The sequence below is a fragment of the Segetibacter aerophilus genome (assembly GCF_007991655.1).
Taxonomy (GTDB): Bacteria; Bacteroidota; Bacteroidia; order Chitinophagales; family Chitinophagaceae; genus Segetibacter; species Segetibacter aerophilus.
Genome location: NZ_BJYT01000030.1, coordinates 1 through 57,178, shown reverse-complemented (window position 1 = coordinate 57,178; position 57,178 = coordinate 1). Strand labels below are relative to the sequence as shown.

At 41.1% G+C, this 57,178-nt stretch carries 48 protein-coding genes and 3 tRNA genes; 35 read left to right on the top strand and 16 right to left on the bottom strand.

Going from position 1 to position 57,178, the window contains the following annotated elements; translation table 11 throughout:
- The first annotated feature begins 478 nt into the window (after nt 1-478).
- The 3 genes from rhaM to SAE01_RS22055 are packed head-to-tail and all read left to right on the top strand — an operon-like array spanning nt 479 to nt 3,525.
- Nucleotides 479-793, top strand: coding sequence for an L-rhamnose mutarotase (rhaM, locus tag SAE01_RS22065; RefSeq protein WP_147206002.1), 315 nt, complete (start codon nt 479-481; stop codon nt 791-793).
- 17 nt (nt 794-810) lie between these two features.
- Nucleotides 811-2,085: a sugar isomerase gene (locus SAE01_RS22060; protein WP_147206001.1), complete on the top strand. Its 1,275-nt coding sequence runs from the start codon at nt 811-813 to the stop codon at nt 2,083-2,085.
- Between the two features lie 45 nt (nt 2,086-2,130).
- The gene (locus SAE01_RS22055) at nt 2,131-3,525 is read left to right on the top strand and encodes an FGGY-family carbohydrate kinase (protein ID WP_147206000.1); all 1,395 of its coding nucleotides are present in this window, start codon (nt 2,131-2,133) and stop codon (nt 3,523-3,525) included.
- Nucleotides 3,526-3,543: 18 nt separating this feature from the next.
- Here SAE01_RS22055 and SAE01_RS22050 read toward each other — a convergent pair whose 3' ends face one another.
- Nucleotides 3,544-7,098 (bottom strand): PKD domain-containing protein, encoded by a 3,555-nt coding sequence (locus tag SAE01_RS22050; protein WP_170234244.1) that lies wholly within the window; start codon nt 7,096-7,098, stop codon nt 3,544-3,546.
- 402 nt (nt 7,099-7,500) lie between these two features.
- On the opposite strand from SAE01_RS22050, the gene SAE01_RS22045 reads away from it, so the two are divergent.
- Nucleotides 7,501-8,337 carry an amidohydrolase family protein gene (locus SAE01_RS22045; protein ID WP_170234243.1) on the top strand — a complete coding sequence of 279 codons (837 nt, stop codon included), beginning with the start codon at nt 7,501-7,503 and terminating at the stop codon, nt 8,335-8,337.
- A gap of 68 nt (nt 8,338-8,405) precedes the next feature.
- On the opposite strand, the gene SAE01_RS22040 is transcribed toward SAE01_RS22045, so the two are convergent.
- Both SAE01_RS22040 and SAE01_RS22035 read right to left on the bottom strand, forming a co-directional pair.
- A tRNA-Leu gene (locus tag SAE01_RS22040) sits at nt 8,406-8,489 on the bottom strand.
- A 39-nt stretch (nt 8,490-8,528) separates the two neighbouring features.
- Nucleotides 8,529-9,719 (bottom strand): sensor histidine kinase, encoded by a 1,191-nt coding sequence (locus SAE01_RS22035; RefSeq protein ID WP_246113304.1) that lies wholly within the window; start codon nt 9,717-9,719, stop codon nt 8,529-8,531.
- A gap of 188 nt (nt 9,720-9,907) precedes the next feature.
- On the opposite strand from SAE01_RS22035, the gene SAE01_RS22030 reads away from it, so the two are divergent.
- From SAE01_RS22030 to SAE01_RS22020, 3 genes are all read left to right on the top strand, one after another.
- The gene (locus SAE01_RS22030; RefSeq protein ID WP_147205998.1) at nt 9,908-10,123 is read left to right on the top strand and encodes a hypothetical protein; all 216 of its coding nucleotides are present in this window, start codon (nt 9,908-9,910) and stop codon (nt 10,121-10,123) included.
- A 129-nt stretch (nt 10,124-10,252) separates the two neighbouring features.
- Nucleotides 10,253-10,325, top strand: a tRNA-Gly gene (locus tag SAE01_RS22025).
- Between the two features lie 42 nt (nt 10,326-10,367).
- Nucleotides 10,368-10,453 (top strand) — tRNA-Leu (locus tag SAE01_RS22020).
- A gap of 231 nt (nt 10,454-10,684) precedes the next feature.
- Here the strand turns inward: SAE01_RS22020 and SAE01_RS22015 are convergent.
- The 4 genes from SAE01_RS22015 to SAE01_RS22000 all read right to left on the bottom strand — a co-directional run bounded on the left by SAE01_RS22015 (nt 10,685) and on the right by SAE01_RS22000 (nt 13,473).
- Nucleotides 10,685-11,134, bottom strand: a complete 450-nt coding sequence (locus SAE01_RS22015; protein ID WP_147205997.1) for a response regulator — start codon at nt 11,132-11,134, stop codon at nt 10,685-10,687.
- Between the two features lie 82 nt (nt 11,135-11,216).
- Entirely contained in the window at nt 11,217-11,414 is a 198-nt protein-coding gene (locus SAE01_RS22010; RefSeq protein WP_147205996.1) for a hypothetical protein, read from the bottom strand.
- Nucleotides 11,415-11,718: 304 nt separating this feature from the next.
- A complete protein-coding gene (locus SAE01_RS22005) occupies nt 11,719-12,168 on the bottom strand; it encodes a response regulator (RefSeq protein WP_147205995.1) in 450 nt (149 codons plus the stop codon).
- Nucleotides 12,169-13,227: 1,059 nt separating this feature from the next.
- On the bottom strand, nt 13,228-13,473 hold the full coding sequence (locus tag SAE01_RS22000) for a methyl-accepting chemotaxis protein (RefSeq protein ID WP_147205994.1): 246 nt from the start codon (nt 13,471-13,473) through the stop codon (nt 13,228-13,230).
- A gap of 427 nt (nt 13,474-13,900) precedes the next feature.
- Here SAE01_RS22000 and SAE01_RS21995 point away from each other — a divergent pair, with 427 nt between their 5' ends.
- From SAE01_RS21995 to SAE01_RS21980, 5 genes are all read left to right on the top strand, one after another.
- Nucleotides 13,901-14,311, top strand: a complete 411-nt coding sequence (locus tag SAE01_RS21995) for a VOC family protein (protein WP_147205993.1) — start codon at nt 13,901-13,903, stop codon at nt 14,309-14,311.
- 541 nt (nt 14,312-14,852) lie between these two features.
- Complete coding sequence (locus SAE01_RS21990; RefSeq protein ID WP_147205992.1) at nt 14,853-15,689, top strand: alpha/beta hydrolase; 837 nt, start codon at nt 14,853-14,855, stop codon at nt 15,687-15,689.
- Between the two features lie 161 nt (nt 15,690-15,850).
- The gene (locus SAE01_RS21985; RefSeq protein ID WP_147205991.1) at nt 15,851-16,327 is read left to right on the top strand and encodes a nuclear transport factor 2 family protein; all 477 of its coding nucleotides are present in this window, start codon (nt 15,851-15,853) and stop codon (nt 16,325-16,327) included.
- A 31-nt stretch (nt 16,328-16,358) separates the two neighbouring features.
- Complete coding sequence (locus SAE01_RS24605; RefSeq protein WP_170234241.1) at nt 16,359-16,496, top strand: hypothetical protein; 138 nt, start codon at nt 16,359-16,361, stop codon at nt 16,494-16,496.
- Nucleotides 16,497-16,735: 239 nt separating this feature from the next.
- Nucleotides 16,736-17,470, top strand: coding sequence for an alpha/beta hydrolase (locus tag SAE01_RS21980; RefSeq protein WP_147205990.1), 735 nt, complete (start codon nt 16,736-16,738; stop codon nt 17,468-17,470).
- A 95-nt stretch (nt 17,471-17,565) separates the two neighbouring features.
- Here the strand turns inward: SAE01_RS21980 and SAE01_RS21975 are convergent, their stop codons facing one another.
- Nucleotides 17,566-18,387, bottom strand: coding sequence for a winged helix-turn-helix domain-containing protein (locus SAE01_RS21975; protein WP_170234240.1), 822 nt, complete (start codon nt 18,385-18,387; stop codon nt 17,566-17,568).
- Between the two features lie 177 nt (nt 18,388-18,564).
- On the opposite strand from SAE01_RS21975, the gene SAE01_RS21970 reads away from it, so the two are divergent.
- The gene (locus SAE01_RS21970) at nt 18,565-19,683 is read left to right on the top strand and encodes a beta propeller repeat protein (protein ID WP_147205988.1); all 1,119 of its coding nucleotides are present in this window, start codon (nt 18,565-18,567) and stop codon (nt 19,681-19,683) included.
- A 137-nt stretch (nt 19,684-19,820) separates the two neighbouring features.
- Here the strand turns inward: SAE01_RS21970 and SAE01_RS21965 are convergent, their stop codons facing one another.
- Nucleotides 19,821-20,744 (bottom strand): DUF808 domain-containing protein, encoded by a 924-nt coding sequence (locus SAE01_RS21965; protein WP_147205987.1) that lies wholly within the window; start codon nt 20,742-20,744, stop codon nt 19,821-19,823.
- Between the two features lie 528 nt (nt 20,745-21,272).
- Here SAE01_RS21965 and SAE01_RS24600 point away from each other — a divergent pair.
- The 3 genes from SAE01_RS24600 to SAE01_RS21955 all read left to right on the top strand — a co-directional run bounded on the left by SAE01_RS24600 (nt 21,273) and on the right by SAE01_RS21955 (nt 26,300).
- On the top strand, nt 21,273-21,446 hold the full coding sequence (locus SAE01_RS24600) for a hypothetical protein (protein WP_170234239.1): 174 nt from the start codon (nt 21,273-21,275) through the stop codon (nt 21,444-21,446).
- 178 nt (nt 21,447-21,624) lie between these two features.
- A complete protein-coding gene (locus tag SAE01_RS21960) occupies nt 21,625-24,915 on the top strand; it encodes a SusC/RagA family TonB-linked outer membrane protein (protein WP_147205986.1) in 3,291 nt (1,096 codons plus the stop codon).
- Nucleotides 24,916-24,926: 11 nt separating this feature from the next.
- A complete protein-coding gene (locus SAE01_RS21955; protein ID WP_147205985.1) occupies nt 24,927-26,300 on the top strand; it encodes a RagB/SusD family nutrient uptake outer membrane protein in 1,374 nt (457 codons plus the stop codon).
- Between the two features lie 716 nt (nt 26,301-27,016).
- Here SAE01_RS21955 and SAE01_RS21950 read toward each other — a convergent pair.
- Complete coding sequence (locus SAE01_RS21950; RefSeq protein WP_147205984.1) at nt 27,017-28,249, bottom strand: hypothetical protein; 1,233 nt, start codon at nt 28,247-28,249, stop codon at nt 27,017-27,019.
- A gap of 186 nt (nt 28,250-28,435) precedes the next feature.
- Here SAE01_RS21950 and SAE01_RS21945 point away from each other — a divergent pair, with 186 nt between their 5' ends.
- Nucleotides 28,436-28,921 (top strand): helix-turn-helix transcriptional regulator, encoded by a 486-nt coding sequence (locus SAE01_RS21945; protein WP_147205983.1) that lies wholly within the window; start codon nt 28,436-28,438, stop codon nt 28,919-28,921.
- A 106-nt stretch (nt 28,922-29,027) separates the two neighbouring features.
- A complete protein-coding gene (locus SAE01_RS21940) occupies nt 29,028-29,573 on the top strand; it encodes a DUF4199 domain-containing protein (protein WP_147205982.1) in 546 nt (181 codons plus the stop codon).
- Nucleotides 29,574-29,769: 196 nt separating this feature from the next.
- Here the strand turns inward: SAE01_RS21940 and SAE01_RS21935 are convergent, their stop codons facing one another.
- Complete coding sequence (locus SAE01_RS21935; protein WP_147205981.1) at nt 29,770-30,672, bottom strand: NAD-dependent epimerase/dehydratase family protein; 903 nt, start codon at nt 30,670-30,672, stop codon at nt 29,770-29,772.
- A 270-nt stretch (nt 30,673-30,942) separates the two neighbouring features.
- Between SAE01_RS21935 and SAE01_RS21930 the strand changes: the two genes are divergently transcribed.
- The 3 genes from SAE01_RS21930 (at nt 30,943) to SAE01_RS21920 (ending at nt 34,433) form a co-directional block, all read left to right on the top strand.
- The gene (locus SAE01_RS21930) at nt 30,943-31,293 is read left to right on the top strand and encodes a DUF2200 domain-containing protein (protein ID WP_147205980.1); all 351 of its coding nucleotides are present in this window, start codon (nt 30,943-30,945) and stop codon (nt 31,291-31,293) included.
- Nucleotides 31,294-31,381: 88 nt separating this feature from the next.
- Nucleotides 31,382-31,759 (top strand): VOC family protein, encoded by a 378-nt coding sequence (locus SAE01_RS21925; RefSeq protein ID WP_147205979.1) that lies wholly within the window; start codon nt 31,382-31,384, stop codon nt 31,757-31,759.
- 406 nt (nt 31,760-32,165) lie between these two features.
- The gene (locus SAE01_RS21920; RefSeq protein WP_147205978.1) at nt 32,166-34,433 is read left to right on the top strand and encodes a cation:proton antiporter; all 2,268 of its coding nucleotides are present in this window, start codon (nt 32,166-32,168) and stop codon (nt 34,431-34,433) included.
- Between the two features lie 37 nt (nt 34,434-34,470).
- On the opposite strand, the gene SAE01_RS21915 is transcribed toward SAE01_RS21920, so the two are convergent.
- On the bottom strand, nt 34,471-37,362 hold the full coding sequence (locus SAE01_RS21915) for a DEAD/DEAH box helicase (protein WP_147205977.1): 2,892 nt from the start codon (nt 37,360-37,362) through the stop codon (nt 34,471-34,473).
- A 131-nt stretch (nt 37,363-37,493) separates the two neighbouring features.
- On the opposite strand from SAE01_RS21915, the gene SAE01_RS21910 reads away from it, so the two are divergent.
- The gene (locus tag SAE01_RS21910) at nt 37,494-38,237 is read left to right on the top strand and encodes a hypothetical protein (RefSeq protein ID WP_147205976.1); all 744 of its coding nucleotides are present in this window, start codon (nt 37,494-37,496) and stop codon (nt 38,235-38,237) included.
- A gap of 61 nt (nt 38,238-38,298) precedes the next feature.
- Here SAE01_RS21910 and SAE01_RS21905 read toward each other — a convergent pair whose 3' ends face one another.
- The 3 genes from SAE01_RS21905 to SAE01_RS21895 are packed head-to-tail and all read right to left on the bottom strand — an operon-like array spanning nt 38,299 to nt 39,479.
- The gene (locus tag SAE01_RS21905; RefSeq protein ID WP_147205975.1) at nt 38,299-38,679 is read right to left on the bottom strand and encodes a DoxX family protein; all 381 of its coding nucleotides are present in this window, start codon (nt 38,677-38,679) and stop codon (nt 38,299-38,301) included.
- A gap of 5 nt (nt 38,680-38,684) precedes the next feature.
- Entirely contained in the window at nt 38,685-39,149 is a 465-nt protein-coding gene (locus SAE01_RS21900; protein WP_147205974.1) for an SRPBCC family protein, read from the bottom strand.
- A 6-nt stretch (nt 39,150-39,155) separates the two neighbouring features.
- Nucleotides 39,156-39,479: an ArsR/SmtB family transcription factor gene (locus SAE01_RS21895; protein WP_147205973.1), complete on the bottom strand. Its 324-nt coding sequence runs from the start codon at nt 39,477-39,479 to the stop codon at nt 39,156-39,158.
- Nucleotides 39,480-39,672: 193 nt separating this feature from the next.
- Here SAE01_RS21895 and SAE01_RS21890 point away from each other — a divergent pair, with 193 nt between their 5' ends.
- From SAE01_RS21890 to SAE01_RS21830, 13 genes are all read left to right on the top strand, one after another.
- Nucleotides 39,673-40,092, top strand: a complete 420-nt coding sequence (locus SAE01_RS21890) for a hypothetical protein (RefSeq protein ID WP_147205971.1) — start codon at nt 39,673-39,675, stop codon at nt 40,090-40,092.
- Between the two features lie 67 nt (nt 40,093-40,159).
- Nucleotides 40,160-41,695, top strand: a complete 1,536-nt coding sequence (locus SAE01_RS21885; protein WP_147205969.1) for a sialate O-acetylesterase — start codon at nt 40,160-40,162, stop codon at nt 41,693-41,695.
- 218 nt (nt 41,696-41,913) lie between these two features.
- The gene (locus SAE01_RS21880) at nt 41,914-42,957 is read left to right on the top strand and encodes a zinc-dependent alcohol dehydrogenase (RefSeq protein WP_147205967.1); all 1,044 of its coding nucleotides are present in this window, start codon (nt 41,914-41,916) and stop codon (nt 42,955-42,957) included.
- A gap of 149 nt (nt 42,958-43,106) precedes the next feature.
- Entirely contained in the window at nt 43,107-44,264 is a 1,158-nt protein-coding gene (locus SAE01_RS21875; RefSeq protein ID WP_147205965.1) for a mannitol dehydrogenase family protein, read from the top strand.
- Nucleotides 44,251-45,705 (top strand): xylulokinase, encoded by a 1,455-nt coding sequence (locus tag SAE01_RS21870; RefSeq protein ID WP_147205963.1) that lies wholly within the window; start codon nt 44,251-44,253, stop codon nt 45,703-45,705. The genes SAE01_RS21875 and SAE01_RS21870 overlap by 14 nt, the downstream gene beginning before the upstream one ends.
- 3 nt (nt 45,706-45,708) lie before the next feature.
- Nucleotides 45,709-46,869, top strand: a complete 1,161-nt coding sequence (locus SAE01_RS21865; RefSeq protein ID WP_147205962.1) for a mannitol dehydrogenase family protein — start codon at nt 45,709-45,711, stop codon at nt 46,867-46,869.
- Between the two features lie 29 nt (nt 46,870-46,898).
- A complete protein-coding gene (locus SAE01_RS21860; RefSeq protein ID WP_147205960.1) occupies nt 46,899-48,236 on the top strand; it encodes a sugar porter family MFS transporter in 1,338 nt (445 codons plus the stop codon).
- A gap of 80 nt (nt 48,237-48,316) precedes the next feature.
- Complete coding sequence (locus SAE01_RS21855) at nt 48,317-49,906, top strand: M81 family metallopeptidase (protein ID WP_147205958.1); 1,590 nt, start codon at nt 48,317-48,319, stop codon at nt 49,904-49,906.
- 97 nt (nt 49,907-50,003) lie between these two features.
- Nucleotides 50,004-50,750, top strand: coding sequence for a membrane or secreted protein (locus SAE01_RS21850; RefSeq protein WP_147205956.1), 747 nt, complete (start codon nt 50,004-50,006; stop codon nt 50,748-50,750).
- Between the two features lie 3 nt (nt 50,751-50,753).
- Nucleotides 50,754-51,341, top strand: a complete 588-nt coding sequence (locus SAE01_RS21845) for a hypothetical protein (protein ID WP_147205954.1) — start codon at nt 50,754-50,756, stop codon at nt 51,339-51,341.
- A 208-nt stretch (nt 51,342-51,549) separates the two neighbouring features.
- Nucleotides 51,550-52,383, top strand: coding sequence for an alpha/beta hydrolase (locus SAE01_RS21840; protein WP_147205953.1), 834 nt, complete (start codon nt 51,550-51,552; stop codon nt 52,381-52,383).
- Nucleotides 52,384-52,576: 193 nt separating this feature from the next.
- The gene (locus SAE01_RS21835; protein ID WP_147205951.1) at nt 52,577-54,403 is read left to right on the top strand and encodes a glycoside hydrolase family 97 protein; all 1,827 of its coding nucleotides are present in this window, start codon (nt 52,577-52,579) and stop codon (nt 54,401-54,403) included.
- 57 nt (nt 54,404-54,460) lie between these two features.
- The gene (locus SAE01_RS21830; protein WP_147205950.1) at nt 54,461-55,471 is read left to right on the top strand and encodes a family 43 glycosylhydrolase; all 1,011 of its coding nucleotides are present in this window, start codon (nt 54,461-54,463) and stop codon (nt 55,469-55,471) included.
- A 241-nt stretch (nt 55,472-55,712) separates the two neighbouring features.
- Here the strand turns inward: SAE01_RS21830 and SAE01_RS21825 are convergent, their stop codons facing one another.
- Complete coding sequence (locus tag SAE01_RS21825; protein WP_218029223.1) at nt 55,713-56,855, bottom strand: glycoside hydrolase family 88/105 protein; 1,143 nt, start codon at nt 56,853-56,855, stop codon at nt 55,713-55,715.
- Nucleotides 56,856-57,178: the final 323 nt, after the last annotated feature.

Genomic DNA, 57,178 nt, shown 5'->3' with positions numbered 1-57,178 from the left:
AGTCCTGTTGCAAGAACGAAGCCCGGCGGCTTGAGCTTTAACTCCAGTTTAGACGAATTGCAAAAACGTGAAGATTAAGGTTCAAAACAAGCAGCATGTACAAGCTCTAATTAAGAACGAAGCCCAGCGGCTTGAGCTTTAACTCGAGTTTAGACGAATTGCAAAAAGGTGAAGATTAAGGTTCAAAACAAGCAGCATGTACAAGCTCTAATTAAGAACGAAGCCCGGCGGCTTGAGCTTTAACTTGAGTTTAGACCAATTTTGAAAAGGTGAAGATTAAGGTTCAAAACAGCATGATGCACAAGTCTCAATCAAGAACGAAGCCCAGCGGCTTGAGCTTTAGCTTGAGTTTAGACCAATTGCGAAAAGGTGAAGATTAATGTTCAAAACAGACATGGTGTACAAGCGTGCGACGCAACAATGATGAGAAACGATCGAATGACTGTTCCATAAAAAAATCATTTCAAAGAAAATAATAATGCAACGGATCGCTTTTAAAATGCAGCTTTTTCCCGGGTTCGAAGAGGAATATAAAAAACGGCACGACGAGCTCTGGCCCGAGCTAAAACAACTATTGAAAGATGCCGGCATCAGCGACTATTCGATTTTCTTAGATGAGACCACTAATAACCTTTTTGGAGTGATGAAAGCTGAGGATGCTGCAAAACTCAACGATCTGCCAGCAACAGAAATAATGCAAAAATGGTGGAAACAAAACGTGGGAATCATGGAAACGAACCCTGATAACTCGCCGGTACAAATACCATTGAAAGAACTTTTTTATTTACCTTAATTCATCAATAGATTGTTATGCTAGTCGAGAAATATAAGATTGATCAATTCAACCACGAGATCCTAAACGACCATAAAAGGAAGTTTGAATTTGTGGCTTCATCAGTGAAAAATGTCGAAGAGATTTTACAGAAGCTCGTTGATTTTCAGATTGCAATTCCTAGTTGGGCATTGGGCACAGGCGGTACCCGATTTGGTCGCTTTGCCGGTGGCGGAGAGCCTCGAAGCCTGGAAGAAAAAATAGAAGATATTGGTCTGTTGCATAAGCTAAATAATTGTAGCGGCGCTATCTCTTTACATATTCCGTGGGATATTCCTACGAATTCAAATAATATAAAAGCCCTTGCTGCACAACACGGAATTCGTTTTGATGCGATGAATTCAAACACGTTTCAAGACCAGGCAGGACAGGAATGGAGTTATAAGTACGGGTCGATGCAACACATAGATAAAGGTGTTAGAAGACAGGCCATCGAACATAATATTGAAGTGATCAAATACGGAATAGAATTAGGTTCGGAGTCATTGACCGTTTGGCTGGCCGATGGGTCGAATTTTCCCGGTCAGTTAAACATGAGAAAAGCCTTTCAGAATACGCTGGAGAGCTTACAGGAAGTGTACGCCGAGTTGCCTGACAATTGGAAAATGTTTGTCGAATACAAAGCGTTTGAACCAAACTTTTATTCTACCACTGTTGGCGATTGGGGACAATCATTTTTGTACGCAAGCAAACTAGGGCCTAAAGCATATACGCTTGTTGACCTTGGTCACCACCTTCCAAATGCTAATATTGAACAGATCGTCGCCTTGTTATTGATGGAAGAAAAGCTGGGCGGATTTCATTTTAATGATTCGAAATACAGCGACGATGACCTGACGGTGGGTAGTATCAATCCTTACCAGTTGTTTTTGATCTTTAAAGAATTGGTCGAAGGCATGGATGCAAGAGGAATGAATCATGCATCAGATTTAGGATGGATGATTGATGCATCACATAATGTGAAGGATCCACTTGAGGACCTTTTGCAATCCGTGGAAGCAATCATGATAGCATATGCCCAGGCATTACTAGTTGATGCGAAAGAGTTAGAAGCGGCGCAGTTAGCAAACGATGTTGTACGGGCACAGGAAATACTGCAAGGTGCTTACAGAACAGATGTTCGTCCGCTGATTGCAGAGGCGAGGCTTAGAGGTGGCGCGGCATTAGAACCTTTGAACCTTTACCGGCAGTTAAAAGTGAGAGAGAATTTGATTAAAGAAAGAGGTTTAAAAACGGTAGCAACCGGATTGTAGACTCCTCTAGCTCCCCAAGGGAAGGACAAATCAACAACCCAATTTATGTCAACTCAGCCCGTCATTGCGATTATTGATGTTGGTAAAACCAACAAGAAACTTTTCCTGTTCGATCAGCAGTATAAAATTGTTTTCGAACGGACCGCACGTTTTGTAGAGACAACAGATGACGACGGTTTCCCCTGTGAGAATGTAGAGAGCCTTCGTTTGTCTGTTTACGAATCTCTTCATGAAATTATGGCTCTAGAAGAGTTTGAAATCAAGGCCATTAATTTCTCAACTTACGGCGCAAGTTTCGTAAACCTTGGTAATGACGGCAATCCCATTACCCCACTTTATAACTATTTAAAGCCTTTTCCCGAAAAGCTGAAAATACAGTTTTATGATACGTACGGTGGCGGAGAATCTTTTTCATATAAAACAGCGTCGCCTGTTTTGGGGCATTTGAATTCGGGGATGCAGTTGTATTGGTTGAAGTATGCAAAGCCGGAGATTTATAAGCAGATTAAAAAATCGCTCCATTTACCTCAATACATAAGCTACCTCGTTACGGGTAAATATTATTCTGATATCACCAGCATCGGATGTCATACCAACTTGTGGGACTTCACAAAAGAAGATTATCATGAGTGGGTATATAAGGAGGGAATCATTGAAAAGTTAGCTCCTGTTGCATCGGGGGAACAGGTGGTAGAAGCTTCAGTTGAAGGGAAGAATATTGTTGCAGGGATTGGTTTGCACGATAGTTCTGCAGCTTTAATTCCTTACCTCGTCAGCTTCCACGAACCATTTGTTCTTATTTCTACAGGCACGTGGTGTATCAGTTTAAACCCGTTTAATGAAGCTCCCCTAACAATAGAAGAGTTAAGGCATGACTGTCTATCGTTTCTCAATTACCAGGGCAAGCCTGTGAAAGCAGCAAGGTTGTTTGCAGGCAATGAGCATGAAGAACAGGTAAAGCGCATTGCAGCACATTTTAACCAGGGCGCCATACGATATAGAACAATGGAATATGACAGCGAGGTAATTGCTTTTTTAAGAGAGAAATTCGAAAAGCCTGAAATTGCTGATACAGTGAAATTGATTAATGAAAGCTTGTTTGCAAATCGAGACCTTTCATTGTTTGAATCTGATGAACAGGCGTATCACCAATTGATGCTAGACATTATTACACAACAGAAATTTTCAACACAATTAGTTTTAGAGGGATCAGAAGTAAAGCGCCTGTTTGTAGACGGCGGTTTTAGTAAGAACAGTATTTATATGAATTTACTTGCAGAAGCTTTTCCTGGATTGGAAGTTTTTGCTGCTTCTATGGCACAGGCTACAGCTCTCGGCACAGCACTGGCAATCCATAAATCGTGGAATGATAAGCCGCTACCGAATGACATGATCGAGTTGAAGTATTATTCTATCCCCCAAAATGTGCCCAATCAGTAGCCGTAGCGCCTTCTATACTCACCTTAAGATTGTTACAGATCCTGCTATTTTAGCCCTTCCAAATTTCGGGTCGATGATATAATAGTAAACGCCTACAGGCAATGCACTTCCGTTACGGGTTCCATCCCATGGTTTGCTATATCCAATTGACCTGTAAACGAGCGTACCATACCTGTTGTAAATTTCCACTGTAGCATCGGCGGATGCACTTAAATACCTGATGTTCCAAGTGTCATTGACTCCATCGTTATTCGGAGAGAATGCGTTCGGTACTTCCGGTTGCTTTACTACTTTAACCAGTATCGTATCTGAAGCTGTACAACTTGCGTTGCCTGTTATCGTCAGTTTGTAGGTTACGTTATTCCTTGGCGAGGTAGTTGGACTTTTAATTTTACTGCTACTTAAAAAGATAACTGGTGTCCAGTTGTAGGAAAGGTTATCACCCGAAACAACCGGGTTTAAAGTAGCCGAGTTGCCTTCAAGAACAACAATATCAGGTCCGGCATCTGCCGATACTTTCCAAACGGTAATAGCACCGGAAGCTGTGTCTTTACAACCCTTGTCAGTGGTATAAGTATAGAGAATAGGAAAAATGCCTGAATTTGTATTCAAAGTAGTCGAAGCCGCATTAAACATTCCTGTGGATGTAATACCTGTACCTGAGAACGAACCAACGCCTGTTAGTCCTGAGGTTTCTGTTACCTGTGTAATTTGTCTCGGAGCATCATCAAAACAAATGTCCGGAACTGGTAAAAAGGTAACGTCAGGTGAACCATTGACAGTGATCGTTTTAACTACTTCATTCACGCAGCTCTGGCCAGAGTAAGCTTTAAACCTTATTTCGTACTTTTTCGTGATTAGCAAAGAAGGGTAAGTGTTTGTGTAGATTTTACCTGCAGCAGGAGACTCGTCTGTAAACACTTTTGCAGGAGCATTTATATCATCCCAAATTATTTCAAGCTTAGTAATCACGCCCGGAACTACGGTTGATGTATTAGTAATTTCAACTGTTGTGTTACTGCATAAGTTGTTGCTATCCTTTACGATAAAAGCTGCTTTAGGAAACGAGCCATTAACAAAAAAGGGTTTCGAAATGATTGACGCACAGCCAAACTGAGATGTTACTTTGAGGGTAGCATTGTAGTTACCGGTTGCGGAATATTTATGTTGTGGATTTAAAAGGATAGATGTGTCGGGATTAGTTGCGCTTGCATTTGCATCGCCAAAATGCCATAGGTATTTGAGGGTACTTTGAGAACCGTCGGCGATATAGGTACTATCAATAAATTTCGCAAAAGCATCATTCAGGCAAACATCAGGCACAATAAAATCAGCAACCGGTTGGGCATGAATGCTAACCGTTTTACTTATGTTGTTCGTACAGCCTGCAGCAGTTTCTACATTCAAGCTAACTGTATAGGCACCGGTGTTTGCGTAAGTGTGACTAACAGCTGAACCGGTTGTATTCATAACAAGGCTGCTGCTGTCGCCAAAATCCCAGGTCCATTTTGCAATAGTTCCTACGCCCACTTTGGAGGTGTCGGTTAATGTAATTGCATTAGAAACACAGGTCGGTTGAGGAATGCGAAAACCTGCTACTGGGTCCGACGTGATTGCTACCGGTTTTGTAGTTTCATTTACGCATCCGATGTCAGTAATCGCTTGCAGTTTTACATTGTAGTTTCCTGCTGTTGTATATTTTTTCGAAGGGTTTTTTATTGCTGCAATCGTGTTGTCACCAAAACTCCAGCTATAATTGATGATAGCTCTGCCATCACTATTTGTTGAATCTGCAAATTGCATTGTGTTACTTAAGCAACCGTTTCCTGTGATTGAAAAATTAGCTTTAGGTCTTTCATACACTACCACATCATAGTTTATTTCCTGTGTTCCGCTACACCCTTCTGCTGTTGCATTTTGTGCAATTACTTTAATTGGAAAAGTACCTACTGCAGAAAAAGTAAAGTTCGCTTTCAACTTGTATACGTATAAAGTTTTGCCGTCTAAAACAAACGAACTGTCAGGTCGCGGCGCATTGTTGGTGATAGAAGTATTGGGAGAAAGATTTGAATTATTATTAAAATCCCAGTTTAGAGAAGTGGGCTGATAAGGTAGTGTGATAGAAAAATTAAAAGGGGTGTAAGTGCAGGTAGCAGGAAAGTTGATAGAAGCATACAAATTCTGCATCGTAATGTATTGGTATCGGTCGATGACGTTTGTTCCCGCATTGTAGCCGTACGACTCGATATTTCCATAACCATAAGCGATGCAGATAAAGCCGCTATCGGAAGTAATGTGATGGGCAGGATTTACATTGGTTGAATTAGTAACGTTTTCTTGTAGATAAGAATAACCTGTACCGGGTATGGCAACAGGTGAAGCAGCGGGACTTTTGCCGTCAATTAGAAGCGAACTAAAATTATTTGTTTTAAAAATGATGTTTAGAAAATGGCTCACGATGTTGGTATTGGGTGGTGTCAGGTTATTTCTTGCAGACATGACGGTAATGTTGTTGAGCGTTTGATCAACAGCATTTAAAATAATCATTTCAGGGTCTGCGAGCACGCCATCGCAATTCTGGCTGATAAGATATTGAAAGACGCAGATTGGTTTATTTGAAGAAATAATTCGGGCTGTATTATTTCCTTGAGTATTAAATTCGTAAAACCTTCCATTAACTAGGGATGAAGGATTTAAGGGAACTCCATTCACTGATACAACTGTCGACACATCCTGCACGATTATCCTAAAAACATCATATGCCCTGTTGACGAAAGGAGCTGTATAAAACAATCGTCCCCAGGACGCGAATGGGAAAAGTTGCTGGTATAAATTATCACCGGAATTTGGATTGGAGCAACCCATAGAAGTTCTGGTTGATCCGGAAAATACTGCTATAGGCTGGCACGATACAGTTCCGCTACCTACTGATTTTATGTGTGATCCGGTTAGGTCACCATTGCTTTGGTATTGGTACACGTCGCCCTTACTTAAACTTACCTGGTAAGGAACGTTGGCACTATGAGCACCGTTAGCATCGCGCGCTGTCGGTGTAATTTCAACAATGGTATTGTCAACAGTAGCAACAACAGCAAACTCCGATCGGTCAGCACTGGTAGAACTTATAGGATTATAGCTGGAAGCATAATACTCTTTACCTAAGACAGCAGTGGGAAGCACAAGAGTTGAACCCGACCGGGCAGCATTGAGAATATGCGCATACACGACTACCGGCTTGTCGGCAATAATGTGAATTCCCCTTTTTACGCCGACCCCTTCTAATTGACCGTTATAGACAACAGAGTTAGACGGATTGCTCGTGTTGGTAAATTGTACAGTAGTGACATTGTTAGCCGTTACAGTAAAGGGAATAGTGCCTCCGTTTACTTCGACCTGACCCTTGGCATTTTGATCTGAAGTGATGTACAAGGCCAACCTCGAGACAGTGCTATCAACGTGACCGGTGTAAATAACCCAAAAATCCTTTCCCTTGTTAGAAAAGTCTTGTGAGCTCGCACTATTACCAATTAACATGGCGATGCAAGTTACTATAGAAAATAGTACATATTTCATCGGGTTAGCCTTGGTATTTCTGTTGCTAAGAAAAGCATATTGCCAATTTACTATTAAGTTGAATGGTGATCTTAAATAATTTAGTTGACCTTCTGAAGCCATCTGCTTAATAAGCCGTTAATTATCAAATGGATCGACTTTTATAATAGACGTTAAAAGTGTTGAACAAGTGATCGTTTTGTTTGAATTACTAGCTGCCACTTTGTTTTAAAGCTCTTGATGCTGGTGCTTCTTCTTAAAGACGGCGGTTATTGCTTTTTGTGTTTTAAACATTTTTGACGCGCTTTTTATTATATTCAAAAAAATAATTTTAGCAGACTTTGCTCAGGATTGAGCTGCCTTTAAATGGAGCGTCGCATGGATGTTGCTATAAAAAACAACTGTTGGTCAACAAAAAGAAATATGATAAAAATAGATGCACACCAGCACTTCTGGAAGTTTGATCCGGTCAGAGACAGTTGGATAACCGATGACATGGCGGTTATTCAAAGAGACTTTTCTCCGGTCGATCTTCAACCGTTGTTGCAGCACGCAGGCATCGATGGTTGTGTAACTGTGCAATCCGATCAGTCTGAAGAAGAGAACGCGTTTCATTTGTCGACGGCAGAAAAATGGGATTTTATAAAAGGTGTAGTTGGATGGGTTGATCTGCAGGCAGAAAATGTAGAAGAGCGCCTGGAGCATTATAGCCAGTTTAAGAAAATGAAAGGTTTCAGGCATGTTTTGCAGGGTGAAACGCAGCGAGACTTTATGCTTCGTCCTGCCTTTTTAAGAGGTGTGAGCCTGTTAAATAAATATGGATTTACTTATGATATCCTGATTTTCCCTGACCAGCTGAAATATTCGCTTGAGTTAGTTAGCACCTTTCCTGACCAGTTTTTTGTAATTGATCATATTGCAAAACCAAACATAAAAGACAATCGAATAGATGATTGGAAAAAAGACATACAGCAGTTTGCTTCTTGTAAAAATGTCTTTTGTAAAGTATCAGGTATGGTTACGGAAGCTTCATGGACAACCTGGACGAAGGCTGATTTCACTCCTTATCTTGATGTAGTTGTAGCTGCCTTTGGAACAGAAAGGATCATGTTTGCGTCAGACTGGCCCGTTTGTCTTGTCGCAGCCTCTTATGCTCAAACGCATGAAATTGTTGCAGATTATTTTGCTTCATTTAGCCCACATGAACAAGCAAGTATTTTTGGTAATACAGCAACGCAGTTTTACAAATTAGACTTTTAGTCTGCTGCGAGTGCTGTTTTGGTTTTAATCGAAAAACAAAAAAGCCCTTGAAATATTCAAGAGCTTTGTGCGGAAGAGGAGATTCGAACTCCCACGGCTGTTACCCCGCTACCACCTCAAGGTAGTGCGTCTACCAATTTCGCCACCTCCGCAGCAGGGAGCGCAAATGTAGTAAAATCATTTACTCAAAACTACTTGTTCAGCACAATTCTAAAAGTAGTTCCCTTGCCTATTTCAGATTGTTTTACGAAGATTTTACCCCTGTGGTATTGTTCTACTATTCGTTGGGTTAACGTTAGTCCAAGACCCCATCCGCGCTTTTTAGTCGTAAAGCCAGGTTTAAAAACTTTCGCGATATTTTGTTTGCTGATGCCTTTGCCGTTGTCTTTTACGTCGATAACTACCGTAGCAACTTCATCTTTAACCGTCACATCTATTTTGCCTTTTCCTTCCATTGCATCGAGTGCGTTCTTCAACAGGTTTTCTATCACCCAATCGAATAGCGGTGGCGAAACCATCGCGGGAATATTAGTTTCACCATTCGTATTAAAGGTGAACTGTACCTTGCCGCTTGCTCTTTTCTTTATGTAATCGATCATGCTGGTAATCTGCTCTACCAGGTTGCGCTCTTCCAACTTAGGAATGCTACCGATTTTTCCAAAACGGTCAGAGATGAGCTTCAGCCGGTTCACATCTTTTTCTATTTCGCCAACGAGTTTTTCGTTTCCCGGAATATCTCTCAAAACCTCAACCCAACCTTCAAGGCTGGTCACAGGCGTTCCCAGTTGATGGGCCGTTTCTTTTGCAAGTCCGGCCCAAACCTGGTTTTGGGTATTCTGGTAACGGCTCCTTTGAGCAATTACAGTAATGATTATGAATAAGCCGATAATAATTAGTTGGACGATCGGGTAATACCTAACTTCTTTTTGCAGCCTGCTCTCCCCATAGTAATACCGGTTTTCGGCATTCGGTTTTTCCGGTATAGGCAATATGATCGGTGCCGGATGAACACGTTTAAATTCTCTTAATTTTTCGGAGAGGTAATTTTTGTCCGCGTTTACTTTAGCCGAGTCCAGGTTTACATAGTTATTAGTTATGCTATCTTTTTCATTTGTTTCAATGATAGGGATGTCATCATTTCCGGTAGATATTCGAATGGCAAGATTCAGGTTCGTTTGTTCAGTAGCTGTTAAGATTGTTTTTTGAGCTTCTACCCATGTCTCTACTTTTTGTTTTTCTTCAGCCCCAATTTTTTTAGACAAATAGTTTGAGTAAAAGATAGTTCCGGTTACAATACAAACGGCAAACAGCGTTAGTGCAGTCCGCCAATTAAACCACTGTTGAATCATATCCCGAAAATAGATAAGCTTTTGCTTATTCATATTTTTTCTTGGTCGATAACGATCGCTGCAGAAGCGCAGGTTTTTTCCGGTTTCTATAGCGTTACCATTAGATAAAGGGAATATTGCAATTGGAGGCAAATACTTTTACTAAAAACATTTATCTAAAAGCTATAAATACACTTTTTTTTAATCGATGTCCCTTATTTTTGCAACGCAATTTCAGCAGTATGGTAAATGATATAAACGAACAGATACAGGAGCATAAAGAGAAAGACCTCGGGTTTAACTGGGTGATGTCATCAAGGTTTTTGTACTACGTAACACTTTTCTGTATGATTGCTTTTATATTTGGAGCTTGCTATAAACTATACACGAAGAGCTACGACGGTAAGCCAGATGTAGAAGTGCCTGACAACACTTTGTATAAACCTAAATACAAGTAAAAAGTATAAAAGAAATTTGGTGGTTATAGTTGGTTTGCTATTTTTGCACTCCAAAATCAACGACGAAAGTCAGGTTGACAAGCTTAAAAAGTAGGAAATTACCGATAAGCAAAAGTTCTTAAAAATAATGCGAAAGTAGCTCATTTGGTAGAGCACGACCTTGCCAAGGTCGGGGTGGCCGGTTCGAGCCCGGTCTTTCGCTCTGAGAAAATTCCATCTGAAAGGATGGATTTTTTTTTGGTATACCCGGGTGGTGGAACTGGTAGACACGCAGGACTTAAAATCCTGTTCCCCGCAACGGGAGTGTGGGTTCAACTCCCATCCCGGGTACAAATACAATAACTAATGCCTTGCAATTTAAAATTGCAAGGCATTTTTGTTTTTCGGGGGTCTATACGGGGACGGTAGTAATAAGTTATTACCGCTGCATTCATCCCGTGCATGCATACTTACCCTGACTCTGGTTTTTTAGAGAAGGTCTTATCTAGAAATTGTCACTTTCCTTGTCTTGAAACGTAACTATATATGTGTTAGATCACGAAAGGTAAATAGATGAAAAACCTAGATTGTTTTTCCCTGTGGTGGCAGGTTAGAAAAGGTAGCTTCTGTGCAACTTACCCAGTATGTATATATGTTTTGCAGGAGAAGTTTCAGGTCAAAATAAGAAGTCGGTTTTTGAAAGAAGCCTTGTACGGAGTGGCTATATGAATATAAAATATTATTGGGTGACGTTCCAGTTGTAAGGAACAAAAAAGGAATAGTACGTAACCTCATTTCGCCCACTTGCTGCATTTTGTCTCTTAATTCTATGCCAGTCATTATTGGCATATTAATATCCGAGATTATCAGAAATAGCGTTTTTTTCGTGTTGTTGAAGTATTCGTATGCCGTAAGTCCGTTTTTAAAAACGACTAGGGGATTTGGAATTGCTAATTCTCGATAAGCCTCCTCGAAAAGTTGCCGGTCATCTAAGTCATCTTCAATAAAAATTATTTCACCGTTTTTATCCATGCAGGAAAAATAGCTTCGAAAATATCATTAGTAAAAATTGGATAACATCATTAAATCTACACGTATACCAGTTAGACCACGATTACAATAATGTGTTTTCCGCCGGTACCAGATGCGCCAGTCTTTCATTTATTAATACACAAATCTCTCTAAACTCATATAGTTTGTAAAGTCTCATTTCTCTATAAACAAAAATCGCCACATCGCTTAACTCCTTCATTTGGCATTCCTTTATCTCAAGTCGCAGCCTCTCTATACTATAAGTTGGTTCTCCCATCATTTGCGCAAAAAAACAATTTTTTCGAAATATAATAAAGTTAAAAAGCCTCGCATCTCTGCGAGACTTTTATATAGTTTAGCTTTTCGGTTTGATATAGACTATTGGGAAGTGATGGGGGAACAACTATTTTCTGCGTAGGTACAAGAATAATTGAGCAACTTTCTGAAAACTCCAATATCGATAGTCCTGATGTTTATTGTCCACCGATAGGGGCTAAAATATTTAAAAAAATTAGCCCTTTTGATAGACTCTTAAAAGTAACTATATAGGTGTTAGACGACGAAAGGTAAATGATGAAAATCACCTAGATTGTTTCTCTCTGTGGCGGAAGGTTAGAAAAGGTAGCTTCTGTGCAACTTGACCAATATGTATGTATGTTTTGCAAGAGAATTTTCAGATCAAGATAAGAATTCGGCTTTTGAAAGAAGCCTTGTGCAGAGTGACTATATGAATACAAGATATTTTTTGGTGACGTTCCGGTTGTAAGGAACAAAAAAGGAATAGTACGTAACTTCATTTCGCCCACTTGCTGCATTTTGTCTCTTAACTCTATGCCAGTCATTATCGGCATATTAATATCCGAGATTATGAGAAATAGGGCTTTTTTCATGTTGTTGAAGTATTGGTATGCCATATGTCCGTTTTTAAAAACGACTAGTGGATTTGGAATTGCTAATTCTCGATAAGCCTCCTCAAAAAGTTGCCGGTCGTCTAAGTCATCTTCAATAAAAATTATTTCGCCGTTTTTATCCATGCAGGAAAGATAACTCCTAAAATGTCATTCATCAATTTTTGTAATATCATTAAATCTACACCCATCAAAGAAGGTTCACTATATGGGTAAGCTTTTTAGTCTTTCTAACAATTCTAGTCTCTAATAACATTCTGTTTTTTGTAGAAACAACAAAGCCCCATAGAAACGGGGCGGCCGCGTGGAGAAACTGGTATGTTGGACTTCCACGGCTATAACGTTGTTTGTGTGTATTTAAAAGTTGATGAGTAATGGAGCATTGCTAAATCTCTAATACAAACGGTTAACTACCCAAACATTCAACCTGGTCAATAATTTTTTAAGTCAGGTTTACACTTAAAACGACAAAAAAAGAAGAGTAAAGATTTTCTATAACATTGTCTTGTTTGTAATTATTATATGTTCCAGGTATGTTAAGTACTGTTCTTGATTAATGGTTTGTTTTGAAAGCCTTACAGAAATGTGAGGAGTTTTTATTTTTAATTGCCGGTTAGAAGCATACATATTTATATATATATGTATATTTGGACATATGAATGACGAGTTATCATACACCTACGAGGAGCTAGAGGATCTAATTCCGCAAGCTAACTTTGAAGAATTGAAACAGTTGACGTTAACGATCCAAAAAGAAAGGCGTTTATATAGTGCGATAAGTCTTGCTAGAGTATTGAAGTTAATTTCAGAAAGGAATTTAGAAATTAAGCCTCCCATTAGTTAATGTAACTCCCGTGGGTCTAACTGGTATCGTCGCCTTTTAAAACAAGGAAAGTAGCCAAAGAAAATTTAAGAAAGGAACGATATGCCCATTCCCGTTAATATTCTTTGTTTTAGCAGTTGTGCTACTGTGTCTTCAGCAGTTGGTTTTCAGGCCGTTTCTTTTTTGTCTTCTAAACTAAAAAAAAGCCGAAAACACTTAAAGCATCAAGGGATAAATGATTTTCACCACGGTAGTACAAAAGCTCATTGAATACCAATTCCGGAAATGGGCTTTTTCGTTTTCAGAGGCCTTTTTTTATTTCTTTTTAGGGCAAGCAACAAAGAAAATATTATAAAGAATAGTCAAGTACAAATGTCGACTTCCTGCAAGGTTTTCTTGACTTCCTGCAATTTTTTCGCGATTTCCTGCAAGGGTTTTAAGATTTGCTGCAAGGTTCTTATGATTTGCTGCAATGTTTTCATGACTTCATGCAACGGTTTTAAGATTTCCTGCAATGTTTTGCTGATTCTACGCAAAGTTTTTATCATTCCCTCACGGTTTCTCGTGATTTCCTGTAACGTTTTCTTGATTCCATACAACGTTTTCACGATTTTCCTAAATGTTTTTGACCCTTTCTATAGGCGGTTGGGTACTTTTCTTTAAGGCCCTCGAGATTCTTATCCGCGCAGTCATACCAACGTGTTAAGAAAAAGGCATTGTGTTATCAACCTAAGTTCTTTGACTAAGAAGATATTGTAAGTTACCTAACTGGTAATAGCAGGGCCTGGGAGCAACAATTGCGCTTGAGGTTAACTATTCATCCTTCGTTGTGCAAGAAATCCCATAAACAAAGCAGCACTGCATGCAACATTGTGTTGATGAAATTGTGGCGGGAGGTTAGGCATTCAACTACAAATCCCTATTTTGCTTTTGTGGTTAATTGAACTGTCGTTTTAGATGCCACAACTCCATAAAACGTTTTTACGTTGGTGGCAATTTTTTCTAAAGTATAGACAGATTTTATTAAAGCATTAAATGAAACAGAGAATCTCACATATTACTTTACTAGTGAATGATTATGACGAAGCGATAAAGTTTTATATAGAAAAATTAAACTTTGAACTACTTGAAGATACCAAATTGTCCGAAGATAAAAGATGGGTTCTGGTGGCACCGACAGGCGCAAAAGAATGTTGCCTTTTATTTGCTAAGGCTGTTAATGGGGAACAAGTTGCAAGTATCGGAAATCAAGCAGGAGGTAGAGTTTTTTTATTTTTATATACAGATGATTTTTGGAGAGACTATAATAGGATGCTGGAAAGAAATATCAATTTTGTGAGACCGCCAAGAGAGGAAAAATACGGGGTGGTTGCAGTTTTTGCAGACCTGTACGGAAATCTTTGGGATTTATTACAACCGAATGAACATAACAAAGGATTAAAGTAACCACCATTCTAAGTTGAATGACGGAAGCATCTAAACAGTAAAAGGTTCTTTGGGCTCATAGCTTGTTTAGATTCTGAAATACATCTTCCCGGTTATGACATAATGCAAAATTCACGTTCAGGTTTTCAAACAGTTTTAGGTGGATGCTTTGACCTGGCATATCAAATTAAGGCACTCTGTTTTTGCAGGCATTGGATCTTTTATCACCACTTTCGTGAAACTGAAGAATAGGGTCGTAAAAGGTTGATAGTGCGGGCGAGCCCCTTTGCAGAAATTGTGGAAGTTGCATATAACAGCAATGGCAATAGCAAGGCTGGAGTGAACAACAATTGATCCTGAGATTAACTATTCATCCTTTACTTAAAGTGTAGAATAGAAATGAACTTTTAGTTGTTATCTTCATTCTGAACAACATGGATCTGCATTGGCAGCAAGCTTTGGTTTTTTTAATCCCTGCCATTACCAATGCTACCGTTGCTGGCAAATTTGAACGAGGCATTTCAACATTTACACACTATTCCCCGGACTTTTTGTTAACGATATGAAGCATTTCATAATATTCTTTATATTTCTCTCTTCACAGTCAACAGCCCAAGTCCCGAAGTTGTATAATCACATCGTCAATGATGTGCAATTAATACATTCGCGGGTGCTAAATCAAGATCGCCAGATATACATTCATGTTCCAAAACTTGATTCTGCGGATGTAAACAGACCATTGCCCGTGTTGTATCTCTTAGATGGGGAAAATCATTTTCACATCCTTTCTGCATATATTGAATATTTAAGGCATTGGCAGGTTATTCCTCCAATGATAGTAGTAGGCATTGTTAGTGTGGACCGTGTAAAAGACCTCACTCCTATTAAAACCCTAATCAACTTTGACGGTAAAGTTGACTCTAACTATAAGACATCTGGTGGCAATGAGCAGTTTTTAAACTTTATTCAACAGGAATTGATGCCTTACATGGAGGCTAACTATAAAACAAGCGCTTTCAAAATATTTGCCGGTCATTCGTTCGGTGGTCTTACAGCTATTAACTGCATGCTTAGGCGGCCTGATATGTTTGATGCTTATATTGCCATAAGCCCTTCGCTATATTTTGGTAATAAATATGTTTTACGATTGGCAGAACAAAAACTACCAAAACTGCCTATGAAGGAAAAAAAACTATTCTATAGCGTAGGGAATGAAGACGGCAATTTTCGAAACGATTTGTTGAAATTTGATAAACTGGTAAAACAGAATAGTTTGAAAACATTTGAACACGAGTACAAATATTATCCTTCTGAAGACCACATGACAGAACCAATTCCTGCATATTATGATGCGCTACGATTTGTTTACAAAAATTGGAAATACGATAAAACAAAGTGATGTGATTGCTATAAGTGGGAATTAGAAAACTTAAAAAAACTCCGCCAAAAGGTTGTTTACGCAAGAGTGGCAGGAGGTTATAAATTAGGCGGACGAATAAACGTTGTGCGTCAAATGACGAAACCTTGTAGTTATTTTTTTCTCACCAAAACCAAAAAATAATGAAAAAATATTTAAAAACATTTTTATCACTTGGCTTGTGTCTTTCGTTTTCCTATTCATTCAGCCAAGCAAAGGCCGATACTGCGAAAGCCAACAAAGAAGCCCTCACTACATTTAATGACTATCTCGCTGCGTACAAGGAAAACGATATGTCCAAGGCAATAAGCTATTTTTCCAATTCTAAAGACTTCTTAATATTAACAAATGGCAAGGCAGCGAACTATGAGGAATTTACGGCCAGCGCAAGGACATTTTCTTCACAAATTAAGAAACACGTTCTTCGCTACGACACCATTTATATACGAAACATAGACCCGAATGCGGTATTGATAATGGGACCTCTTCATGAAAGTGTAACAGATACAAACGACAGGCAGTTTGAATTAGACGTTACAGCGTCAATTTTGATGTTGAAAAGAGAGGGTCAGTGGAAAATCACCTATGTTACACAAGTTGTCCAACTCAAATCAAATTGATACAGGAAGGAAAACCTTTACAAATCAATGAATGCACAATCCAGTAGAAAGACTTACGCTTGTAAGGGATGAGTTGCGCCTTTCATTCATGTTAGATGTCGTAATGGTGTTCCTCGGTGCATTAATGCCTCCAACCATCTTGCAGCTTATTAATGCTTGGGTTAACTAATCCGCGCACATAAGAGAACATGCTCTCTTTGGCTTCTTATTTCTAAGAACTATATTTACGAGTCACGACGCACAACAGTGCGTTCATAACATCCGGGCTCGACGTCAAGCGTCCAGCTATAAGTGACTATTTTGCTTGGTTGTTTTGTTGAAACTGACAGTTTTTCAATACCACAACTTCATAAACCCTTTACCGTCGGCAGCAAGAGAAGTGTCACTCTTTGAAATCTACCTAATGAAATGATAACTAAAAAATGGACAATTAAAAAAATTATCACAACAGTTTGGATTACAGGAGGAGTGATTTTTACAGCTTGGTTGATTTATTGTTATCAACCACACGGCGTTGGCATAACATTCTTTCAAAATAGTGAAAGAACGAAGGTTGAAGACAATAAGGACTTTTATTTGTTTACGCCGAGCACAGCGTTTAAAGAAGTGTTGATTTTCTATCCAGGAGCAATGGTTGACCCGAAAGCCTATGTACCACTTTGTAGAAAAATAGCTGACCGTAACATAAAAGTGTACCTGATAAAAATGCCGTGGCGGCTTGCCTCAAAGGGCTATAACAAACCAAAAGAATTGCACTTGTTTGATGACACAACCCAAACCTATATTCTATCAGGACATTCACAAGGGGCAAAAATGGCAGCTCAATTTGTTTATGAAAATCCAGCTTTAGTAGACAAGTTGCTTCTAATAGCAACAACTCACCCAAGAGATATATCCCTTGTTGGTAGCAAAATACCCGTCATGAAGATATTCGGTTCAGATGATGGGGTTGCAGACGAAAAAACGATAATGGACAACAAGATGAAACTACCTCGAACAACGAATTTTATACGGATACAAGGAGGAAATCATGGACAATTTGGTTATTACGGTTTTCAGTTAGGCGACAACAAAGCAAAGATTAGCAGAGAACAACAACTAAAAGAGACCTTGCAATATGTGATAGAATTTATAAAGCGCTAAACCAAACTTACCTGCTGCTATCAATGTGTTGGCAAATTGCGCTTGAAGGCCAAATTCCTGTAAATCTAATCAGGCAACTGATTTTTAGCTGGTATCTACTCAATAATAAATTTGTAACCCCTGCCAGGTACGTTAATAAATTTAATGGAGCTGTCGTCGCTTAATTTCTTACGTAACTTAGACACCAATACATCAACATTTCTACTGATGACAACGATGCCTTTATCTTCCCAAATCTCTTTCATCAATTTGTCCCTTTCTACGATCTGATTTATATTTTCTGCAAATATTTTTAGCGCTTCTGTTTCTTTTTCCGAAAGTGTAATGTTGTTATTCTCAATTTTTAGAACATTATTATCCGGGTAGAATTGAAACCTTCCTAATTGTATGTAGTCGTTATTATTGGAAATTGGTTCTTTCAATTCTTTTTTACGATACTTGTCTTTCAAATAAAAACCGAAAAAACTCAAAGGAATCAATAGGGTCAACCAAAAAAAATTAAAGTTATTTTTCTTCACAAGATCAATTTCAATAACATAACATCCAACTTCCAGCTTACGACCTCTGCAAGGTGTTAAATCGCCTGTTTGGCTATTTATCTCAAATGCAAAGACAGTTTCATTTTGTTTACACTTCCTTAAGTTCACTATATAGTCGTTTGCTAGGGCGTTTTTCTGAAATGTTCGTTGAACTAAATTGATAAGTGAATCGGAGATAAAACCAAAGTTATTTTGGAAGGAGATCTGGTAGGTAGTTTCATTTAATTTCTTAACCGGCAGTACCCGGGATGAAGAATCTTTAGCTGAAAGCAAAAGCTGATGTCCTATATCACGCAATACAATTTCTACATGCTTCTCAGGAACTTCATCCTTTTTATTTATAAATGCAACAGCAGCAATCAAAATAACAATCATCATGATTGAAGATCTAACCAAAGTCAACGGCTTCATGTATGCAAAATAATCCATTAACCTGCAATAAGGTGGTTTTACAAACGTTTTACGCATCCTTTACAAGTTTTTACTACTAAAAAACTTGAAAGTAGTTGAGGCCTGATAGCTTTGCTCTATTGTTTCACCAAATCATTTATTGCCATGACAATCTATAACCTTGCTTTTCTGCTCCTTTTTCCATTCTCATTTTGCTCTGATCGGTCGCTGCAGTTGCCACAGTCTTTTGCCAAGCCGGATGATCAGCAAAATCAAAAAAGAGATAAGACGGGAGCTGCAAACATCGTTTTTAAATCTACGGATGGCGGACAAACATGGCAGGACATTAGCGACGGGTTGCCCATACCTTTAAAGGATGACGCTACCGGTGGCAGAGATGTTTTTTTTGCAGATGATAACGGGCTCTGGTTTACTGACGCAAATGGGATATATCACAGTAAACCAGATTTTAAAGGTCCTTTTTGGGAGAAAGAAATCTTCACCAACGAACAGACTAGTATTGCCCCTGGCAAGGCTGGGATATTTGCATACAATTACCATGGTGGTGGAATTTTCCAAAAAATAAACGGAACGGGTGTATGGTCGCCGGTATTTACAAACTTCCCGGCGAAACGAGTATTGAGCATTTCTGAAACTGCCGGAGGCACCATTTTTATCGGCTCCGACAGAGGTCTTTTTAAATCCACTAACAGTGGAAAATCCTGGAAACAACTGCATGCCCCAACCGGGGGCAAAATAGTAGAATCAAATGGGGTACTCCTTGCGGGCTGCCAGCAAGGGATAGTAAGATCGACCGATGAAGGTGAAAGCTGGGCCCTGGTGATAAGTGAAGGGGGCGTGGGCATTAATATAGAACGCATTGAAGGTGGTTTCGCTGCTATTAACTACAGCACCGTTGCAAACACCCGGAGAATACGAACATCTTACGACGGCGGCAACACCTGGCAGGCAATTGATGCAGGATTTCCGGGGCAAGCTATTATTGAGTCACCGTGGCTGCCCATTAACGCCGCTCATCGCCAGCAGGGCGCGTCCGATTCAAGTTGGCGTCCTAAAGAAGCCACCCCTCTGGTGCCAGAGTACAAAACTTCAGTTATCCAGGCTGGTAAAAACTTTTTTTGTGGTCATACCGACGGCATCTATAAGTCTTCAGACAAGGGAAAAACATGGAAACTCGTACATCCTTCCATAAAAGGGAAGATGTTCATATTATCTGTTTCCGGCAACGTGATTTATGCCCTGCAGACGGAATCACACTGTTAAACCCACCCGGTAGTAAAAGATAAATAGGACAGGCTGCAGTACCGTTACTAAGATATCGCATATCTATAGCCAATATTTTTAAGATGAAACTATCCTTAAACAGGTTATAGAAGGTGAAAAGGCAAGGTGCTTATCCCTTATTTTTTGATACGAAATACCTTCTTTAGTAGCACCACAATTTTCTCAACAACAAAGCCGATAATTAACCCGGCAACAGCACAGGTCAGCGCTTTTGCAAACCAAGCCAAAGCCGGCACCTGGTGCAAGGCATGTTCGAGTTCGTGCAGTAAATGACTGGTAAACGGAATGCCGTGGGCAATGATTTCGGCACCCACCCAAAGCATGGCTGCCGTACCAACATAACCTAAAATACTGAGGAAGTGCGGCATAAATTTTACAATGCCACGACCGAGTTTTTGGGTAGCAGGGCCGTATTTAACACTTGTAAAGTGTACACCGACATCGTCCGCTTTAACAATTAACCCAACAAACCCATAGACGGCCACTGTGATAAAAACAGCTACGGCCAGCATTACTACGATTTGGTTAACGATCGGCTGATCAGTTACCTGGCTATAAGCAATGGCTATAATTTCTGCTGACAAAATGATATCGGTGCGAACAGCACTCGTCACTCGTTCCTTTTCCAGTTCCTCTGGCGTAATAACTTTTACCGCCTCACTTTCGGGCTGCACATGGTGGTGCTTGCTAAATAGAGAATGCACCTTTTCGTAACCTTCGAAACATAAATAAGCACCTCCCAACATCAAAATAGGCGTAATCGCCCAAGGGGCAAAATACCCTAGTAACAAGGCCGCCGGACTTAGAATGAGTAATTTATTAATCAGCGATTTTTTGGCGATCTGGAAAATAATGGAAAGCTCACGCGATGGATCCAACACCACGACGTACTTAGGTGTAACCGCCGTATCGTCAATCACAATGCCCGAAACTTTTCCGGTCGTTTTGGCTACTTGGGTTGGCACATCGTCTAAACTCGCAGCACTTGCTTTTACCAAAGCACCAATATCATCTAACAAAGCAAAAAATCCTGAAGGCATATTTTGTAAGTCGCTGGACTATTTCTATTTTAAAAAATGCTGTACTCTTTTCTTGTCCTTATCGGGCAGCAAGTTAGAGATAGCTTTTTGATTAACAAGTCGTTTAGCTAATACAGAATAACTTAAGTAATCTTTAGCATCGTACTAAAAAGCTAGAAAACGAAGATGGAGCTTCGTTGAAGCAGGTCAGTTGCTTGCTTCTCTTGAGAACCAAAACTAAAAGCGAGTACAGTTTGAACGTTTCTGGCGAGGATTTCGAGTAAATGGATATAAGAAGGGGATTGACAAACAAAATGCGGGTGACGGAGATTGCTAAAATTGCGGCTCACTTATTATCTTTTACGTACAAAAACATAATCAACGGTAGGAGGAAACACCATTTTCCAGAATCCGCCAATTCATCGGTTAGCTGCGTTTTCCTTGATTCGTACCAGAGAAATTCTACTTCAAAACCTATTCAATGAAAAATATTTTAAAGGTTCTTTTTACGGCAGAACAAGGCGAGTTAAGATATTATTTAAAGGAAAATTGGAAAAGAAAGAAAACAGCTTACAGGCAACATTATGGAGAAAAGATTTTCTAAATATTGTCAATTACAAATATGGGAATAGTGAGAATGAACTTGTAGCCGACGAAGTTTTTACAGGCAAACCTGAAGACCATCATAGTATTTGGGTTTTTGCCAGAGAAATTCAAAAGTAGAATCACACTTCACATTTAGGGAGCCTGGCAAATACAGAAAAACTTTGCTCCCGGTGCAGCTTTGCCGAGTTTTGTAATTCTTCCAGAACAGCAAAATGAATTAATTTTCGCAATGAAACAGGACAATAATCTCCTGTGTTACCAATAGAAATTTAAAAACCATCAGAAATTAATGCTTATGAAGATCAGGAAACTTTACACGTTCCTTCTGCTAATGCTCTTTGTTGTCTTTGCTAATGCACAAGATAATACCGCTTCAGTAAACGGTGTAGTAAAAGACGAGAAAGGCGCTCCACTTGAAGGAGTGACTGTGCAGGCAATTAACGCTTCCACTAAATCTACTTCCGGTACCCAAACAAATTCATCCGGTACTTTCAGCTTTCAACGACTGCCAGTCGGAACTTACAGTTTTACATTTAGTATGATTGGCCTAAGAACCCAGAGCAGCTCCCGTTACTCCTTAAAAGCGGGTGAAACGACTACTGTAAACGCAACCCTGGCGGACTCATCGCAGTTGCTCGACCAGGTTACCGTTGTCGGATATGGTAGTCAGCGCAGGAGGGATGTTACTACAGCGGTGGTAGGCATGCGGGCAAAGGATATGGAAAATCAACCGGTCAATAATGTGGCTGAAGCCATGGTTGGAAAAATGACTGGTGTGCAGGTTGTGCAGGGTAGTGGACAGCCTGGTACACCCTTATCCATTAAGGTTAGAGGTGTGGGAACAATTACGGCTGGTACGGAGCCGCTGTACGTGATAGATAATGTGCCTACTTCAGCAAACAATCTTAATACGCTGAATACGTACGATATCGAGTCTATAGAAGTGTTGAAAGACGCATCCTCAGCAGCAATCTATGGATCCCGGGGATCGAACGGGGTGGTGATTATCACTACAAAGCAAGGCAAGAGAGGAGCGCCGGTTGTATCTGTAAACACAATGGTGGGTGTACAAAGTGTGGCGCATAAAATTGATATGCTCGACGCTTATGGATACGCATCCCTGGTGAGGGATGCAAGAAACAATGCCTACTCAGATCAAATGGTGTCTAATAATTTGCGGCGGCAGGCAACGGGATTAGCTCCCGTCAATTTCACACTAAATGACGACAATCCTACAAGGTTGATCAACACTGCTAATAACACAAATACCATTATTCCGGTTGAAGTACTTCCTTATCTAAATGGAACTCCCGGTCTTGTAAATACAGACTGGCAGAACGAAATCTACAGGAAAGCTTTAATGCAGGATCATTCAGTATCGGTGTCTGGCGGCTCAGATAATTTACGTTACTATACTTCGCTGGAGTTTTTGAACCAGGACGGCATTATTATCAATACCAATTTTAAGCGTTACGGTGCTCGCATAAACCTCGATGGTAACAAAGGCATTTTTAAGTTCGGACTAAATTTTAATCCATCTGCTACCACTGAAAAAAGGGTAAACAGCGACGGTACCTATGCCAGCCCTGAAGGTGGTGGTGTGGTTGCATCCGCTTTGCATTACTCGCCGATCTGGCCGGTTTATAATCCTGATGGGTCTTATAGCTTTGCCGAAAACTCCTGGAATGGCGACGCAAAAACAACCCTTCCTAATGGCACTGTCGTTAGTGGAAATAACCAGACACAGGCATGGAACCCGGTAGCACTTGCAACTATGCAAAAGTTCAATGTAAACTCTATCCGAATGCTTGGGAACATTTTCGCAGAAGCGGCATTTACGCAAGATCTGAGGTACCGGATTACCGTTGGCTACGATTTGTTTAACTATCGTACCGATAAATTCAGGCCTTCTAACATTCCTGTGGCGAATACAGCAGGTAACCCAGAGTCGGTTGCAACAGGTTCATCAGAAACAGGCAATTCTCTAAACTGGCTGGTTGAACAAACTTTGACTTACAACAAAAAAATTAAGGAACATACTTTCTCATTACTGGGTGGATGGTCTATTCAAAAAGATGATGCGAAAAGCAATTACGCATTTGCTTCTTCCGGGTTCATCAGCAACCAGATCCCGACCTTAAATGCAGGAATTGTTACGGCAGGAAATTCTTTTCAAAGTCAATGGACTCTAGCGTCCGGAATAGCCAGGATCCAATATAATTATATGGGAAGATATTTGCTTACTGCCTCGATGAGAGCTGATGGGTCGTCGAAGTTTGGAAGCAACAATCGCTGGGGTTATTTTCCTTCTGTATCTGCAGGCTGGAGGTTATCTGATGAAGCATTCCTTAAGGACTCAAAGGTTTTTTCAGATTTGAAATTAAGAGCCAGCTATGGTCTGACGGGAAATTTCAAAATACCTAACTATGGGGCCTTAGGTTCATTATCGTACTATGCGTATGTATTTGGGGGAAGCACACCTGGTTCTGTAAATGGGGCAGCACCAAGCAGCCAGCCTAATCCGAATTTGAGTTGGGAGAAAACAGCACAGGCGAACCTGGGGCTCGATGGTGGATTGTTCGACAACAACCTGACTTTCTCATTTGATTACTATAATAGCAATACCACCGACCTGCTGCTAAATGTTCCCGTTCCACTTTCAACTGGCTTTAGTACTGAACTGGTGAACATCGGCAAAGTAAACAACAAAGGGTTTGAAGTGACCCTGGGAACAAGACAAAGACTTGGCAGCCTAACCTGGAATGCATCTGCAAACTTTTCTACGAACAAAAACAAAGTCGTCGAACTGGGTCCGGGCAACGCCGATATTATTAATACAGGTTCTGTAGCAAACGCCTACTTTATCACCCGGGTGGGGCAGCCAATAGGTTCTTACTTTTTGCCGAAACAAGACGGTGTGTTTAAGACACAGGCAGAAGTAAACGGCTATCCTCATTTTATTGATGCGGCAAGCAACTATGATCTGGCAACTTCAAAGCCGGGTGACTTTAAGTTTGTAGATGCAGATGGTGATAAAGTCATTGATCTCACTAAAGACCGCGTCATCGTTGGAAGCTATCAACCAAAATACACTTATGGCTTTGCGACAGATCTTGCCTGGAAAGGTTTTGACCTCGGGGCTTCTTTACAAGGAGTATACGGAAACAAAATTCTTAACCTGGCTCGCAGGTATTTTTATAATCACGAAGGAAACATGAATAATTATGCAGGCGCAGTTAACCGGTGGAAGTCAGAATCCGATCCTGGAAGTGGCCAAAATGTGAGGGCTAACAGGGTTGGTAAAGGACAAAACGGTATTACTTCTTCATGGCATGTGGAGGATGGAAGTTACCTGAGGATTAGAAATATTACTCTGGGCTATTCCCTGCGTGGAAACAGGTTACAAAGTATGGGCATGACCAGGGCAAGGCTTTATGTGAGTTTACAAAATCCGTTCACTTTTACTAAATACCTCGGCTACAATCCAGAAGTTTCCAATCGTACAGCTACTACAACAGCCGGTGAAGATTATGGTGTTTACCCGACTTCGAAAACTGTTTCTGTAGGCATTAATGTTACCCTATAAAATTTCAAGTAATGAAAAATTACAAAAGCTATATATTATTCTTTACCGCCTCAGCTATTATGCTGGGCTCATGCAAAAAATTCCTGGACTTAAAGCCCATTGACTCACCAACCGAAAACAACTTTTACGTAGATGAAAAAGGTCTCCAGGGAGGATTGACGGCTTGCTATGACGCGCTGCAGGATCTTGGCCTTTATGGAAGGAACCTCATTTCCCTCAGTGAAATTCGCAGCGACAACATGGAAGATAACGACCAGGGCGCTAGTGGCGGAGTGCGTTACCAACTTGAGTCTTTTTCTGAAAGACCCGATAATACGCTGGTAACAGAAACGTGGCTCGCCCATTTCAAAGCCATCTATCGCTGCAACGTAGTCTTGAACAGAGCGCCTGAAATAACGATGGATTCCATTAGAAAGAAGCAAATTATTGGAGAGGCTTCATTTCTTCGCGCATTGAATTATTTCAATGCCACGAGGCTATGGGGCAAGCTTCCACTGATTACTAAGCCACAAGCAAGTGCCGATGCAAGAAGTAATACAAGGGCCGATACTACGGCTATTTATGCCCAGATCATTTCAGATCTTACTCTTGCTGTTAATAGTTTACCAACCACCTGGCCCGATGCCCAACGCGGCAGGGCTACCAGCTATGCAGCAAGGGGTTTGTTGGCGAAGGTTTACTTGTACCAGAAAAAGTGGGATCTAGTCGTATCTACTATTCAGCCGCTGGTTGATGCCATCACTGCCGGAACAGTAGTGTCGCTGGTACCACAACCCCTCACCTTTCCAAATGCGATGAAGACCAGCAAAGACGTGCTTTTTGCTGCAAGGTTTCTCCTCGGTGGTGTTGGCGAATCGGCTAACCAGGACAACCGGTTTAGAAATGTAGGAGGCAATAATGCGATCATCCTGCCGCAATCACTATTCGAGCCCAATGATAATAGGAAAGCGCTGGTTGCTCCAACGCCGGCGAGCGGAGAAAGGCCGGTCAAATTCAATGGACCTGCAGTTAATAATGAAACGAGCATGGACATACCCATTGTTCGTTGCGCTGAAGCCATGCTGATTTATGCCGAAGCACTCAATGAAATCAGTTATCCAAATACAGCCGCATTAATGGCCCTTAATGCGGTACGAACCAACGCCGGCCTTACGCCGCTTACAACAGCTACATTAACGAGCCAGGCTAGTTTCCGAACTGCGGTGTATAAAGAGAGGAGGCTTGAACTTGCATTAGAATTAGATCGGTGGTTCGATATCGTTCGTACCGGCCAAATGCCCGCTATATTTCCACTCGTAAATAATTTTAGAAGATATTACCCCATTCCGCAGACGGAAATACAAAATATTACCAACCAGTCAGGGTGGCAGAATGAAGGGTATTAAGCCCGGAACGATGTTAGGCTGAGCTTGTCGAAGCCTCTGCAATCGATTATGAATAACAAAAGCTACTTCGGTAGCTTTTGTTATTTTAGGTCGGAGGCAGGGTTTCAATTAAGCATTGTGGAGTTACGAGGGAGCAAGGGTCAACAACTTGTACCGCGGTCGTAGTTGTCTTGGAGCGGCAGCGCTGCAAGGAATACCCGCACGGGCAGAGAGGTGGAGGGTGTTAAAACATGTGAATAACAGCAAATGAGTTAAAAAATAAGGTTTTACAGTATAGACGAAGAGCGTCCGTCAAACTACAAGCAACTTTCTTTATTTAAATTTTTTTATAACCAGGTGAAGCCGCTCCGGGGAAAGACTAATAGTTTTCATAGCAAAACTTCCCATTTGCATCTACGACCCGGCTCTCCGTAGTGTTCCGCAGGACAACTACGGAGGCAAATGGAAATCCAGACTGTGTCGGTATTTGAAAAATAAACGCTATTGGCATTTGGGAAATTTATAAATTCTGCCACAAATGCATCAAAGCTTGAAAGACAGTTTACCGAACGTTGCCCAGTACTATATTATTTGCCCCGGCTCTCCGTAGTGTTCCGCAGGACAACTACGGAGGCAAATGGAAACCCAGACTGTGTCGGTATTTGAAAAATAAACGCTATTGGCATTTGGGAAATTTATAAATTCTGCCACAAATGCATCAAAGCTTGAAAGACAGTTTACCGAACGTTGCCCAGTACTATATTATTTGCAGTAAGTTTTGCTTTCCATTTGGGAAGTTCAGCATTCTCAACCTCCAGGGTAATAGGGTTTGGCAATGCAATGTTATCATTAGGGCGAACGGATAAAATATTACCCGGAACCACCACAAAATCCTGGCGTACCGGTTGAGGAAAAACACGATCGGTACTTACATAGCCAATGGTATTGTCTTTAATAGAATTATTGATGAAAAAAGCTGCCGGTACCTGTGCAGCATTCCACATACAGCACCCACCCCAGAAACGGTCGGAGCGGGCTCCATTGGAGTACTTACCGCTGCTGATAATTGTATTGTTGTAAAAGTGAATATCGTGCCCACCCGCGATGTTCATACCTGCGTTACAGGTGCTGATTACCTGGTTATTGTATGCATTCACAAACTGTGACATGGTTTCCATTGTGTTCGAACTTGCATCACCGTCGGCCGTTATACCGCTACCTACATAATAATTCGCGTCGAGGGGGAAAGGGTAGGCTCCCTTTATATAGTTATCATGAATAAGATACGGCTCACCGCTTTTGCCACCGCTATTATACAGGTTTATATTGTGTAGCAGGAAAGACCTGTTAGGGAGATTCTCAAACTGGTTCCAGCTAATTTCGCCGCCTACTTTCGCTACCGTATTGAACTGTATTGCCGATCTTTCTTCGCCACCTGTTAAGTCTGATTTCCTTTTGTCAGTGTTGCGTATAATGTTATATCGAATGGTTACGGTAATGACAGCATTAGCGGCCGTGTCTTTATGATCTAACAAAATACCGCCGGTGTGTTCTACAAAATTATGTTCAAAAACCAAGGTATGAGGTCGGTAGTCGTTGAGGACCCGTCCCCATTGGTCATTGAGGTTGGGAGGAAGTCCGTAAAAATTATTATGGTGAATGTTGAGGTTTGTTGCTTCAACACATTTGATCAGGTCTCCTGCTCCAACGATCAGGCAATTTGTAAGTTCTACCGGTTCAGTTGTATATATTGAGATTGCCGGTATTTTTGAGTCGGAGCTTTTGTAGTTACCCGTGTACTTTCCACCGGAGGTGATAATTAGCGGACCTTGAAAGACCGAGTCCGGCACTACTGCTACCGGCTCATCGGGCTGAACAACTTCAATCGGCAAATCTGACGTGCGTTTACACGCCCCTAGAACAACGAGCAGACCAAGACAAGCTAAGAGCGTTACGTATGTAAGTTTCATTAAAAGACGAAATTCAGCTAATATAGGGCAATAAAATGTACTGCTGATGATCTTTTTTGTTGATCAAATCTTCAAACAAATGATCTCTTCATTTTGGGTTTTTCATTCAAAAAAGGTTCAAAGTAGGAGGGCCGCATTAGCCCTCGATATCGTATATTCAATGACATTTTTTCAACTCCTACGTCCATGTTTTTGAAGTTCATTCAACGGTATAGGCACGCGCTGTTATACGGTTTTTCGATGGCGGCCGTGCTTGTATTGCTGCAGGTGGTCGAATACCGCTTTTTGCTACTTAGAAATTCTTTCGAAATTTATATTGCTACCATAGCCATCTTGTTTACTCTCCTTGGCATCTGGCTCGCCAGCAGGCTTATGCGGCCAAAAGTGAAGACGCAGATTGAAACAATTGTAGTAGAGAAAGAGGTGCACGTTGTAGCGACTCCGTCAGCGGAGGTAAACGAAGCAGAACGGGCAAAGTTGGGATTAAGTACCCGTGAACTTGAAGTGCTTGTTTTAATGGCGGATGGGCTTAGCAACCAGGAGATTGCTGAACGGCTTTTTGTTTCACTCAATACCGTGAAAACGCACACGTCGAAACTGTTTGAAAAATTAGATGTAAAGCGACGAACCCAGGCCGTTGGAAAAGCAAAGCAGCTGAATATTATAAATTGATCGTCATACTAAAGCATGAAAACCTGTTGCTGCCGCTAAATTCACCCGAAAGTATGACCCAGCTCTGTAGAATTTTAACCACTTTGCCGACGAAAAAACAAGCACCATGAAAAAAACAGTACTTACCTACGGAATTATTTCCGGCCTTATCGTGACGGCTATTATGACAACCTCTATGGTTTACTACCGCAATAACCCCGGCCGGGTATCAAATAGTAGTGCAATGGTCATCGGCTATCTTTCTATGCTGATTGCTTTTGCGCTTATTTATGTCGGCGTAAAGCGTTATCGCGACAACGAAAACGCCGGGACAATCTCTTTTGGTAAGGCATTCCGTATTGGTTTGCTCATTGCTTTAATTGCTTCAACGATGTATGTAGTTGCATGGGCACTACTGTACAACCTGTACATGCCCGACTATATGGATCGCTATGCAGAGCAAATGATAAAACACGCGGAACCGGGCACTACCGCTGTACAATTAGAAGAAACAAAAGCTGAAATGGAGAGTTATAAACAGCTTTATCGCAGCCCGTTGTATTTCACGCTGATGACTTATGCTGAGATCTTGCCGGTGGGAATGTTGGTATCAATTATCTGTGCCTTTATTCTAAAACGCAAAAAACGCGAAGCAGAGGTAGCCGTAGCATAAAGAGCACCAGTAAAAATTACTTAGCAACGCTTAGCGAACACGTAGGGGGTTAAAAGCTGCGTGCTGTACAAACAGTAAAAGGGTGCGACGCAACAATGGTAATAGTAGTAATTCAGCTCGGCCCAAAAAAACATTGCACCCTCTGTTAAGGGAAAAGTATGAGTCTGCGTTTTACTATGCTTAACAAAACTAGCCGTTAGCCCGCTTTTACGTATTTCCGCCAGTTGTGTTGTTCTTTGAATCCCAAGACTTCACGAATTTTACGATTTGAAAAAAGGGCTTCATTTTCCTCCAAATTACGGGTAAGGGGCACACCGGGAAAAAATCGTTCAGCCAATTCTTTGCTAGGTATAATGGCACCGTTGTGATCGTTTCCGGCATTGAAAATCTGAAAGCCAAGGCCATCTTTTTTTAAGCATAAGTCTACTATCTGTCCAAGATCACGGGCATCAATATAGCAGAAGGCATTTCGGCGACGCACTTCAGGGTTTTTAAAATAAGACGGAAAGAGCTCTGCGTATTCATGCGGTTCAATCACGTTGCCAATACGAAGAGCATAGATATCAAAGCCAGAGCGCCGTTGGAAGGCGCGCGCAGTTTTCTCATTTACAACCTTCGACAATCCATAGCTGTCCATGGGATCAACATCATAGTCCTCCTCCAAAGGCAGCGCATGAGGATCGGTTTTACCGTCTGAAAAACAGATGCCGTAGGTGGTCTCTGATGAAGCAATGACGATCTTTTTAATCCCAAGTTTAACTGCTGCTTCGATCACATTATATGTACTTATGGTATTGACCCGAAAAGTTTCATTATCAGGTTTGATTAAGATCCTGGGTATAGCCGCAAAATGTACTACGGCATCAAATGGTAGTACGCCATTGCCCGGCTCTAACTCATCTAACCCTGCATACGAACTCATCGCATTAAACACCTGTCCGGAATCGGTAATATCAGCTATTAGATTATCAACCCCTGGGTGATTCAAAGGAACAAGGTCTACATTCATCACTCTATGTCCCTGGTCGAGAAGGTAGGGTATCACGTGTTTCCCTGCTTTTCCCGATCCGCCCGTAAAAAGTATTCGCTGCTTTGTCATGTGTTCTCCTGTTTAATAATGATCTTATTTTTTTAATTAGCTATAAAGATCCGGCCTCGATATTTCCACATTATTTTTTATCATTAGCGATGCAAATGTCTATTCTGCAGCCCGGTGTCGAAATTAAAAAACTGATTTCGGTTATGCTTTTATTATTTGAAATAAATCACCTGTCTATTAGAGAGCGAGTCTTTTTGTCAAACAAAAACATCTGTATATTTAAGACTTCCCTGCAGCCCTTATTTGTTTAATAATTTATGATCAACTTAAATGAAGAAAGATAGAATATATGCGCTCCTTTTTTCGAGGGTCTATCCCCTCTACATTAAAAAAGCAGAGGCAAAGGGGCGAACAAAAGAAGAGGTAGACACCGTCATTTTTTGGTTGACAGGGTATGACAAAAAAACCTTGCAACAACAGATTAATAATAAGAATGATTTTGAAACCTTTTTTGCAGAGGCGCCACAATTAAATCCAAACGTCTCGAAGATTACGGGCGTCATTTGCGGGTATCGCGTAGAAGAGATCGAAGACCCCGTGATACAGAAGATTCGATATTTGGATAAGTTGATTGATGAATTGGCAAAAGGTAAAGCAATGGAGAAGATCTTGAGGAAATAAGGAGAACAAGCTGTCGGCCTTGTACCCCGTGTTTTTTGACGTTTCGAACTTTAAACGATTTTGGCAAACAAATGAAAAAACAATAAAAATGAAAAAAGTAACGGGCATTGGTGGTATCTTTTTTAAGTGCAAAGACCCTAAGAAAGTAACAGAGTGGTATCAGAAACATTTGGGATTAGATACTAATTCCTATGGTGCAACCTTCGATTGGTTTGAGGGAACAGATAGTACAAAGAAAGGGCAGACACAATGGACTCCGTTTCCTGAAACAACGAAATACTTCGAACCCTCGGGTAAGGATTTCATGATTAATTACAGGGTCGACAATCTGGAGGCACTAGTCGAAGAATTGAGAAATGAAGGGGTGACTATAGTTGATACAATTGAAAGTTACGACTATGGAAAATTTGTGCATATTCTTGACGCTGAAGGAAACAAAATTCAATTGTGGGAACCGAAGGATTAAGTATAGCATACCTATCGAAAAGGGAAACACTCGCGATCGCGATACCATAAGTTTCGCTGAACTTGCTAAATCTCTTTAAAAAAACGACAGCCGAAATGCTGTCGTTTTCCGTTAGCTGCAATTGGTTATGGCATCGCTTCCCACGGTAGTGAGGAGAATTTCTATTAGTAGGAATGGTCTTGTAGCCCGAATCTTTCCTATAATTCCCCGCAAACAGTCGTTCTGTAGTTTGAATGTTTTATACCTCATTTTCTATAATCATCCCATCATTTTCAAGTCACGTTACTGCCTAACTTCCTTTCGTTTATTTTTGCCGCCTTGTTTTGGTGGGGATTGCCCGCTACTTATGTTTCTACAATGTAAGTAGGGCATATTATTTTCAGTACCAGCTACTATCAATAAAATAATGAATAGAGGTAAAAATTTTCTTTTTTATATAATTACAGTTGGAGGCTTTTTAGGGCTTATTTTATATATTCTGCACAGGGGCACTTTTCTCGAAAATGTGGCTATAACCAACCTGGCTAATAAATCGTTATCGAATTGGAAGCAGTTTAAGGAGACTTTACATCACAACCTTACTCATCCTTTAGCAACCTTATTGTTTCAGATTATTACAATTATACTTGTCGCCCGGTCATTTGGATTTTTATCTAAAAAAATAAAACAACCGACCGTTGTTGGAGAAATAATAGCAGGTATATTTCTGGGACCGTCGGTTGTAGGTCTCTTTTTTCCCGGGGTATCAGAATTTCTGTTTCCTGTAAAATCTCTTGCAAACCTGCAGTTCTTAAGCCAGATAGGCCTTATCCTTTTTATGTTTGTGATAGGAATGGAGCTGGATTTAAACGTCTTAAAGAATAAGGCTAAAGATGCTGTTGTCATCAGCCATGCAAGTATCATTTTTCCATTTGCTTTGGGTATAACCCTTGCCTACTTTCTGTATGGCCGATATGCTCCTGATAAAATAAATTTCATTTCTTTTTCCCTGTTCATTGGCATCTCCATGAGCATAACTGCGTTTCCCGTATTAGCGCGAATAGTGCAGGAGCGTGGACTCTCAAAAACAAGACTGGGAGCTATAGCGATTACCTGTGCTGCTGCAGATGATATTACTGCCTGGTGTCTATTAGCAGGTGTTATTGCTGTGGTTAAAGCAGGCTCAGTGTTTGCTGCTTTGTATACGATTGCGCTTGCTGCAATTTACGTAGTGGTAATGCTGAAAATCATTCAACCATTTCTTAAAAAGTTAGGTGAAAAGTATACTGATAAAGAGTCGATCAGTAAACCTATTGTTGCCATTTTTTTTATAACACTGCTTGTTTCTTCTTACACAACCGAGGTTGTAGGAATACATGCGCTCTTTGGTGCTTTTATGGCTGGCGTAATTATGCCCGTCAATGTTAACTTCAGAAGTGTTTTTATAGAAAAAGTGGAAGATGTTGCACTTGTATTATTGCTGCCGTTATTTTTTGTTTTTACAGGATTGCGAACCCAGATCGGTTTACTAAACTCTGTTGCTCTCTGGCAAACGTGCGCAGTAATCATAGCAATTGCTGTTACGGGAAAATTTGTCGGAAGTGTGGCTTCAGCTAAGTTCGTCGGCCAGTCATGGCGCGACAGTCTTTCTATCGGAGCACTTATGAATACAAGGGGACTGATGGAACTGATCGTTCTTAATATCGGTTATGATTTAGGTGTATTGAGTGCTGAAATATTTGCCATGCTCGTACTGATGGCGCTCATCACAACCTTCATGACGGGTCCTGCTTTAGACTTAATCAATAAATTTTTTCCTGAAAAAAAGGTGGCTGTCACAGCACCCAAAAAAGAACCTACTTCCAACATTTTAGTAGCTTTCAGTACTGCGGTAAAAGGTATTTCATTAATGAAATTGGCCAACCTCTTGTCCCACAAATCTGGTGAAACACCTAATATCACCATGCTTCATTTATCACCCAGCAACGACCTGAACGCTTTCAATATGCAGGAGTATGAAAAAGCGAGTATTGAACCGGTTGCCCTGGAAGCCAGGCAACTGCAGGTACCCATTAATACCTTGTTTAAACCATCGGTTTCAATCAGCAGCGATATCATTCATTTTGCAAATGCCGGCGAATACAACCTGCTCTTAATTGGTATCGGCAAGTCGGTTTATGAAGGGACCTTTCTGGGAAGATTGTTAGGCTTCACATCAAAAATTATCGATCCCGAAAGATTGTATAGTACTATCACAGGTCATGAGAAATTATTTAAGAAGGCTGCCTTTGAAGAACGGGTAACCTCTATAGTAAGGTCAGTCAAAATTCCTGTAGGCGTATTTATTGATAAAGACATTAAAGACATAAAAAAGGTCCTTATCCCTTTCTTTGATATGGGCGACAGTTTCTTACTGGAGTATGCTAAAAAGCTCGTTGCAACCAATGATGCAGCAGTCACAATAGTTGACATATCAGGATTATTAGAAGAAGATGAAATGCTGCAGCAGAACATTCAAAGTATGCAGCAGGCATCCGTAGGATCGCTTGTTGTACTGTCGAAACGGCGAATAGATAAAGAAATATTAATCAGGCAGGAATTATTACTCATCAGCATTGATAGCTGGAAAAAGGCATTTGAAATGCAAAGCAACTGGCTAACTAGTACCCCCAGTGTGTTGATCATGAAAAAGTAGAAACTAATTTATTCCGATAACAGTTCAACGAAATTTCCTAGCTGACTAAGCTCAACAAATCCTCCTTTTTCAAAGCCTTGAAGACAGCAGAATCGGTCTTAATCAAATCCTCCGATAAATCACGTTTCACATCCTGCAGCTTCAAAATTTTCTCCTCGATAGTATCGGGACAAATAAGCCTTACGGCAACAACGTGCTTGTCTTGCCCTATTCGGTAGCTTCTGTCTATTGCCTGGTTTTCTACTGCCGGGTTCCACCATGGATCTACTAAATAAACATAATCTGCTTCTGTTAGGTTTAAACCTGTGCCGCCGGTTTTAAGGCTAATAAGAAATACACGAACAGTTTTATTGTTCTGGAAGTTATTTACTACAGCTTCCCTGTCTTGTGTGCTGCCGGTAAGATACTCGTAGCTAATGTCGCGTGCAATCAACTCTTTTTTGATGAGATCCAGCATGGTCACAAACTGCGAGAAGACCAGGATTTTGTGATCGTCTGATTTACTCTCTATTTGTTCCATCAGCATTTCTATTTTAGCTGAACCACCTCCAAACGATCTTTCTTCTTCTATCAATACAGGCGAATTACAAATTTGCCTTAGCCGCGTTAATCCCCTTAAAACATGCATAGAGCTTTTTGCGATCTCGTCGTTTGTTTCTGCTGATATAAACTCACGAAACTCTTTTTCATAGGTGTCATATACTTTACGTTGCTCTTCTCCTATTGGGCAATACAAAGTCATTTCAGTCTTTTCAGGTAGTTCGGTTGCGACCTGCTTTTTGGTTCTTCTTAAGATGAATGGAGCAACTTTTTGTTGCAGTTCTACTGCCCGTTTAGTGTACTTAAACTTATCTATTGGTATAGAATAGATGTCCCTGAAATATTGTTTGCTTCCCAATAAGCCGGGACAAGCAAATGAAAGCTGGGCATACAAATCAAAAACATTATTCTCGATGGGTGTACCTGTTACGGCGATCTTGTTTCTTGATTGTAACAATCGTACTGCCTGGTAACGTTGTGAGTCGATGTTCTTTATGTTCTGACTTTCATCAACAAAAACATAATTGAATACGTATTGACTTATATGAGTAATTGCATTAACGAGTATTCCGTAAGAGATTAAAACAACTTCATACTTATGAAACTGCTTAACATCTTTTGCCCTGTTCGAACCATCGACAATCAACACCTTAATAGATGAGGCGAATTTTTCGATTTCGGCCACCCAGTTAAATATGAGCGAGGTAGGCACTACGATAAGGCTGGTATTATGTGTGCGCTTTGCTCTTTGCAATAAAATAAAAGCAATGACCTGTATAGACTTACCAAGTCCCATATCATCTGCAAGTACTCCTCCAAAGTTGTTGTCGTCTAAGAAGTTCAGCCAGTTCAATCCGTGCTTTTGGTATTCGCGAAGGGTGGCATTTAATTCAGCAGGAATATTAACGGGTTGTATGGAATCAAAGTTTTCAAACGATTGATGATACAATGAAAGTTCGTGCTTAACCTGCTCATCCAACTGTGCATCTTGGTATAGTTCGGTGACCGCTGCAAAGTTTACTTTAGGTGTTATCAATCCCTCCGGTATCACTTCTCCAGAATTAAAATATGCGCTAAACTTTTCAATCCATTCCTCAGGAAGAATACCAAGGGTTCCATCATCGAGGTGAACATACTTACTCTTATTGCGCACCGAAGCCTGCAACTGTTTCATTGAAGCTTTCTTCCTTCCAAACCGAACATTTATATCTGTATTAAACCAATTGGTTCCACTGGATACCCGTATGGTAATCTTGGCTTTATGCTGATTTAGTTTATTGCCTTTTAATTGGTTAAAACCTAGCACCGTTATGCCCTGGCTTTCCCATTCTTCAAATGCATTTAAAAACCAGTCTTCATCTAAAAAGCGTTCTTTATGCAGATAGAAATAAGGCAGTTCAAACTCAAGCTGTTCTAAAAAATGCGGATGTTGTTTTAGTAACAAGGCAACAAAGTTATTCTCTGCATCTTCGTTACGCTTTACAGCAAATGAATTGCCTTTTTTATCTACACTAAAAATCTGCCGTTTGGTAAGCACCGGTATGTCTGCGCTTCCATACTTCATTACCGGTTCAATCAATACATAATTATCAAGACCTGACAAGTAAACAAACCTTTCTTGCAGCCCGTTAAATTCGCTATGCTCTATTTGCTCTTTAGTGCCGGCTTCAATAAAAGTGTAGTAGATGTTTATTTTATCTTCCAGCTTACTCAAAGTTTCCTGGTGAAACTCCTTGTATTTTGCTTCGTGTATAATCAACCCTCCTTTGTATTGCTTAAACAACTGAACTACCTGCACATAATCAAACTTGCCTAGTAGATAAAGGTTGTCTTTTATCAAAACAAAATAATCATGCTTAACCTCCACATCGTTTAAGTCATACGCTGTACCGCCTGCTTTTATCTCAAGACTGAGCTCATACACATCTTGTTTCTTATTAACAAACAACTGCAGGTCGTTTACTGCCCATCCAACTTTTACAGGCACAATTGATCCTGCAACAACATTCTTCGAAAGTTCAGGATTGTGATAAAAGAAAGAAAGTGTAAGGGGATTTTTTATAACAGCTTTCAATGCATCGATGTCTGCTGCAGATTTACTGGCCGTAGCATTGTTTTGAAATCGTGCAACTCCTGAAAAGAATTTCAATTCATCCGGCTCATTTGTTTTCCAGACAATGTCTAAGGGGTTAACAATCGTTAGCGGGTTTTTTAATTTGCCTGCCTTTGTAGTTGCTGCATTATAAAGCTCTATACATAATTGTTTATAAAACCTGTGCTGCTTTAATACAACAATGAGCTTTTGGTGTGGTGAATCTTTTAATGGCGTAAACTTTTCCTGTTGAAGAATTTGTTCCTGGAAATTTTTTAATACATCTAACTCAGCCATCAATACCGAAGGGTGTTTTCGCTAAGCTACGATAAGTATTATATAGACTATTCAAAGTTGCTTCAGTTCCAGGTTGGATTGCCTTTATGGAAAACCAGCCGTGCGGCATCTAGTTTACAAATCATCCTTACATGACTTCAAATTCTTTGCTGCTAAAAATCACTACCTGTTTCGTTGCTGGAATAACTGTTGCTGCACTGCTATTGCTACTTGGAAATAGTGGAAGTTTGCCATGGTTTCCCCCGGTCGTTGTCTTTTCACTTGTCGGCCTTTCACTACTTGTTGCGCTAATATTTCCTTTTATATGGCAGCTTAAAGAAAAGAAACGCCAGGTTAACTCCGAAAAGGTTTATGGTTTTATATGTACGTTGATACGTTACTGCCTCGCGTTTAATCTCGCGAGTTTTGGGTGGAAAAAGTTATTGGGATTGCAGTTTGTTGTACCAATCGACATTGCCTCAAGACCAATGAACCAGCAATCAGGAGAATGGCTTACCTGGTATTACTTCGGACATTCGGCAGCTTTTGGTTTCATCGTAGCAGCTATACAAATTATCGGTTCTTATCTTTTGCTTTTTCGCCGTACGATGCTGCTGGCAGAAGTGATATTGTTTTCCTTTATGCTTAACCTAATGTTGATTAACATCTTTTACCAGATGAATGCAGGCGCCCTATTGCAATCTGTTGTCATCACCATTGCAATATTGTTTTTAATGCTGCTGGAATATAGAAAGCTTGTCAACTTCTTTCTTAAAGCTCCATCTTACCTGCCGTCAATGCCTTCCGTTAAGCCATCTGTGAAGACAGTGGTACGACTTTCCGCTATCGTACTTTCGTTGCTGTTTACCATGTATCTAAAAACGTCGCTCCATTAGCAACCTTCAGTAAAAAAGAAACAAAGGATTGTGACAGTTTGAACAATTATTCAACACATTTTTAATTAGCCAAAATGACCCTTCTATCTGCGGGTCTAAGGTACCATGACACTACGGTCAGGACTAGTAATAGTGTCGGTCCAAAAAATTCTTTGGCTCCGTCTCCTACCGCTATGTGAGAAAAGATAGCTCCCGACATAGCAAAGAAAAAACCTGCATAAGCCCATTCTTTTAGTAACGGAAGTTTAGGTATAAGCACTGTCACAACTCCCAGCAGTTTCCAGATTCCGAGCATTGTAAGAAAGTAGAGCGGATATCCGAGGTGGGCAAACATGTCTGCTTCTTCTTTCATTTTTAATATCTGTACAACTGCAGTCGATACCATTCCCAACGCGAGCCACGCTGTTGCAATCCAATAGATAATATTATTTCTCTTTGTCATACCTGTTATTTTAATTTGTTTACGACCTCTTGTAAGCGGTTATGTGCCCAATTGATCCCTTGGGCAAAAGGCATCTTTAGTATTTCATCTCTTTGCGCAACTGATCTATACACTAGCTGCATGGTGAGTTTGCTCGTGTCGTCACTAAGCTGTTCAAATTCTAAGTACTCCATCCATGCTTCAAAAGCCGTGTTCTCCATCTCGAACGTTCGAATGATTTTTTGATTTGGATGGAACTCATGAATCACTCCGTTAAAGCCGTGCCTGTTACCCTTAGGATCGGTTGTTTCAAACTGGTAACAGCCGTGCTTTTTGCTTTCGAGTTTCACCACTTTTGTTCCCATCCATTGCTCAACAATGTCTGGTTCTACATACGCTTTAAAGAGTAATTCTAATGGCAAATCAAATTCTCTTGTGATCACTAGTTCTTGTTTGCCGTCTTCAGCCTTAATTTTTGTTTTCTGTTCCATGCTTTTCTATTTTTTGGGTTTGTAGTTTTTCATGATTGATTCTAATTTATTAAACCTGTCATCCCACATCTTCCGGAACGGCTCGATAAAGTCAGCTACCTCTTTCATTTTTGTTGCGTTGATGTGATAGTAAACCTTCCGACCGTTTTGTTCCTGTTGAAGCAACTGGCACTCGGTAAGTATTTGCAGGTGTTTTGAAACAGTTGGCCTGGCGGTGTCGAAGTTTGCAGCAATGGCACCAGCCGTCATTGATTGCGAGGCAACCAACAGAAGTATCGCTCTTCTGGTAGGATCGGCTATGGCTTGAAATACGTCGCGTCTTAAATTCATATGTAGCTATTTGACTACAAATATAAGCGTAGCTATTTGGCTACACTTATATTTTTTTAGTGTTTATAAAAAATTTATTCCTAATTCGAATTTGCTGTTCCAAATACATAATAGAACTGCTTTTCTTTCGTTTACTTGAAACAGGCTTTCCCAAGTTTAATCCTTTTTACACGCTATTTTCAAAACAACGAAATTGAAAACACTACTACTTTTTGTAATGGTCATTGGTGCTGCAGCTTCAGCAAATTCTCAGCAACTTTTATTTAAAGTGAAACAGTCCGCGGAATCTTACAAGAACAACAAAATAGGGAAGTTTGTAGATGCAGAAGTGAATGACACAGAAGCAACTATTTTTTTACAAGACAACAAGGTGATAGTGCAGGGAGCTACAAAGGCAAACTATATACTCGATAAAAAAGCAGTTCAGACAAAAGTGACACATAATGTGATTTCTTATAAATATTCAGGCAAAGACGAAAATGATGCTCCGATTTCATTTGTCTATACTGTAAATCTAAATTCCAAAGAGGCTGTTGTAGAAGTTGAAAACAGTAACTTAAAAAATTACTATTTCGGTTCTTACTCGTCTTCAGAATTAAGTACACAGCGGTAGTAATATTAGGCTAGGGAGGCCACCGACAATCAGGAAAGTTTATCTTTCCCTATTAAAAGATTGTTCGATGACTCACCTATTCTCTCCGAAGATATTACTGGTAACACTACTGTCTATTCTTGTATTCCACCTGCATGCATCTGTAAGACTTCCTTCCATTATTAGCAACCACATGGTGTTGCAACAAAAAAGTAAAGTGGCGCTGTGGGGTTGGGGAGATCCCGGCGAGAAAATCACCATTACAACCAGTTGGAATAATCAAACAATTAAAGTCATAGCCGACGCCACTGGTAAATGGAAAACGTACGTGTCGACTTCCGCAGCAGGCGGTCCTTATACCATCATTTTTCAGGGAACCAACGAACTGAAAATAGAGGATGTTTTATTGGGTGAGGTATGGCTGGCGTCGGGCCAATCAAACATGGAATTTTTTGTAGCGAAGACAAAAAATGCATCTTATACTGGTGTACCTAATTACGAACAGGAGATTAAAGAGGCAAACTTTCCTTTGATCAGGCAAATAGATGTGGCCAATAAAAACGCCGACGAACCGCAGCAGGATTTTAAAGGTGACTGGAAAGTCTGTTCAACACAAACAGTTGATACTTTCTCTGCCGTTGCCTACTATTTTGCAAGGGAAATACATAGGGTCACCGGTTATCCTGTTGGCATCATTAACGCTAGTTGGGGAGGCACAACTGCAGAGTCCTGGACCAAAAAAGAAGTGCTGGAAAGCGACTCCGACTTTAAGGTACTTATTGATAAGTATAATGAACAGGTACAAAATTACCCGGCAGCAAATGAGCAGTATGCCTTAGCACTTGCTGCCTGGAAACAGGATACCACTAAAACAAAACCGACACCGCCCGTTAAGCCTAATCCTGACAAGTCACCTTTCAGGTTGTACAATGCTATGATTGCCCCATTGGTTTCTTATACGCTCAAAGGTGTTATCTGGTACCAGGGAGAAAACAATGCAACAAGAGCTTACCAGTACAGGAAGCTTTTTCCGGCGCTCATTAAGAGCTGGCGTACAGATTTCGACAATCAAAACCTTCCTTTTTATTTCGTTCAAATCTCGCCTCATCGCAGTCAGAACCCTGAAATAAGAGAAGCCCAATTGCTAACTTACAGAACCGTTACTCATACCGGCATGGCAGTGACCACCGACAACGGCGACTCGCTCGATATACATCCCCGCAACAAAAAGCTCGTAGGAGAGCGGCTCTCGCTTTGGGCTTTACGAAATGAGTACGGTCAGAAAAATCTGGTTCCTTCGGGGCCGTTGTATAAATCTATGAAGGTGGAAGGCGCGAAAGTAAAAGTGCAATTTGATTTTGCAGACGGTGGCCTGGTTGCTAAAAACGCAGCTGAACTAACAGAGTTTACGATCGCAGGTGATGATCAGAAATTTGTTCCTGCAAGGGCAACTATCAGCGGAAATGAAGTGGTGGTTTGGAGCGATGCTGTAGCAAAACCCGTGGCAGTACGATTTGCATGGCGCAACATTCCTACACCAAACTTTTATAACAAAGCAGGCCTTCCCGCATCTCCCTTTAGAACCGACAACTGGAAGGGAATAACTGAAGGAAAAAATTGGTAAGGCAGCTGTTACAAAGCCAATCAGAGCCGGTAGCAAGGGTCTTTTGATATGAGTCAACTACTTCAAAGAAACCAACCTTGTTCCTCTATATCATTTTGTTTTAAAGTATTACATTCATACTTTTTACGGGTAGCAAAAGCTTGATGTCTTTGTATTTATCGCCCATAAAAATGCTTAAGTAGTGGTACGTTCACTTACCTCATAAAAATTGTTTGCTGATGAAAGCTGTAAAAAAATATTCTGACAACGGGGTATATTTTAAACTGGTTGATGCACCGGTACCCGGAATTGAAAAACCGTCAGACGTTAAAATAAAGATCGACGCAATTGGGATATGTACTTCAGATATCCATGTACTTCATGGCACCATGACAATGCCGGACGGCAACACAGTGGGCCACGAATATACGGGTACAGTAGTCGAAGTTGGCAGCGATGTAAAGAATGTTGTTCCCGGTGATCGGGTAGTTTGCGAAAATGCAAAAAGTGCCTGTTTTAAATGCAAACTGTGTCTTTCCGGGCATTACGAGTTATGTCCTCACAAGCGTTCCCCGGGTTGGTTTTCTCAGGGCGTCTATGCTGAGTATACGGTGCAGCCAGAATACTGTGTACATAAAATCCCAGTGAATATGGCAAAAGAAGTAGCGGCCGTGGCCGAGCCTTTTGCCATTTGTGTGTACGGTTGCCTCGAGCGCGGAAGGTTCCAAAAAGACGACTTTACGGTCATCTATGGCATGGGCCCGATTGGCCTGTTTACCTTAATTACTTTAGTTGATTTAGGGGCGAAAAACATTGTTTGTGTTGCCTCTACCCGCAAGAATAAAATCCGGTACGAACTATCTGAAGAGCTTGGTGCAATGGCGGTTTTGTTGCCCGAAGATGACATCCCTGCAAAGGTCAAAGAGATGAACGGCGGCTGGGGAGCTGATTGTGTAATAGATTGTTCCGGCGACCCAAATGCCATCAACCAGGGGCTGGGTTTGTTAAGAAAGGGCGGAAAGTTTATAGCGCTGGGGATCTCCCACGATGCCCTCATTCCCTTTGCGTTCAACACCGCTATTTTAAGTGTTATAGAAATGATTTTTTCCGCCACTTCTTCTCATGATGCATGGATAAAAGTGATCGGTATTTTAGAGCGTAACGAAGACAAGGTTAAGAAAGTAGTCACCCATCAATATTCGTTGGACGACTGGGAACTGGCATATGAAAAAATTGCAAACCGCGAAGCAGTGAAAGCTGTGCTGGTAAATGAAAGTGTGTAGAATTGATGGACTTTTGCAAAAGTTTAAGCCGTGCCTTCATTGCTACTAGTATACATCGTTGCGTCGCACTCTTGTACAGGTAGTAATTTCATTCAGCAAAAACAACCATCTCTAACATTGTAGAAACAGCAATAATCACTATCAACAATTTGAACAAAACAGCATTAATATTTGGAGCCGGCAAAACGGGACGAGGCTTTGCCGCTCACCTTGCCTTTCTTGGCGAATATGAAATTGTCTTGATCGATAAAAACGAGCAATTGGTTGCTGACCTTAAAAAGGCAATGCAATATGACATCCAGATTTTAGACAATCCCGAAAAGAGTGCTACAATCATCGTTTCCGCTGTCTATCATATTAATGATCCTTCATGGCATCAAGCCTTTGCTGAAACCGGGCTTGTTTTTACAGCTGTCTTTGGCAACAATCTTGAAGCTCTTTCGGTCGAATTTGCAAAAGCACTTCAAAAAAGATGGAGGGTAAACAAAGAACAACCGCTGGATATTATAACCTGCGAAAACATAACGAATGCGGCAGGTTATCTTAAGCAGTTAGTCTTACATAATTTAAATGAGACAGAGCAAAAATGGCTGTTAGAAAAGGTCGGCTTTTCTGAGTCGATTATTTTCAGAACATGTATTGAAGCAAGCCCGACTCAATCGCCGTTAACAATAAGATCACAGAACTTTTTTGAGCTTCCTTGCGATGGTGACGAGATCAAGGGCCAACTGGAGTTGTATGGATTAAAGCCTTTGAAGAATTTCAAAAATCAATTAAGGCGAAAAATTTATACTTATAACTGCATCAATGCAGTGATCGCTTACCTTGGTGCGAGGAAAGGATATACTCAATTACCCGACGCAGGAAATGATGCAGAAATACTTGAAACAGCCAGGAAGGCAGCAGACGAAAGTTGCCGCGCTCAAATAGCCGAATTTGGTTTCGATGCAAACGAACAGAACGAATGGATGATGGCCGCATTAGCAAAATTTGCCGATAAAAATATTCCCGACCCTATTGAAAGAAATGCAGCTGATCCAGCTCGTAAGCTTGGAAGAGATGACAGGCTAATTGGCCCTGCACTCCTTGCGCTAAAACACAATATCCATCCTATAGGTTTGCTGGCGGGCATCGTTGCTTGCTTTAATTATAAAGATCCCAATCAACCCCGCACCATAACTCAACAAATCAATGAAAAAGGACCTGAGGTTGTTTTAAGAGACACCTGCGGTTTGTCAGCGAATGAGGAACTTTTCAAACTCATTTTATCAGAATTGAAAAAAAGCAGCCCAAATGGTACAAACTAAGGAAAGGGTTGCTTTTGCCACACTCGACATTGGCACATCACAAATAAAGCTTGGTGTTTATTGCCCTTTTCTATCAGACGAAATCTTCCTAATAAACAATTTGCCAAACGACCTGGTTTATGGAAGCTCGGGCGAAGTGCGGGCCGAATACAACAGCATCCGCGAAAAGTCTTTCCGGCTTTTTACCGAATTGGGGGCGTTTTTAAAAAGTAACAAAATTGAAGTCCTTCACATCGGTATCTGCGGTCATGTCTCCAGTTTAATGGAATGGAATAAGGCAACTGGCACAGCACCCGAATTACCGTTTCCAATTTGGCTAGACACTACCAGCTACAACAGCTTAGACGAATATGATGCTGTAATGGGCAGCGGTAAAAGCAAAGAAATTATTGGCACCTTTCTGCCTTCGGGAACCAACTGGTTATTTACCAAACTACTTCAAAGGAAAAAGGCAGGGTTTTCTCCTGATTCAATATTTCTTCAAGTTGGAGATGCAATATTTTTTGAGCTATGCGGAAATTATAAAACTCATTTCAGTTCGCAAATAAGCATGGTCAATTTGAAGAAAAGGGAATATGCCGTGGAGTTGCTGGACTACCTGCAATTAGACAAATCAAGTTTGCCAACAATCTCTTATGACCCTTGCCTCGTTGCTGAAACTCAAACGCAATTATTTGGTTTTCCTACGGAAACTTTTGTTTTCCCGGCCATGGCAGATTTATACACCTCGTTATATGGTTTGCGGTTGCAGGACAAGGAAGGTTTTATGTTGGCCAACACCTCAGAACAGGCTGGTGCTTTTTATCTTCAACAGCCCAATGCCCTACATAATTTTCTAAGCATTTCATTCGATCCCGGCTTTATCAACTACGGAAGCACAAACACAGGTGGCAATGTTTTGAGTTGGTTTTTGACGAATGTGCTAAATAAAAAAATAACGAAAGAGGTTTTGCAGGAGTTGACAGCTAAGGCTGCTGCAATTGATCCCGCAGAAACGCCTGTTATCCTACCATATCTTCAGGGTGAGCGCGCGCCCTTATGGAACAGTAAGCTCACCGCTTCAATACTTGAATTAAATTCATTTCATACCGATGGTCATTTATTTCGTGCTATCCTCGAATCTATCGCCTTTGCAAGAAGACATTGTTTTGAAGAAATTGGTATTGAAGACCTTCAACTTATTAAAATAGCAGGTGGCTCTTCAAAAAATGATTTGTGGAATACGATCAGGGCAAGCGTACTAAATAAACCGGTTGCGGTTGCCGACGAAAAAGAATTGTCAATGGCGGGACTGATATATTATTTAATGGAGTTTACTCAGAGCTCATTTCCCAAGCCGGCAATACATTTCAAGGTCACTGAACCAAACAAGGACTGGCTCAACACATATGATGACAAATACAGGAGGTTTATTCAGTACCAGCAACTGTTAAGATTATAAACGATGAAAAAAGAAGTTTTAATTATTGGTGCAGGCAAAATAGGTCGTGGCTTCGTTGCCCAACTATTTTATAATAGTGGTTATAAACTCTGGTTCCTCGACGCATCAAAAGAAATTGCGCAACTGCTGAATGATACAAAGAAGTATCGCATCGACCTGGCCGGCGAGGAGCAGGATATAACAGAATACATTGAAGTCAAAGGCGCCTTTACTTTGGAAGACCAGGAAAAAGTAGCGGCAATCATTAACAACGTTGACATAATAGTAAGTAGCGTTGGTGCTGGAAATATTGCGAAGGTTACAAGCTTTATTAAAGACTTATTGATTACAAGCAAAAGAGAAAAGATCTTAAACTGGATCATTTGCGAGAACGCAAATAATCCAGCAAAAAAAATGAAAGAAGTGTTGTTGGAAAATGTGACACCCGAATTTGCAGACTTTGTACAAACCCGGCTAGGATTGATTGAGACGCAGGTTTTGAGAACAGGAATGCTGGCAAAGCAAGAAGTGATTGCAAAAGAACCTTTGGCGCTGCGCATGCAAAACTGGTGGACCTTGCCGCTTGATAAGGACGCTTTCATCGGCCCTATTCCGGATGTGAAGGGCTTTGTTCCCAAAACAAATTTTTCAAATGAATTAGTTCGAAAACTCTACACGTTTAATGGCACGAACGGACCGATTGCTTACGTAGGTTGGGCCAACGAATACAAAATACTACACGAGTCGGCTCTGGCTTATCCATCCTTCTTTGCACAAATTCAAGAGGAGGGAGCTTTTGGAATGACACATGAATTTGGGCTTGACGAACAAGAGCAACGTGAGTTTATGGCGCTGGCAATGAAGAAATATACTGACCCGGCTTTGAACGATTTTATAGAAAGAAATGCAAATGACTCCAGGCGAAAATTAGCAAAAGACGAAAGACTGTTAGGCCCGGCTTTATTGTGTTTAAAGTATGGGCGCTTGCCGGTAGCGTATGCAAAAGCTATAGCAGCAGCCTATTTCTACAAAGGCTCCAGTGATGAAGGAACGCGGGCGGTGCAAGAGACAATTGCGCAGGAGGGCATAGAGGCCGCCGTAAAAAAGTATTCGTCTTTAGATGAAACGTCCGATCTGTATCACCTTATTCTTAAAGCTTATAATTCTAAAAGTTTTATCTTTTAGCCCGAGTTTACATCTAACACATAAGCCATATGAAAGAAAACCGAAGGGTGATCGGGTATTCAGTAATTGTCGCCTTAGGCGGCCTTCTCTTCGGTTTAGATACCGCCGTTATTTCCGGTGCAGAGCAACCAATCCAGGCGCTATATAAGTTGAGTAATTTTAAACATGGCTTTACTGTTGCCATTGCTATTATCGGTGCAGTTGTGGGCGCGTTTTCTGCTGGGTTTCCTGCTGAAGTATTTGGGAGAAAGAAAGTAATTATTGCCATCGCCTTCATTTTTACTATCAGTTCTGTACTATGTGCGGTTGCTCCAAACTGGGCTGTTTTGGTCATCTTTAGATTTGTTGGCGGGCTGGCAATTGGAGCTTCATCTGTTGTAGGACCGATGTACATAGCTGAGATTGCGCCGGCAAAACTGCGAGGTCGCCTCGTTGCTTTTTTTCAATTAAATGTCACTGTTGGATTGTTTGTCGCCTACAGTTCAAACTACCTGTTTTCCGGTACGGGAGACAATGCATGGCGCTGGATGCTTGGCATTGTCGCTGTGCCTTCGATCATCTTTTTTCTATTGTCATTAATCATTCCCGAAAGCCCGCGCTGGTTGATTAAGCACAACCGGGTTAAAGAAGCAAGAGAGGTACTTACACATTGCGGAAGATTGGAAATAGAAAAAGAAATAGATGACATTCTTGAATCATTGAAAGTAATGTCTTCAGCATCGGCTGAAAAGCTCTTTACAAAAAAATACTTCAGACCCATTTTATATGCTGTCTTAATGGGGGCGTTTAACCAGTTAGCTGGTACCAATGCAATCAATTATTACGCAACAAGAATATTTGAAATGACGGGTATGAACACAAATATTTCTTACCTGCTTCCCATACTCATTGGTTTGACCAAAGTGATTGTGTTGATTATTGCTATGAATTTTATTGACCGGTTTGGTCGTCGTTCTTTAATGATACTGGGCTCTGTTGGTTTAATCATTTTTATGAGCCTTATCGCCTGGACCTTTTACGGAAAACATTTTGATGGTCCTGGTATCGTGTATTTTCTACTGGGTTATATGTTCTTTTTTGGCCTTTCGGATGGTATTGTTATTTGGGTATTTATTTCGGAAATTTTTCCAAATTCAATTCGATCAAAAGGTCAGTCTCTCGGAAGTTTTACGCATTGGTTTTTTGCTGTTATTATCTCGTGGACATTTCCGGTCGCTATTAATAGTCCGGCTATTGGGCCTGGAAATGTGTTTATGTTTTTCGCCGTGATGATGTGTCTTCAATTATTATTTTCATGGAAACTGATGCCGGAGACAAAGGGCAAGTCTTTAGAACAAATTCAAAAGGATTTAAAAATTCAGTATTAGTGAAATCGAATTGAGGTGTCCTTATAGACGTATCGGTCCTGTAACTTGACTCTCCATATTTTCATCTGTAAAAGCTTTTTATGAGAAATAGATTTATCGCTAGGTTTTTATCTCTGACGGCAATCTGCTTACTAATGGCTGGAGTTGCTCATTCCACCAATAATAAAAACAGGCACACTAAAAAGATCGCAAAACCTCGCATTGCTATTGCGGGACTGGCAATAGAGTCAAGCACGTTTTCGCCTGCACTTACCCTCGAGGAAGCCTTTCATGCGAAGTATGGAGCGGAAGTTTTTACATCATACCGTTTTCTATCTGCCGACTCTCCTCTTCGCAGCAGGGCCATATGGGTTCCCACCATAATTGGTAAATCATTGCCGGGCGGAACGGTAACAAGAGAAGCATACGAATCATTGGTAACAAAAACGCTGGACGCACTTAAAAAAGGCGCTCCTTACGATGGTCTTTATTTCGACATTCACGGCGCAATGAGTGTTGTAGGATTAGATGATCCCGAAGGAGATTTCATCGTAAGAATTCGAAAAGTCATAGGCAAACAAACCATTATTTCTACATCCATGGATCTGCACGGAAATGTTTCATGGCGTCTTGCTGAAAATTCTGACCTGATCACTTGCTATCGTATGGCTCCGCATGAAGATGCGATGCAAACAAAACAAAGAGCTGTTAAAAACCTGCTTGACAGAATTGAAAGCGGAAAGGGAAAGCCTGCATACAAAGCCTACGTTTCAATCCCAATATTGTTGCCGGGTGAAAAGACAAGTACCAGGATAGAACCGGGCAAGAGCATTTACCAGGCCGTTGCGCCTGCGGCAGCTCAACCCGGTATTGTGGATGCAGCTATCTGGATAGGTTATGCATGGGCAGATGAGCCGCGCAACCATGCGGTTGTTATGGTTACGGGTGACGACAAAGAAAAGGTAACGCAAACGGCCACGCAACTGGCGCAACGCTTCTGGAGTGCACGGTCCGAGTTTGTTTTTGTAGCACCAACCGGAACGTTAGCCGAATGTCTCGATAAAGCGATTGCAAGCAATAAACGCCCCTTTTTTATTAGCGACTCCGGCGATAACCCGACTGCAGGCGGGGCAGGTGATGTTACGTGGACGCTGACAGAAATACTAAAACGCCCTGAATTTAAATCAGAGACTGGGCCTTCTCTTATCTATGCTTCCATTCCCGGTCCTGAGCTGGTTAAAGCTGCGATAGCTGCCGGAGTTGGTAACAACGTAGAAGGTTATGCGGGCGCAAAAGTCGACGCCCGGTTTGCCCCTCCTATAAAGCTTTCAGGAAAAGTAGAGGCGATAGAATATGGCGATAAAGATGCAGAAGTCGAAGTAGTTATCAGGGTCGGCAGTGTGCATGTTATCGTAACTCAAAAACGCAAGCCTTATCATAGAGAAGCTGACTTTACAAGACTGGGACTTGCTCCGCGAAAGACAGACATTGTAGTCGTAAAAATTGGCTACTTAGAGCCGGAATTGTACGCTATGAAAGCTGACTGGCTATTGGCTTTGACGGTAGGCGGCGTGGACCAAAACCTAGAGCGGTTGGGATACAAAAGAATTCAGCGACCGATGTTCCCGCTGGATAAGGACATGCGCGATCCGGATCTTTCCGCCAAACTGGTACCATTATCCGGCAAATAAATTCGCTGAAAATTGGTTTTACCTTTCTGGTAAAACGCTGTCTAAATCATCTGAACCTGTAGTTATTATTTTTACCCTTGTACATAAATCTTTCCGTATGAAAATCAAAACGAGTCTTTTGGCAACGATGTTCATTTGCTTTTGCACCATGTGCCTATTGTCTTCCTTCTCGCCAATAAAAGCAGATACCAAAGATATCGTCGGTGCGTGGGGATATGGCCCGCCTGAAAAACGTACCGTTATGATCAATACTGACCGCGTCTTTTCTGTGGCAACTTATGATTTACCTGGTAAAAAGTTTATCAGCTCTTACGGTGGTGCCTGGCGCGTAGATGGTAATAAGCTGGTGAAAAATATCGAGTGGAATTCTAAAGACAGCCTGCAGGTTGGTAAAGAGATAACCGAGGATATCCAGATCGCAAATGGGAAGCTGACGATCAAACAAACAAACGAAACCTGGACCAGGCTTGATGACGGAAAGCCTGGCGCATTAATGGGAGCGTGGGTGATTACGGGCAACTATACCGACGACAAGGTTTCGAAAAGAGCCAGCCCGTTTTATCCGAGACGAACAATGAAGGTGCTTTCAGGTAAATATTTTCATTGGATCGCTTACAATGTTGCCACGAAAACTTTTATGAATGCGGGAGGAGGAACCTACACCACTCAAAATGGAAAGTACACAGAGACCATTGAGTTCTTTACAAAGACTGCTGAAAGTGTAGGCAAGAGTTTGACTTTTGATTACTCGTTTGTGAATGGAGACTGGCGCCATAAAGGGGAGAAGTCTACCGGTGGTCCAATGGACGAATGCTGGTCGAAGCGCGAAACTCTCGAAAAGTAAAAAGTGCAGAACAACGCCAGGAATTTTGTTTTGTTAGTGGTTTGCTGCTTACTCAGTTGCTACGGTGTCGCACAAAATGAGGCTCCGTTCATTGGTTCCATAACAACGGTTCGAACAACTGTTTGCCGGCTTGACATCACATCAAAAAGTAAGCTTAGTATCAACAATATTTACGCTCCTACGAAGGGCTGGCAAATCCTGGCTTTTAAACCGGTCGTTATTGAAAATACAGAAAAGGCCGCGTATGCTTTTTCTCCAATCCCCGTCCATTTTGCATTCAAATCCACATCTGCCATTTATTCAAAATTTATCCAGCTTTTCGAGTTCGCCGCCGAAAAAAATGTGTTCGAAAAATACGAGACCAAGATCACTCAAATGAGAAATGATTTTGAGAAGTACTCCAAAAACAATGTTCCGCTTTATTCATCTATCAGAACAACCGGGGTGGTTAAGGTAAAAAATACTGCAAGGTCAAAAGCAGGAAGGCTTTATGTAGATTTAATAATAACCTTGATCTACCTGCCGGCTACCCAGGAAGAAGTTTTGCAATCACTCGAGGAGGTCAGGCAAATGATCAACGACGAAAATTAAAGCCAGAGCGCGCAGTGACAAGTGTTTCTGCACCCGGTTATTTTAAGTGGTGTCAAATAAAAAATTGGATGGATCAGTAATATCTTTGAACAGTTATGTTTTGTTTACCAGCTACAGCATTCTTCTCAACATCCTTGTGTCACACACTTTTACATTTTTATAATTATTCATCGAAAAACACTCAAACTAAAATTTTTACGCGAGCCATATGAAGTACTTAAATAAGAAACTATCCTGGTCTTTACTATTAGTCATTGCAATTTTTCAAACCGCAGATGCTGCTATCGTAGACACTGTTCAAACCTACAGCCCGTCTATGAAAAAGAACATCAAAGCTGTAGTCATCACTCCTGATAATTACGCCAACGCCACCGCCTTACCGGTAGTGTACCTCTTGCATGGCTATAGCGGTAATTATGCAGATTGGATCACAAAGGCAAAAGGCTTTGAAAAAAATGCGGACTTATACCAGATGATCATTGTGTGCCCCGACGGCAACAATAGTTGGTATTGGGATAGCCCTGTGGATGAAAAGTATAAATATGAAACGTACGTATCAGACGAACTGGTAAAGTGGATCGATGGTAAATACAAAACAATAAAAGACCGCAAAGGAAGGGCGATTACAGGTTTGAGTATGGGCGGCCATGGCGGGCTTTTATTAGCCTTCAGGCACCAGGATGTTTTCGGCGCAGCGGGCAGCATGAGTGGCGGTGTTGACATTCGTCCGTTTCCAAATAACTGGGACATGGCTGCAAGGTTGGGCAAGTATGCGGAGCACCCCGAAAACTGGGAGAAGAATACGGTTGCCAATATGCTCTATTTGCTTACTCCTAATTCACTGTCTTTAATTATCGATTGTGGTACCGAAGATTTCTTTTTCAAAGTAAATGAAAACCTGCACGAGCAACTACAACTCCGCAATATTCCACACGATTTTATTGCTCGTCCCGGCGGACATAACTGGCCTTACTGGACTAATGCCATCAACTACCAGTTGTTGTTTATGAATACTTATTTCAAAACTCCCTTAAAAAAATAATTGTGAGATTGGGCGGGTCTAATCGAATTTATCCTGGCCGCCTTTGAGGCCGAAGCTGCCAATTGATATGCTGATAAAGTGATTGCGACGCAACACATGACTCCATTGAATACGAGTGCTGGTATCAAACAATAAAGGGCTAAAGATCGCGGTACTTTGAACAAATATTTGCAATAAAGTCTAAAGAACAATAATGAATAAAATCAGCCAACTATTGCTGTTACTGGTAATTTCTATTGCGAGTTTCGGGCAGGAGGCTAACTCTTACAAAGTTGCCTCGCCTGATAAATCAACCCTCATGGAAGTGAGAACAGGTTCCGGTGGAAAATTAATGTACCGGGTTTTATACGCCGGCAAGGAAGCCATTACATGGTCGGCAATGGGATTTGTTATGAATGGAATGATTGCGGGCGAGCAGACGGCAATACAAAATAAAACAGGGCAAAGCCACAAGGAAAAATTTGCATGGCCACTTGGAGAAGATGATACGATCACAAATAATTACAACGAGTTAAGGATAGTCTGTACATCATCTATTTTACGCTTTAATCTTATTGCAAGGGCCTATGATGGTAGTGTTGCCTTTCGTTATGACATACCTACGGCAGCCGGTTCTGCAAGCAACACCATAAACAAAGAGCTTACAGAATTTAGATTTTTAGAACCTTTTACGTTGTATCAATACAATCATGAATCTGTGTTTACCCCCGTCACTATAGACACTTTTAATAAGACTTGTGACTTTCCTGCAACCATTACTAATGGCAAGTTATTCGTTAGTATCGGCGAAGGAAACAATGTTAACTACACGAAAGCGGAACTAAAAAGAGGAGCTAATACCAACAGTCTAGCTACGGCTTTTATGAGAGATTCAGCTGTAAAGTTTACCGGCCCTTATCAAACCCCCTGGCGAACAGTGAGTGTTGCTACTTCCGCAGTTGGTTTGCATAAATACAGCCAGTTGTTTTTGAAGCTTAACCCCGCTTCCGCAAAAGGAGTTCCGGCGTGGATAAAACCTGGTAAGCTAATACGCTCCCAACTAAACACGCAAAGCGGATTAGATTGTATCGACTTCGCAGCGAAGCATAGCTTTCAATACATCATGTTTGATGCTGGTTGGTATGGGGCAGAATTTCGGGGCACATCCGATCCGACGCAGGTAATACCGCAAATAGACATGCCTGCAGTTATTCAACATGCTAAGTCAAAAGGCATAGGTGTCATTCTTTATGTGAACTATGTGGGTTTGAAAGCTAAATTAGACACCATTCTTCCTCTGTATAAAAAGTGGGGCGTTAGTGGTTTAAAGTTCGGCTTCGTTGATGGACTCACTCAGGCCGGGCTCACATGGCTTGCTTCGGCGATTAAAAAAGTGAATGATTATGGGTTTATTCTTGACATTCATGACAACTATAAACCTACCGGGTTAAGCAGAACGTACCCTGCGCTGCTAACGCAGGAAGGAATACGCGGTGATGAGAACAGCCCTGATGCTTTTCATACAACCGTCTTACCTTTTACGCGCTTTCTAGCAGGACCCGCAGACTTTACCTTTTGTTATCCCAACTCTAAAAACAGCTTTAGCAAAAACCTCAAAGTAAGTATGGGACAACAGTTGGCATTGTCGGTGATTTATTTCAGTCCGTTGCAGGCAATATTCTGGTACGGGCAACCCGACGATTATACCAACGAGGGAGAGATCGAATTCTTTACCAGGGTTCCTACGGTATGGAATGAGTCACATTACCTGGCGGGCGACATAGGTAAAAATATTAGTGTAGCAAGAAGGAAAGGAAATACCTGGTATATAGGTAACGCGGCCGGTCCTATAGACTGGCGGCAAAACATTTCTCTCAATTTTCTACCTGCAGGCAAAAGGTACCGGGCAACAGTATATGAAGATGATGGACAAGGAAGTATTCGTAAAAGAACTGTCGAGGTAAAGAAGGGAGATAAGCTTACGGTGTCCCTGACAAAAGAAACAGGGGAGGCTATAATACTTGAGCCGATCGCTAAGTAAACAAGCATTAAAACCTTTAGAAAAAATAGTGCGAACAAAAACAAAATAAAAAGCTTCATGCAGACTTTCTATAAACAAAAATTTCTATTGCTATCCTTCTTAATAGTTGCGACAACTTTATCAGCACAACGGCAAGATGTTATTCGTCCGGGAGAAGTGTGGCCCGATAACAACGGCAATCACATACAAGCGCATGGAGGAGGCATTATTAAAGTAGGTAAGACTTACTACTGGTACGGAGAAGAACGGCGTAAAGGGTTGGATACGGGCTTTCGTTACGTAAGCTGTTATTCATCTAATGACTTAACGAACTGGACATTTAAAGGAGATGTGGTTAAAATGACTGATCCGGAAAACCTTGGAAGAAGGTGGGTGCTGGAAAGACCAAAAGTATTCCACAACAAAAAGACGAAGAAGTACGTCATGTACTTTCATCTCGACAACAGCACGTACAAATTTGCAAGAGTTGGCATTGCAGTAAGCAATAAGCCGGATGGTCAATTTACTTATGTCAAAAGCTTTCGTCCCCTTGATTATGAAAGCCGCGATATTGGTCAGTTTATTGACGACGACGGAACCGCTTATCTTGTTTTTGAGGATCGTCCTTTTGGATTTCGCATCGCAAAGCTCTCAGACGATTATATGAGCTTAGAAAAAGAAATGAGCCTGATAAAAGCACATATGGAGGGCGGTGCGATTGTGCATCATCAAGGATTGTATTATTCCATCGGTTCGGCATTGACGGGTTGGAAAGCGAACCCTAATAAATATTCTACTGCGCCTACCTTGGAAGGTCCGTGGACAGAGTTCAAAGACATTGCTCCACCTGAAACAAATACTTACGGATCTCAATCAACGATGCTAATAAAAGTCACGGGTAAAAAATCTACTACGATCATTTTTATGGCAGATATCTGGAAACCGGCAACGCAATGGGACTCCCGTTATATCTGGATGCCATTAGAAATTGGCAATGGCAAACTATGGGTACCCGAACCCAAACCATGGTCAATAAACGTAAAAACGGGTGAGTGGAAATACGCCGAAGCAGTTGGGGCAAGTAGATAAAGATACTTGTACAAGGTCAACTACTTTTGGCAACGTCTCTCGCAACCATACGCAAGTCAACCAACGGCTATCTAACAACAGTTATTGCATAAGGGACATCAGCTGGTGGGTGCCAAGCGAAGCGACGGCATTCAAAAACATGCGTAGTAGTTTTTGAAACAAGCGGGTGGAGTTCCGTTGCAATAACGAAGCCCAGCGGCTTGAGCTTTAATATGAGTTCAATCAAGTCTTACAACGCTCTCTACCATTTCATCTTAATCACCTGCGACCCTGCCAGCAAAAATGCACCGGCTCCATATACTTCCCAACTTTCTGAGCTGAAGTTTTTTTGAGGATCGGCACCTATCGGCTGCACCCATCCAACCCGTCCTTCAGGTGATAGTAGAGTATTCAAAGCCTCCCAGGCTTTTTTAACTATGGGCTTGTATTTTTCTTTGTTCAGTATGCCCTTGTTGATACCCCATGCTAAAGCATAGCAATAAAAACCGGAACCGCTTCCTTCACCACCGGGATAAGACGCGGGGTCCAGAAGACTGGCTCTCCAAAGCCCATCTGCTTGTTGAAGTGTGATAATTTTTTCAGCCATTTCACGATAAATGGTCAGGTAATATTCACGGTTTGGATAGTTCTTAGGCAGTTCGTCTAACAGTCGTACAAGGCCGCCCATTACCCAACCGTTTCCGCGGGACCAAAATACCAGCTTGCCATTCTTTTCACGTTTGCCTTCACCCTGCTGGTTGATGAGATAGCTTGCATCACGAGCAAAAAGGTGTTCGTTTTTGTTATAAAGCAGGTCGTACGTCTGCCTAAAAAGAGAGTCATTGAATGTAAAATAAGATGGATCTTTTAGGGTAACGCCTAATTTGGCAAGGGTAGGCGGAGCCATAAAAAGTGCATCGCACCACCACCACGTGATGTTGTGGTTCTTCACCTCCCGGCCTGGAACCGTACGCAGTTTTTTCACAGTGTCAATAGTGGCCTGTATCATTTGGCGATCCTTCTTCATCCTGTATAAATCAATGTAGGTCTGGCTGATGGCGATATCATCCGCATGATCATAACGTGCTCCCGGCCGCCAGTTAGTTCTTTCTCCCAGTGCCATCAAAGAGTCGAAAATGAGTGTGGATTTAGTGGTTTCGTAAGCAGCAACCACCCCGGCATAAAAAGCACCGTTTGTCCAGTCCGTAGGGCTATGTTTTGGGTTATTCAGTTGCCACTGCGTCACCTTGAGCATGTTTGCTTTTATATTATTCTTGTTAAAGACATCATTGCTTTGTGCTTGGAGTGTTATTGGCTGCATAGCAAAGAACAAAAACACCAAGGTTAATAAAGCCAAAAAAGGATTAGACCTCAAAGAATAATTAAATACAAGCTGTTTTTTCATATTAACAAAAACCGTTTAAATTTCATTAAAAGCTTCAGTAGTTATTTACGGATGCAAACATAGTTACAATGAGGGAATTTTAGGGCCGCTGAGGTGATGGAGGTGAGAGAGTTGTAAGCGGTAGGTTGTAAGTTGTAAGTGGTAAGTCAAAAGTCAAAAGGCAAAAGGTAAAAGGCAAAAGTCAAAAGTCAAAAGTCAAAAGTCAAAAGTCAAAAGTCAAAAGTCAAAAGTCAAAAGGCAAAAGTCAAAAGTCAAAAGGCAAAAGTCAAAAGTCAAAAGTCAAAAGTCAAAAGTCAAAAGGCAAAAGTCAAAAGTCAAAAGTC

Coding starts and splice junctions, on each gene's coding strand:
- SAE01_RS21840 (WP_147205953.1), top strand. CDS start 51,550: ATGAAGTACTTAAATAAGAAACTATCCTGGTCTTTACTATTAGTCATT.
- SAE01_RS22010 (WP_147205996.1), bottom strand. CDS start 11,414: ATGATGGGAGAACCAACTTATAGTATAGAGAGGCTGCGACTTGAGATA.
- SAE01_RS21960 (WP_147205986.1), top strand. CDS start 21,625: ATGAAGATCAGGAAACTTTACACGTTCCTTCTGCTAATGCTCTTTGTT.
- SAE01_RS22030 (WP_147205998.1), top strand. CDS start 9,908: ATGGTAAATGATATAAACGAACAGATACAGGAGCATAAAGAGAAAGAC.
- SAE01_RS21865 (WP_147205962.1), top strand. CDS start 45,709: ATGAAAAAAGAAGTTTTAATTATTGGTGCAGGCAAAATAGGTCGTGGC.
- SAE01_RS21900 (WP_147205974.1), bottom strand. CDS start 39,149: ATGGAACAGAAAACAAAAATTAAGGCTGAAGACGGCAAACAAGAACTA.
- SAE01_RS21955 (WP_147205985.1), top strand. CDS start 24,927: ATGAAAAATTACAAAAGCTATATATTATTCTTTACCGCCTCAGCTATT.
- SAE01_RS21895 (WP_147205973.1), bottom strand. CDS start 39,479: ATGAATTTAAGACGCGACGTATTTCAAGCCATAGCCGATCCTACCAGA.
- SAE01_RS21850 (WP_147205956.1), top strand. CDS start 50,004: ATGAAAATCAAAACGAGTCTTTTGGCAACGATGTTCATTTGCTTTTGC.
- SAE01_RS21975 (WP_170234240.1), bottom strand. CDS start 18,387: ATGATGATTGTTATTTTGATTGCTGCTGTTGCATTTATAAATAAAAAG.
- SAE01_RS21995 (WP_147205993.1), top strand. CDS start 13,901: ATGAAACAGAGAATCTCACATATTACTTTACTAGTGAATGATTATGAC.
- SAE01_RS21930 (WP_147205980.1), top strand. CDS start 30,943: ATGAAGAAAGATAGAATATATGCGCTCCTTTTTTCGAGGGTCTATCCC.
- SAE01_RS22060 (WP_147206001.1), top strand. CDS start 811: ATGCTAGTCGAGAAATATAAGATTGATCAATTCAACCACGAGATCCTA.
- SAE01_RS22035 (WP_246113304.1), bottom strand. CDS start 9,719: ATGAATAAGCAAAAGCTTATCTATTTTCGGGATATGATTCAACAGTGG.
- SAE01_RS21925 (WP_147205979.1), top strand. CDS start 31,382: ATGAAAAAAGTAACGGGCATTGGTGGTATCTTTTTTAAGTGCAAAGAC.
- SAE01_RS21920 (WP_147205978.1), top strand. CDS start 32,166: ATGAATAGAGGTAAAAATTTTCTTTTTTATATAATTACAGTTGGAGGC.
- SAE01_RS21970 (WP_147205988.1), top strand. CDS start 18,565: ATGACAATCTATAACCTTGCTTTTCTGCTCCTTTTTCCATTCTCATTT.
- rhaM (WP_147206002.1), top strand. CDS start 479: ATGCAACGGATCGCTTTTAAAATGCAGCTTTTTCCCGGGTTCGAAGAG.
- SAE01_RS21985 (WP_147205991.1), top strand. CDS start 15,851: ATGAAAAAATATTTAAAAACATTTTTATCACTTGGCTTGTGTCTTTCG.
- SAE01_RS22005 (WP_147205995.1), bottom strand. CDS start 12,168: ATGGATAAAAACGGCGAAATAATTTTTATTGAAGATGACTTAGACGAC.
- SAE01_RS22055 (WP_147206000.1), top strand. CDS start 2,131: ATGTCAACTCAGCCCGTCATTGCGATTATTGATGTTGGTAAAACCAAC.
- SAE01_RS21980 (WP_147205990.1), top strand. CDS start 16,736: ATGATAACTAAAAAATGGACAATTAAAAAAATTATCACAACAGTTTGG.
- SAE01_RS21860 (WP_147205960.1), top strand. CDS start 46,899: ATGAAAGAAAACCGAAGGGTGATCGGGTATTCAGTAATTGTCGCCTTA.
- SAE01_RS21990 (WP_147205992.1), top strand. CDS start 14,853: ATGAAGCATTTCATAATATTCTTTATATTTCTCTCTTCACAGTCAACA.
- SAE01_RS21835 (WP_147205951.1), top strand. CDS start 52,577: ATGAATAAAATCAGCCAACTATTGCTGTTACTGGTAATTTCTATTGCG.
- SAE01_RS21905 (WP_147205975.1), bottom strand. CDS start 38,679: ATGACAAAGAGAAATAATATTATCTATTGGATTGCAACAGCGTGGCTC.
- SAE01_RS21945 (WP_147205983.1), top strand. CDS start 28,436: ATGTTTTTGAAGTTCATTCAACGGTATAGGCACGCGCTGTTATACGGT.
- SAE01_RS21855 (WP_147205958.1), top strand. CDS start 48,317: ATGAGAAATAGATTTATCGCTAGGTTTTTATCTCTGACGGCAATCTGC.
- SAE01_RS21910 (WP_147205976.1), top strand. CDS start 37,494: ATGACTTCAAATTCTTTGCTGCTAAAAATCACTACCTGTTTCGTTGCT.
- SAE01_RS21885 (WP_147205969.1), top strand. CDS start 40,160: ATGACTCACCTATTCTCTCCGAAGATATTACTGGTAACACTACTGTCT.
- SAE01_RS21940 (WP_147205982.1), top strand. CDS start 29,028: ATGAAAAAAACAGTACTTACCTACGGAATTATTTCCGGCCTTATCGTG.
- SAE01_RS22015 (WP_147205997.1), bottom strand. CDS start 11,134: ATGGATAAAAACGGTGAAATAATTTTTATTGAAGATGACTTAGATGAC.
- SAE01_RS21830 (WP_147205950.1), top strand. CDS start 54,461: ATGCAGACTTTCTATAAACAAAAATTTCTATTGCTATCCTTCTTAATA.
- SAE01_RS22050 (WP_170234244.1), bottom strand. CDS start 7,098: ATGAAATATGTACTATTTTCTATAGTAACTTGCATCGCCATGTTAATT.
- SAE01_RS21965 (WP_147205987.1), bottom strand. CDS start 20,744: ATGCCTTCAGGATTTTTTGCTTTGTTAGATGATATTGGTGCTTTGGTA.
- SAE01_RS21915 (WP_147205977.1), bottom strand. CDS start 37,362: ATGGCTGAGTTAGATGTATTAAAAAATTTCCAGGAACAAATTCTTCAA.
- SAE01_RS21825 (WP_218029223.1), bottom strand. CDS start 56,855: ATGAAAAAACAGCTTGTATTTAATTATTCTTTGAGGTCTAATCCTTTT.
- SAE01_RS21950 (WP_147205984.1), bottom strand. CDS start 28,249: ATGAAACTTACATACGTAACGCTCTTAGCTTGTCTTGGTCTGCTCGTT.
- SAE01_RS21880 (WP_147205967.1), top strand. CDS start 41,914: ATGAAAGCTGTAAAAAAATATTCTGACAACGGGGTATATTTTAAACTG.
- SAE01_RS22045 (WP_170234243.1), top strand. CDS start 7,501: ATGATAAAAATAGATGCACACCAGCACTTCTGGAAGTTTGATCCGGTC.
- SAE01_RS24605 (WP_170234241.1), top strand. CDS start 16,359: ATGCACAATCCAGTAGAAAGACTTACGCTTGTAAGGGATGAGTTGCGC.
- SAE01_RS21870 (WP_147205963.1), top strand. CDS start 44,251: ATGGTACAAACTAAGGAAAGGGTTGCTTTTGCCACACTCGACATTGGC.
- SAE01_RS21935 (WP_147205981.1), bottom strand. CDS start 30,672: ATGACAAAGCAGCGAATACTTTTTACGGGCGGATCGGGAAAAGCAGGG.